The 55844-nt window shown below is 68.9% G+C and carries 55 protein-coding genes and 1 pseudogene (1 of these 56 only partly in view); 28 read left to right on the top strand and 28 right to left on the bottom strand.

The window, feature by feature from the left end; genetic code table 11:
- Window positions 1-414, bottom strand: the 5' portion of a protein-coding gene (locus AB0E02_RS00535) for a MarR family transcriptional regulator (RefSeq protein WP_362134386.1). 42 nt of this gene lie to the left of the window's left edge; only the first 414 of its 456 coding nucleotides appear in the window; the start codon lies at window positions 412-414; the stop codon falls past the left edge of the window.
- Window positions 415-503: 89 nt separating this feature from the next.
- On the opposite strand from AB0E02_RS00535, the gene AB0E02_RS00540 reads away from it, so the two are divergent.
- On the top strand, window positions 504-1451 hold the full coding sequence (locus AB0E02_RS00540; RefSeq protein ID WP_362134388.1) for a zinc-binding dehydrogenase: 948 nt from the start codon (window positions 504-506) through the stop codon (window positions 1449-1451).
- A 72-nt stretch (window positions 1452-1523) separates the two neighbouring features.
- On the opposite strand, the gene AB0E02_RS00545 is transcribed toward AB0E02_RS00540, so the two are convergent.
- Window positions 1524-2090, bottom strand: a complete 567-nt coding sequence (locus AB0E02_RS00545) for a nucleoside deaminase (RefSeq protein WP_362134390.1) — start codon at window positions 2088-2090, stop codon at window positions 1524-1526.
- 100 nt (window positions 2091-2190) lie between these two features.
- Here AB0E02_RS00545 and AB0E02_RS00550 point away from each other — a divergent pair, with 100 nt between their 5' ends.
- From AB0E02_RS00550 to AB0E02_RS00560, 3 genes are all read left to right on the top strand, one after another.
- The gene (locus AB0E02_RS00550) at window positions 2191-3168 is read left to right on the top strand and encodes an antibiotic biosynthesis monooxygenase (RefSeq protein WP_362134392.1); all 978 of its coding nucleotides are present in this window, start codon (window positions 2191-2193) and stop codon (window positions 3166-3168) included.
- Between the two features lie 37 nt (window positions 3169-3205).
- Complete coding sequence (locus AB0E02_RS00555) at window positions 3206-4603, top strand: FAD-binding oxidoreductase (protein ID WP_362134394.1); 1398 nt, start codon at window positions 3206-3208, stop codon at window positions 4601-4603.
- A gap of 345 nt (window positions 4604-4948) precedes the next feature.
- Window positions 4949-5446, top strand: coding sequence for a lamin tail domain-containing protein (locus AB0E02_RS00560; RefSeq protein ID WP_362134396.1), 498 nt, complete (start codon window positions 4949-4951; stop codon window positions 5444-5446).
- 269 nt (window positions 5447-5715) lie between these two features.
- Here AB0E02_RS00560 and AB0E02_RS00565 read toward each other — a convergent pair whose 3' ends face one another.
- Entirely contained in the window at window positions 5716-6117 is a 402-nt protein-coding gene (locus AB0E02_RS00565; RefSeq protein WP_362134398.1) for a carboxymuconolactone decarboxylase family protein, read from the bottom strand.
- Between the two features lie 128 nt (window positions 6118-6245).
- Between AB0E02_RS00565 and AB0E02_RS00570 the strand changes: the two genes are divergently transcribed.
- Window positions 6246-7130, top strand: a complete 885-nt coding sequence (locus tag AB0E02_RS00570; RefSeq protein ID WP_362134400.1) for a LysR family transcriptional regulator — start codon at window positions 6246-6248, stop codon at window positions 7128-7130.
- A 94-nt stretch (window positions 7131-7224) separates the two neighbouring features.
- Here the strand turns inward: AB0E02_RS00570 and AB0E02_RS00575 are convergent, their stop codons facing one another.
- Complete coding sequence (locus AB0E02_RS00575) at window positions 7225-7947, bottom strand: hotdog fold domain-containing protein (RefSeq protein ID WP_362134402.1); 723 nt, start codon at window positions 7945-7947, stop codon at window positions 7225-7227.
- 92 nt (window positions 7948-8039) lie between these two features.
- Window positions 8040-8984: a beta-ketoacyl-ACP synthase III gene (locus AB0E02_RS00580; protein ID WP_362135526.1), complete on the bottom strand. Its 945-nt coding sequence runs from the start codon at window positions 8982-8984 to the stop codon at window positions 8040-8042.
- A 103-nt stretch (window positions 8985-9087) separates the two neighbouring features.
- Between AB0E02_RS00580 and AB0E02_RS00585 the strand changes: the two genes are divergently transcribed.
- The 3 genes from AB0E02_RS00585 (at window position 9088) to AB0E02_RS00595 (ending at window position 11891) form a co-directional block, all read left to right on the top strand.
- Entirely contained in the window at window positions 9088-9696 is a 609-nt protein-coding gene (locus AB0E02_RS00585) for a TetR/AcrR family transcriptional regulator (RefSeq protein ID WP_362134404.1), read from the top strand.
- Between the two features lie 221 nt (window positions 9697-9917).
- Window positions 9918-10589, top strand: a complete 672-nt coding sequence (locus AB0E02_RS00590; protein WP_362134406.1) for a hypothetical protein — start codon at window positions 9918-9920, stop codon at window positions 10587-10589.
- 3 nt (window positions 10590-10592) lie between these two features.
- Window positions 10593-11891, top strand: a complete 1299-nt coding sequence (locus tag AB0E02_RS00595) for a HAMP domain-containing sensor histidine kinase (protein WP_362134408.1) — start codon at window positions 10593-10595, stop codon at window positions 11889-11891.
- 122 nt (window positions 11892-12013) lie between these two features.
- On the opposite strand, the gene AB0E02_RS00600 is transcribed toward AB0E02_RS00595, so the two are convergent.
- A complete protein-coding gene (locus AB0E02_RS00600) occupies window positions 12014-13210 on the bottom strand; it encodes a hypothetical protein (RefSeq protein WP_362134410.1) in 1197 nt (398 codons plus the stop codon).
- Between the two features lie 386 nt (window positions 13211-13596).
- Here AB0E02_RS00600 and AB0E02_RS00605 point away from each other — a divergent pair, with 386 nt between their 5' ends.
- The gene (locus tag AB0E02_RS00605; RefSeq protein ID WP_362134412.1) at window positions 13597-14799 is read left to right on the top strand and encodes an acetylhydrolase; all 1203 of its coding nucleotides are present in this window, start codon (window positions 13597-13599) and stop codon (window positions 14797-14799) included.
- A 374-nt stretch (window positions 14800-15173) separates the two neighbouring features.
- Here the strand turns inward: AB0E02_RS00605 and AB0E02_RS00610 are convergent, their stop codons facing one another.
- Window positions 15174-16073, bottom strand: coding sequence for a hypothetical protein (locus AB0E02_RS00610; protein WP_362134414.1), 900 nt, complete (start codon window positions 16071-16073; stop codon window positions 15174-15176).
- A gap of 260 nt (window positions 16074-16333) precedes the next feature.
- Window positions 16334-17032: a MerR family transcriptional regulator gene (locus tag AB0E02_RS00615; protein ID WP_362134416.1), complete on the bottom strand. Its 699-nt coding sequence runs from the start codon at window positions 17030-17032 to the stop codon at window positions 16334-16336.
- 87 nt (window positions 17033-17119) lie between these two features.
- On the opposite strand from AB0E02_RS00615, the gene AB0E02_RS00620 reads away from it, so the two are divergent.
- A complete protein-coding gene (locus AB0E02_RS00620; protein ID WP_362134418.1) occupies window positions 17120-17581 on the top strand; it encodes a DUF6194 family protein in 462 nt (153 codons plus the stop codon).
- A 262-nt stretch (window positions 17582-17843) separates the two neighbouring features.
- On the top strand, window positions 17844-19232 hold the full coding sequence (locus tag AB0E02_RS00625) for a PA14 domain-containing protein (RefSeq protein WP_362134420.1): 1389 nt from the start codon (window positions 17844-17846) through the stop codon (window positions 19230-19232).
- Between the two features lie 509 nt (window positions 19233-19741).
- On the opposite strand, the gene AB0E02_RS00630 is transcribed toward AB0E02_RS00625, so the two are convergent.
- Window positions 19742-20515 (bottom strand): alpha/beta fold hydrolase, encoded by a 774-nt coding sequence (locus AB0E02_RS00630; protein ID WP_362135528.1) that lies wholly within the window; start codon window positions 20513-20515, stop codon window positions 19742-19744.
- A gap of 1199 nt (window positions 20516-21714) precedes the next feature.
- Between AB0E02_RS00630 and katG the strand changes: the two genes are divergently transcribed.
- The 3 genes from katG to AB0E02_RS00645 all read left to right on the top strand — a co-directional run bounded on the left by katG (window position 21715) and on the right by AB0E02_RS00645 (window position 25370).
- Entirely contained in the window at window positions 21715-23904 is a 2190-nt protein-coding gene (gene katG / locus AB0E02_RS00635; RefSeq protein WP_362134422.1) for a catalase/peroxidase HPI, read from the top strand.
- 148 nt (window positions 23905-24052) lie between these two features.
- Window positions 24053-24685: a glyoxalase gene (locus AB0E02_RS00640; RefSeq protein ID WP_362134424.1), complete on the top strand. Its 633-nt coding sequence runs from the start codon at window positions 24053-24055 to the stop codon at window positions 24683-24685.
- Between the two features lie 283 nt (window positions 24686-24968).
- Window positions 24969-25370, top strand: a complete 402-nt coding sequence (locus AB0E02_RS00645) for a PPOX class F420-dependent oxidoreductase (RefSeq protein ID WP_362134426.1) — start codon at window positions 24969-24971, stop codon at window positions 25368-25370.
- Between the two features lie 84 nt (window positions 25371-25454).
- On the opposite strand, the gene AB0E02_RS00650 is transcribed toward AB0E02_RS00645, so the two are convergent.
- Complete coding sequence (locus AB0E02_RS00650) at window positions 25455-25889, bottom strand: ester cyclase (RefSeq protein WP_362134428.1); 435 nt, start codon at window positions 25887-25889, stop codon at window positions 25455-25457.
- Between the two features lie 263 nt (window positions 25890-26152).
- Here AB0E02_RS00650 and AB0E02_RS00655 point away from each other — a divergent pair.
- A pseudogene (locus AB0E02_RS00655) lies at window positions 26153-26368 on the top strand (2,3-dihydroxybenzoyl adenylate synthase); the annotation flags it as partial.
- Window positions 26369-26443: 75 nt separating this feature from the next.
- Window positions 26444-27019, top strand: coding sequence for an antibiotic biosynthesis monooxygenase (locus AB0E02_RS00660; RefSeq protein ID WP_362134430.1), 576 nt, complete (start codon window positions 26444-26446; stop codon window positions 27017-27019).
- A 213-nt stretch (window positions 27020-27232) separates the two neighbouring features.
- On the opposite strand, the gene AB0E02_RS00665 is transcribed toward AB0E02_RS00660, so the two are convergent.
- The 5 genes from AB0E02_RS00665 to AB0E02_RS00685 all read right to left on the bottom strand — a co-directional run bounded on the left by AB0E02_RS00665 (window position 27233) and on the right by AB0E02_RS00685 (window position 31943).
- A complete protein-coding gene (locus tag AB0E02_RS00665) occupies window positions 27233-28051 on the bottom strand; it encodes a tyrosinase family protein (protein ID WP_362134432.1) in 819 nt (272 codons plus the stop codon).
- Window positions 28052-28091: 40 nt separating this feature from the next.
- Window positions 28092-28589, bottom strand: a complete 498-nt coding sequence (locus tag AB0E02_RS00670) for a tyrosinase family oxidase copper chaperone (protein WP_362134434.1) — start codon at window positions 28587-28589, stop codon at window positions 28092-28094.
- A 758-nt stretch (window positions 28590-29347) separates the two neighbouring features.
- A complete protein-coding gene (locus AB0E02_RS00675; protein ID WP_362134436.1) occupies window positions 29348-30502 on the bottom strand; it encodes an extracellular solute-binding protein in 1155 nt (384 codons plus the stop codon).
- A 495-nt stretch (window positions 30503-30997) separates the two neighbouring features.
- Window positions 30998-31381, bottom strand: a complete 384-nt coding sequence (locus AB0E02_RS00680) for a hypothetical protein (RefSeq protein ID WP_362134439.1) — start codon at window positions 31379-31381, stop codon at window positions 30998-31000.
- A gap of 55 nt (window positions 31382-31436) precedes the next feature.
- Complete coding sequence (locus AB0E02_RS00685) at window positions 31437-31943, bottom strand: MarR family transcriptional regulator (RefSeq protein ID WP_362134441.1); 507 nt, start codon at window positions 31941-31943, stop codon at window positions 31437-31439.
- Between the two features lie 263 nt (window positions 31944-32206).
- On the opposite strand from AB0E02_RS00685, the gene AB0E02_RS00690 reads away from it, so the two are divergent.
- A complete protein-coding gene (locus AB0E02_RS00690; RefSeq protein ID WP_362134443.1) occupies window positions 32207-32779 on the top strand; it encodes a hypothetical protein in 573 nt (190 codons plus the stop codon).
- A 325-nt stretch (window positions 32780-33104) separates the two neighbouring features.
- Window positions 33105-33533, top strand: coding sequence for a DUF5959 family protein (locus AB0E02_RS00695; RefSeq protein ID WP_362134445.1), 429 nt, complete (start codon window positions 33105-33107; stop codon window positions 33531-33533).
- A 270-nt stretch (window positions 33534-33803) separates the two neighbouring features.
- On the opposite strand, the gene AB0E02_RS00700 is transcribed toward AB0E02_RS00695, so the two are convergent.
- Entirely contained in the window at window positions 33804-34535 is a 732-nt protein-coding gene (locus tag AB0E02_RS00700; protein WP_362134447.1) for an NAD(P)H-binding protein, read from the bottom strand.
- 313 nt (window positions 34536-34848) lie between these two features.
- Between AB0E02_RS00700 and AB0E02_RS00705 the strand changes: the two genes are divergently transcribed.
- Entirely contained in the window at window positions 34849-35514 is a 666-nt protein-coding gene (locus tag AB0E02_RS00705; protein WP_362134449.1) for a DUF4097 family beta strand repeat-containing protein, read from the top strand.
- 215 nt (window positions 35515-35729) lie between these two features.
- On the opposite strand, the gene AB0E02_RS00710 is transcribed toward AB0E02_RS00705, so the two are convergent.
- Window positions 35730-36194 (bottom strand): MarR family transcriptional regulator, encoded by a 465-nt coding sequence (locus AB0E02_RS00710; RefSeq protein WP_362134451.1) that lies wholly within the window; start codon window positions 36192-36194, stop codon window positions 35730-35732.
- A gap of 100 nt (window positions 36195-36294) precedes the next feature.
- Here AB0E02_RS00710 and AB0E02_RS00715 point away from each other — a divergent pair, with 100 nt between their 5' ends.
- Complete coding sequence (locus tag AB0E02_RS00715) at window positions 36295-37221, top strand: SDR family NAD(P)-dependent oxidoreductase (protein ID WP_362134453.1); 927 nt, start codon at window positions 36295-36297, stop codon at window positions 37219-37221.
- Between the two features lie 191 nt (window positions 37222-37412).
- Here the strand turns inward: AB0E02_RS00715 and AB0E02_RS00720 are convergent, their stop codons facing one another.
- Complete coding sequence (locus tag AB0E02_RS00720; protein ID WP_362134455.1) at window positions 37413-37832, bottom strand: nuclear transport factor 2 family protein; 420 nt, start codon at window positions 37830-37832, stop codon at window positions 37413-37415.
- Between the two features lie 158 nt (window positions 37833-37990).
- Between AB0E02_RS00720 and AB0E02_RS00725 the strand changes: the two genes are divergently transcribed.
- The 3 genes from AB0E02_RS00725 (at window position 37991) to AB0E02_RS00735 (ending at window position 40131) form a co-directional block, all read left to right on the top strand.
- Entirely contained in the window at window positions 37991-38875 is an 885-nt protein-coding gene (locus AB0E02_RS00725; RefSeq protein ID WP_362134457.1) for a LysR substrate-binding domain-containing protein, read from the top strand.
- A gap of 86 nt (window positions 38876-38961) precedes the next feature.
- Window positions 38962-39606 (top strand): helix-turn-helix domain-containing protein, encoded by a 645-nt coding sequence (locus tag AB0E02_RS00730; RefSeq protein WP_362134459.1) that lies wholly within the window; start codon window positions 38962-38964, stop codon window positions 39604-39606.
- Window positions 39607-39639: 33 nt separating this feature from the next.
- Complete coding sequence (locus AB0E02_RS00735) at window positions 39640-40131, top strand: nitroreductase family deazaflavin-dependent oxidoreductase (RefSeq protein WP_362134461.1); 492 nt, start codon at window positions 39640-39642, stop codon at window positions 40129-40131.
- Window positions 40132-40182: 51 nt separating this feature from the next.
- Here the strand turns inward: AB0E02_RS00735 and AB0E02_RS00740 are convergent, their stop codons facing one another.
- Entirely contained in the window at window positions 40183-40647 is a 465-nt protein-coding gene (locus tag AB0E02_RS00740) for a nucleoside deaminase (protein ID WP_362134463.1), read from the bottom strand.
- A 65-nt stretch (window positions 40648-40712) separates the two neighbouring features.
- Here AB0E02_RS00740 and AB0E02_RS00745 point away from each other — a divergent pair, with 65 nt between their 5' ends.
- Entirely contained in the window at window positions 40713-41189 is a 477-nt protein-coding gene (locus tag AB0E02_RS00745; protein WP_362134465.1) for a hypothetical protein, read from the top strand.
- A 205-nt stretch (window positions 41190-41394) separates the two neighbouring features.
- On the top strand, window positions 41395-41970 hold the full coding sequence (locus AB0E02_RS00750) for a TIGR03086 family metal-binding protein (RefSeq protein WP_362134467.1): 576 nt from the start codon (window positions 41395-41397) through the stop codon (window positions 41968-41970).
- A 36-nt stretch (window positions 41971-42006) separates the two neighbouring features.
- Here AB0E02_RS00750 and AB0E02_RS00755 read toward each other — a convergent pair whose 3' ends face one another.
- The 4 genes from AB0E02_RS00755 to AB0E02_RS00770 all read right to left on the bottom strand — a co-directional run bounded on the left by AB0E02_RS00755 (window position 42007) and on the right by AB0E02_RS00770 (window position 48120).
- Window positions 42007-42672, bottom strand: coding sequence for a response regulator transcription factor (locus AB0E02_RS00755; RefSeq protein WP_362134469.1), 666 nt, complete (start codon window positions 42670-42672; stop codon window positions 42007-42009).
- Window positions 42669-43985: a sensor histidine kinase gene (locus tag AB0E02_RS00760; protein ID WP_362134471.1), complete on the bottom strand. Its 1317-nt coding sequence runs from the start codon at window positions 43983-43985 to the stop codon at window positions 42669-42671. Before AB0E02_RS00760 ends, AB0E02_RS00755 begins: the two co-directional genes overlap by 4 nt.
- A 5-nt stretch (window positions 43986-43990) precedes the next feature.
- Window positions 43991-46198, bottom strand: a complete 2208-nt coding sequence (locus AB0E02_RS00765; RefSeq protein ID WP_362134473.1) for an MMPL family transporter — start codon at window positions 46196-46198, stop codon at window positions 43991-43993.
- A gap of 134 nt (window positions 46199-46332) precedes the next feature.
- Window positions 46333-48120 (bottom strand): glycoside hydrolase family 15 protein, encoded by a 1788-nt coding sequence (locus AB0E02_RS00770; RefSeq protein WP_362134475.1) that lies wholly within the window; start codon window positions 48118-48120, stop codon window positions 46333-46335.
- A gap of 236 nt (window positions 48121-48356) precedes the next feature.
- Between AB0E02_RS00770 and AB0E02_RS00775 the strand changes: the two genes are divergently transcribed.
- Window positions 48357-49823, top strand: a complete 1467-nt coding sequence (locus tag AB0E02_RS00775) for a Dyp-type peroxidase (RefSeq protein ID WP_362134477.1) — start codon at window positions 48357-48359, stop codon at window positions 49821-49823.
- 160 nt (window positions 49824-49983) lie between these two features.
- Here AB0E02_RS00775 and AB0E02_RS00780 read toward each other — a convergent pair whose 3' ends face one another.
- Entirely contained in the window at window positions 49984-50565 is a 582-nt protein-coding gene (locus AB0E02_RS00780; protein ID WP_362134479.1) for a MepB family protein, read from the bottom strand.
- Window positions 50566-50671: 106 nt separating this feature from the next.
- Between AB0E02_RS00780 and AB0E02_RS00785 the strand changes: the two genes are divergently transcribed.
- Window positions 50672-51766: a PP2C family protein-serine/threonine phosphatase gene (locus AB0E02_RS00785; RefSeq protein ID WP_362134481.1), complete on the top strand. Its 1095-nt coding sequence runs from the start codon at window positions 50672-50674 to the stop codon at window positions 51764-51766.
- 42 nt (window positions 51767-51808) lie between these two features.
- Here the strand turns inward: AB0E02_RS00785 and AB0E02_RS00790 are convergent, their stop codons facing one another.
- The 3 genes from AB0E02_RS00790 to AB0E02_RS00800 all read right to left on the bottom strand — a co-directional run bounded on the left by AB0E02_RS00790 (window position 51809) and on the right by AB0E02_RS00800 (window position 54293).
- Entirely contained in the window at window positions 51809-52249 is a 441-nt protein-coding gene (locus AB0E02_RS00790; RefSeq protein WP_362134483.1) for a VOC family protein, read from the bottom strand.
- Between the two features lie 198 nt (window positions 52250-52447).
- Window positions 52448-53503: a hypothetical protein gene (locus AB0E02_RS00795; protein WP_362134485.1), complete on the bottom strand. Its 1056-nt coding sequence runs from the start codon at window positions 53501-53503 to the stop codon at window positions 52448-52450.
- Window positions 53504-53627: 124 nt separating this feature from the next.
- Window positions 53628-54293, bottom strand: coding sequence for a hypothetical protein (locus AB0E02_RS00800; RefSeq protein WP_362134487.1), 666 nt, complete (start codon window positions 54291-54293; stop codon window positions 53628-53630).
- A 407-nt stretch (window positions 54294-54700) separates the two neighbouring features.
- Here AB0E02_RS00800 and AB0E02_RS00805 point away from each other — a divergent pair, with 407 nt between their 5' ends.
- Window positions 54701-55189 (top strand): carboxymuconolactone decarboxylase family protein, encoded by a 489-nt coding sequence (locus AB0E02_RS00805; RefSeq protein WP_362134489.1) that lies wholly within the window; start codon window positions 54701-54703, stop codon window positions 55187-55189.
- A 240-nt stretch (window positions 55190-55429) separates the two neighbouring features.
- Here AB0E02_RS00805 and AB0E02_RS00810 read toward each other — a convergent pair whose 3' ends face one another.
- A complete protein-coding gene (locus AB0E02_RS00810; protein ID WP_362134491.1) occupies window positions 55430-55819 on the bottom strand; it encodes a VOC family protein in 390 nt (129 codons plus the stop codon).
- Window positions 55820-55844 lie beyond the last annotated feature (25 nt).

Consider the following 55844-nt stretch of genomic DNA (forward strand, 5'->3'; position numbering starts at 1 on the left):
GGTGGCGCGGTCGAGGAACTCGCAGAATTGGCGGTGTTCGTCGGCGCCGAAGCGGTCGGTGAGGGCGCGTTCCAGCACGATGACCTCCTGGTACGCCCGGTCGAGCAGGTCCCGCCCGGTGTCGGTGAGGGTGGCGATCATGACCTTCGCGTGGGCCGCGGAGGCTTTGCGGCTGATGAGTTCCTTGGTCTGCATGCCGTTCAGGACGGTCGCCATGCTCTGCTGGGAGACGCCGCAGGCCCGGGCGAGTTGAGCGCCGGACCGGCCGTCCGTGCGGGAGAGCGTCAGGAGCACCGTGTACTGGGTCATGGTGAGCCCATAGGTACGCAGAACCGCCTCGTGGTGTGCCATCAGCGCCTGCTCCGCACGGCGAAGGCGGGTGCACAGGTACTCCTCGACAGGCACCTCGGACATAACTCAACTCCCTTACTTGACTCAACTACCTGAGATTTCTAGATTCAGCAGTATCAGGTTACTGAGTCAACGCAGGAGGTTGAAGCTCGATGAAGGCTGTTGTCCTGGGTGCCGACGATCACTTCCGTCCGACCGAGGTCCCCGCCCCGGTTCCCGGGCCGGGCGAGGTGGCTGTGCAGGTCGCCTTCGCGGGCGTCCAGTGGGGCGATGTGCTGGTGCGGGCGGGGCACTTCCCCCTCCCGCGACCGTTCGTGCCCGGCTTCGAGGTCGCGGGCCGGATCGCCGCGGTCGGCGAGGGAGTGGCGGAGAGCCGGGTGGGGGAGCGGGTCGTCGCCCTGGTGGGTGGAGGCGGCTACGCCGAGGTCGTCCTCGCGCCGTCCGTGCTGGCGATCAATGCGGCAAGCATCGATGTCCGCACCGCGGGCGGGTTCGGCTGGATCGCCCCGACCGCCTACGACCTGATCAACACCGTCGCCGGAATCGGCTCCGGCGACAGCGTGCTGATCCACGCGGCTTCCGGCGGAGTCGGCACCCTGGCCGCCCAGTTCGCCGCCGCGGCGGGAGCGCGGCGCATCATCGGCGTGGCCGGCGACGCCGACCGGGCCGCCTATGCCCGCCAGTTCGGCTATCACCGGGTCCTGACGCGTGCGGAATTCCCGCAGGCTCTCGGCGAGGAGACCTTCGACGCCATCCTCGATCCGGTCGGAGGACCCACCCGCACCGCAAGCCTGGCGCTCCTGGCGCCACACGGCCGGCTCGTGGTCTACGGCAACATCGCCACCTTCGACCCGGTCGACATCCCGACGTACGACCTGCTCATGAACGGGCAGTCGGTGATGACCTACAACAGCAACCTGCTGAGCCGGACCCACCCGGCCCGGCTGGCCGGCAGTGCCGCCGGAGCGCTGGCGCTGGTGGCCGACGGCTCGGTGCGCATCGACATCACGGCCGAACACGAGCTCGCCGACGTGGAGACCGCAATCGCGAACCTGGCCACCGGTACCACCCGCGGAAAGAGCGTCATCCGCGTCCAGTGACCGCGGCGGCCGACGCGTGCGGAAGGTCCTGAACGCCGTGCCATGACGGGGAACCCGGCAGGGCGGCCGCTCCTAGTACGAGTGCCGCTCCTGACGGTTCGTCCATGCCGCGTAGGCCTTGGAACCCAGTTCGGGGTAGATCTGCTTGATCTTGATCCGGCGCTGGTCGAGCGGTTTGGTGAAGTCCTCGTACTGGAACGAGTCGTCGAAGCCGATTTTCCGGGTTTCCTCCAGATCGCAGCCGAAGTAGACCTCGTCGATCCGCGACCAGTAGATGGCGCTCATGCACATCGGGCAGGGGGCGCCGCTGATGTAGATCGAGCAGCCCTGCAGCATACGGGCGCGTTCGGGGACGGGGTCCGGCGAGCCCTCGGGGCGTGGGACATACTCCAGCGTGGTCTCGTTCTGGTGGTCCGGGGAGATGGACGGCGCCTCGGGGTTGAGCGTCTGCACGGCCTTCCGGATGGTCTCCACCTCGGCATGGGCGGTGGGATCGCCGGTCAGCAGTACGCGGTTCTGCCCACGGGCGATGATCTCGCCATCGCGTGTGAGCACCGCCCCGAACGGGCCGCCCCAGCCCTTTTCGACGGACTCTGTGGCGAGTCGTACTGCCTCGGCCATGAGCTCTTTGTGTTCCATAGCGGAGTCTCCCTCGACGTCGACCAATCGGCCTTTCCGAGAACCGGGAATTAAATGCCCCATTTGCCGTTTAAATGCGTTATGTACTAGGCTACTCAAGGTGAGTGCCCGTGCAAGCCGTGACTCCTCGGCCGACATTGCCACCGTGGTGACCTCGCAGAAGGTCCGCGAAGGCCGGGCCGATGAGTACCGGCGCTGGCAGGACAGAACCAACCATGCGGCCCGTGAATTCGAGGGTTTCGTGGGCGCCGAGGTATACCCACCCGGTGCCGGCGGTGCAAATGAATGGGTCACTGTATTCCGCTTTTCCGGAGTGGACCACCTGACGGCCTGGCTCGATTCGGACCGGCGGGCGGCGCTGCTCAAGGAAGCGCACGGACTCTTCGAAGCGCCTCCGACCCAGGAGGTGCTGCGCGGCGGCAGTCCGGCACAGGAGACGCCGAAGGCCGTCACCGCCGTCATTTCCCACGACGTCGAACCAGGACGCGAACAGGGCTTCCTCAAATGGCAGGAGAAGACGCTCAAGGCCCAGGAGAAGGCGCCGGGGTTCATGGGCTCCGAGCTCTTCCAGCCGGTCGAGGGCGTTCAGCAACACTGGGTGGTCGTCTTCCGGTTCGACTCCCGCGAGCATCTCGACGACTGGCTCGCATCGGACGTGCGTGCCGTGCTCCTTGAGGAGGGGCGCAAGTACTTCACCGCTTATGACGTGCGCAAGGTCAGCTCGGCATTCAGTGGCTGGTTCAGGTTCGGCCACGGCAACGGTGAGGGCGCGCCGCCCAACTGGAAACAGGCGATGACCGTGCTCCTGGCGCTCTATCCGACCGTCATGGTGCTCACGCTGACCCTCGGAGACGCACTGAACCGCGTCAAATTCCCCCTCTACCTCGCGATGTTCCTCTCGAACATCCTCAGCGTCAGTGCGCTGACCTGGCTTCTGATGCCGCTGGTGAACAGAGGTCTCGGGTTCTGGCTGGCGCCCGGCCGGACCCTCGGCCGCCGGTCGCAGCTGGCGGGCATCGCCGCCGTGGCCCTCTGCTATCTCGTGTCCCTCGCCGTCTTCGCCCTGATCACCCACTGACGCTCCTGAAGTTCCGCTAGCGCATCGAGGAGGCGAGATGGGCCGACGGACACCGGTGTCCGCGCCGGACCTCGACGGGACCCTGATCCGCCGGGGCGATACCGGATACGAGGACACCCGAGCCGACATGGTCTGGAACCGTGTCACACCGGCACGGCTCCCCGACGTCATCGTGCGGGCCGCCTCGGAGAGCGACGTCGTACGGGCCGTCGCCTACGCCCGCGACCAAGGGCTGCGCCTCTCCACCCGCTCCGGCGGGCACAACTGGTCCGGCGCCCCGCTCCGCGACGGCGGGCTGCTGCTCGACCTCTCCCGACTGCGCGGATGCACCCTGACACCGGCCGACGGCCCCGGCCCTCCGACGGCCGTCGTCGGGCCCGCCGTCACCGGCCAGGAGCTGGTCGCCGCCCTCACCCCGCACCGACTGGCCTTCCCGGTCGGCCACTGCCCCACCGTCGCGGTGGGGGGATTCCTGCTCAGCGGCGGCCTCGGCTGGAACTCCCGCGCCTGGGGCGTCTCCTGCGCCGACGTCCAGGAGGTCCGGGTGGTCACCGCCGACGGACGGACCGTCGACTGCAGCGAGAGCCGGCACCCCGACCTCTTCTGGGCCGCGCGCGGCGCCGGCCCGGGTTTCTGCGGCATCGTCACCCGCTTCCGGCTCGCCCTGCACCCCCACCCGGTGTCGATCATGACGACCAGCTGCACCTTCCCGCTGGCCGACACCGCCCGGGTCACGAAGTGGGCGGAGCCGATCGCGCGCGGGCTGCCGCCGTACGTGGAGACCGCTTTCGTACTCGCGGCGTCCGGCCCGGCGACGCCATCGGTCCCCGCGGGGCCCCGCATCACGGTTGCCGCCACAGCCTTCGCACCCTCACCCGAGACGGCCCGGCAGGCCCTCCGGCCTTTCACCGAGTGCCCCTTCGGCGAGCTCCAAGTCGCTGGGGAGCCGCCCGCACCGACCTCGTACGCCGCCCTGCACGAGGGCGCGAGCGCGGTCTGGCCACCGGGCCACCGCTACGGCGCTGACACCCTGTGGGCCCCGGAGAGCTACCACACCCAGCTCACCCGCCTGGTGGATCCGGTGGCCACCGCGCCCTCGGGCAAGTCGCTGGTGCTCGCGCCCGTGCAACCGGTCTCCGAGGACCCGGCGCTGCTGAGCAACATGGCCTTCACCCCGCTCGGCGCCTCCTACCTGGTCTGCTACGCGATCTGGGACGAGCCGGCCGACGACGCGACGAACGACCGCTGGCTCCGGGAGGCGATGGCCGCGGTGGACCCGCGCGGCGACGGCCGGCACTACATCGCGGAGGCCGACCTGGAGGCCGGCGGCCCGCGGGCCGGAGCCTCGTACACACCGGCCGCCTGGGACCGTCTCGCCGAAACAAAGGCGCGTTGGGACCCGGAAAACCTCTTCCACTCCTACCTCGGCCCCTGAGCGGCCCGGCGTGCGGGCGCCCATCCGGGGGGCGCGAATCATCAGCAGCTTCACCCCCGCGGTGGCTGAGCCGGCTCGCGTCCGGAGTCCGGTGGCAGGTGCTGCCGCGGGTAACCCCTTGGGGCGTCTGGATGGGTGTAGGGGGCGTCGCGTTGGGGTGGGCGAGGGCGGGGGAGTGTGCGCCTGGCGTGGAGAGGTTGTGTAAATGTCTGTGTTTTGTAACACCAAACCTGAATTCTTCCGGCAAGGCATGACGTGGGGTCACTGTGTGGGGGCCCGGTCAAACCGGCCGGGCTTCCGGTTTCTTTCCGGCACCTGCATCGGGGTGCCTCAGGAGGGGATTTCGTGTTCCATCACGCTTCGCGCATCGCCGTCGCCGTAGCGGGGGCTGCGGCTCTGGCCGCCACCGCCGCGCTGCCCGCCGCCGCGGCCGACCACCACCGCGGCCACCACGCCCCGGGCTCGCACCACCAGGTGCGCTCCGCGGTGGTGCTCGGGCCGATCCAGTACGACAGCCCCGGCCGCGATGACAACTCCAACCGAAGTCTGAACGCCGAATGGGTCACCCTCCGCAACACCGGCCGCTGGCCGGTGATCATCAAGGGCTGGACCCTCTCCGACAAGACCGGACACAGCTACCGCTTCGGCAACGTCCGGCTGGCCGGCCACAGCCAGGTCCGTGTCCACACCGGCATCGGCCGCGACAACCGCACCGACCTGTTCCAGGACCGCCGCAACTACTTCTGGGACAACTACTCCGACACCGCGACCCTGCGCAACGACCACCGTCGCATCGTCGACTCCAGGTCCTGGGGTCACCACGGCCACTGGGGTCACCACTGATAAGCCCCACTGCCGGTGAGGGCTGACGTCACTCACCGGCACCCGCCACGATGCGCCGCAGGGGTCCGGTCCTGCGGCGCATCGCCATGTCCGGCCCGACACCGCGGGTTTCCCCATGCATCCGGTGGCTCAAGGCTCGGCGACAATGACGGGCCCGAGGAGCAACTCGGCGAGACGGGGCGGGAGTTCCGTCGGAGTTCTCAGTCCTCGCAGCCCGCCGGTTGAGCACCTTGGTGGCGGCGACCTATGGCCGGGAGGCCTGGGGTGGGTCAGCCGAGGTTGGTGAGAGGGAGCAGGCCACGTTCCGCGAAGACCTTCTTGGCGACGAGTGTGGCGTTGATCGACCTCGGCATGCCGCAGTAGACGGCCGAGTGCAGAAGCGCCTCGGAGATCTCGGTGGCAGTCAGGCCGACGTTGAGCGCCGCGTTGATGTGCACCTCCAGCTCGATTTCGCAGCCACCGAGCGCGGTGAGCACGCCCAGGGTGACCAACTGTCGTGCGCGCGGGAGGAGTTCGGGACGGGAGTACATGTCGCCGAAGGCCCAAGCCACCACCTGGTGGCCCAACTCCGGTGAGGTGTCTGCGAGGGAGTCGACGATTCGCTGTCCTGCTTCGCCGTCAACCTGCTCCAGCACCTTCATGCCGTATGCGTAGCGGTCCTCGCGGTTCATGGTTTCTCCTCAGAGCCAGGTGCGCGTTCCGGTTCCGTCCGGTGCGCTGTGTCCAGCCTGGCCTGAGCGGCGACCCAATCTGCTCCACAGGCATTACTGCCTATACTTCCCATGCCTAGGAGGTATGGATGGAGCTAAGGCTACTCGGCTACGCGGTGGCGATCGCGGAAGAGGGCAGTATCAGCGGTGCGGCCCGGCGGCTGCATCTGACGCAGCCCACCCTCAGTCGTCAACTGTCAGAGATGGAGCGACAGTTGGGGATCAAGCTCTTCGTCAGGCAGGGGCGTGGGCTGACGCCGACGCAGGCCGGCCAGGTTCTGGTGCGGCGTGCGGCCACCGTGCTCGCCGAGGCGGAGGCCGCCCTGAAGGACGTGCGACTGGCCGCCCAGGGCATGACCGGGCGACTGGTCGTGACCTTCGCCGGTTCAGGCATCAACGGACCGCTCGGCGCGGCGCTGGGGCGCATACGACGTGAACTTCCTCGGGTGCAGCTGCAGTTGGAGGAAAGCTTCAACGATGCCGAGATGTCGACCGGTGTGCTGGAGGGGCGTTACGACCTCGCGGTCCAGCGCCTTCCGGTGCGCGATGCCCGGCTGGCCACCCAGGAGTGGTGGCGTGAACCGCTGACCCTGTTCCTGCCCGCCGGCCATCCGCTGGCCTACCCCGCCGAACCCGCCCCGCTCACCGCACTGGGCCAGATCCCCCTGGTCATCTGGCCGCGGGACGTCTCACCGCGGTCCTACGACGAGATCATCGCGCTCTGCCACGGCGCCGGTATCGTGCCGCAGATCGGAGCGGAAGGCCGTAGCGTGCAGACCCTCCTGGCCCTGGTCGCGGCCAAGTTCGGAGCAGCGGTGCTCGCCGATTCGCACCGTGCGCTGCGCCGCATCGGAGTGACCCCGCGGCCACTGGCCGATACCTCGACCACCTTGCACCTGGTGTGGCGGGCCGAGGACACCAACCCCGTCATCGAACGGATCCGTAGCGTCCTCACGGACGCCATCGGCGGATGAGATCGGCCCAGGACGACGTCGTGGCCGGCGGTCAGGCGAGAGGTAGTGCAGGCGAGCGCGCCGCCGGCCCCGTACGGTGTCAATGACCCTTCGTTCAGGGCGCCGGCCGAGGATCGATCCACAGCGCCTCGGAGACGGCGCACAGTTCGCCCTCCTCCGTGGTGAGCGCCACGCCCGTCATGTGCTTGCGGCCGGACTCCGACAGCAGCCACGCGTACGCCATGTACGGCTCACCTGCGGTGACCGGCCGCAGGATCGTCCCGGTGAGGGCCGCGGTCACCGCGCCCGGACGCTGGGTGCCGAGAAGGCGGCCCGCCCAGTTTCCCGGGCAGTCCAGGGCGCCCCAGACCAGTCTGTTCGGGAGAAGGCCGTCCGGGCCGGCGAAAACGGGCGAGGGGACCCAGGCAGTGGCCACCACTTCGCGACCCGGCACCGGCGTGGGGTGCATCCGCAGGCCGAGGTCAGCGGGACGCAGACCGCAGCCGAAGCAGTCGACCACACCCGCCGGCGGCGCCGCCCGGAACCTCTCGGCCGCGGCAACCGCCTCGTCCCAGGAAGGCGCGGCCGGCGTGTCGAGCAGCAGCTCGGCGGGGCACGCAGTGGCGAGGGGCCGCTCGTTCTCGCCCAGCTCCACACCCCCTCCCGCGGTTTCGGCGATCCGCACGGGCACTTCCGTCGGGACCGGCCCGCGGAAGTCCACCCGTACCGTCTTCGCCTCGGATCGCTCCGCCAGCAGGCCGGCGACATAGCCGCCGAAGGCCACCCCGGGATAGCCAACGTACAGCCCCGGCACCACGATTGCGTCAGTCCTCGTCATGGCCCCATCTCACCGCATCTGCGGCCCAGGCGCTCCACCCGGCCCCGGATGGGGAAACCTGCACTCCTGTGCCGTCGCTGCGGTGCCCGGCTTCAGGGGCACGTGACGACCTGCCCGGCCCAGGACAGACCGCCGCCGAAGGCCAGCAGCAGGACCGGGGCGCCGGGGGAGAGCTCGCCGCGTTCGGTGAGCTTGGACAGGGCGAGCGGGACGGACGCGGCGGAGGTGTTACCGGACTCGACGACGTCGTGGGCGACCACCGTGCTCGCGGAGAGGTCGAGTTGGCGTACGACGGCGTCGATGATGCGCAGATTGGCCTGGTGGGTGACGACACCCGCCAGATCGGTCAGGGCCAGGCCGGCATGTGCGCAGGCCTCTCGGGCGATGGCGGGGAGTTCGCCGGTGGCCCAGCGGAAGACCGTCTGGCCTTCCTGGGCGAAGTGGGGGTGCCAGTCGTCGACGAGGCGGACCGCATCCCCTCGGCCGGGGTCGGAGCCCCAGACGACCGGGCCGATGCCGGCGGCGTCGGCGGCGCTGAGCACGGCGGCGCCCGCCCCGTCGCCGAGCAGGACACAGCTGCGGCGGTCGGTCCAGTCGGTGACGTCGGACATCTTCTCGGCGCCGATGACCAGGGCATGCCGGGCGGCGCCCGCGCGGATCGTGTGGTCGGCGCAGGCGAGCGCGGTGCAGAAGCCCGCGCAACCGTTGTTGAGGTCGAAGGCCACCGGGGAAGGCAGGCCCAGACGTGCCGCGACCTGGGCGGCGATGGAGGGGCAGCGGTCGATCGCGGTGCACGTCGCCACCGTGATCAGGCCGATGTCGGAGGGCTCCAGTCCGGACGCGGCCAGCGCCTTGCCGGCGGCCGTCGCGGCCAGGTCGGTGACTGATTCGTCCGAGGCGGCGATCCGGCGGGTGGCGATGCCGGTACGGCGCCGGATCCACTCGTCGCTGGTGTCGACCAGGGCGGACAGGTCGTCGTTGGTCAGGACTCGCAGCGGCTGGTAGTGGCCCATGGCGGTGATGCGGCTTCCCGGCACGGTGGAACGCACAGGTGATCTCCTCGGCTCGGCGACGGGACTCCGGAATATAGCAACCGATCGGTCGGAAGCTAAAGGTTGGGCGGCTCGGTACACTGACGCCATGAGCCCTCGCAACTCCCGTATCGAAGCCCGCAGGACTCGGGAGCGCATCGTGGAGCGCGGCATTGCGCTCGCCTCGGTCGAGGGCCTCGAAGGGCTCACCATCGGGCGTCTTGCCGCCGACCTCAAGATGAGCAAGGCCGGCGTGCTCGGGCACTTCGGCACCAAGGAGGCGCTCCAGCTCGCGACCCTGCAAGGGGCCGCGGCGGCCTTCTCACGGTTGGTCTGGGAGCCCGTGGCGCACGAGAAGCCGGGCCTGCCCCGCCTGAGGGCCGTCCGCGACACCTGGATCGCCTATCTGGAGACCGGGCGCGACATCTTTCCCGGTGGTTGTTTCTTCACCACTGCCTCCACCGAGTTCGATGCCCGTGGCGGTCCCGTCCGCGACGCCGTGGCCCGCCTGTTGCGGATCTGGCGCCACCGCCTCGCCGCCGAAGTACGCACGGCCGTCGCGGCGGGCGACCTGCCCACGGACACCGACCCGGATCAGGTCGTGTACGAGTTGGTGGCTCTCTACCTGGCCCTGAACCAGGAAATCCAGCTCTTCGCCGATCCCACGGCTGCCGCCCGCACCCGCCGGGCCGTGAACCGGCTCCTCGACCAGCCGTAGAGAACCGGCAGGATGGAAGGTTGAGGGGTACGGCGTGACGGGACACGACCTGTCGCGCGACTGATGGGTTACGGTTTTCGGACTTGTCGGATCGTCGCAGAGCCACGCGGAGAGAACGTTTGACTCCTCACCACTCAGCCACTGCGCCTTCCGGCCCTTCTCGGACCAGCACCGCCTCCCCTGTGCGCGGCCTGCGCCGGCCCCTTCCCGTGGTGCGGACGGTGGCACTGGCGAGCGTGGCGGCGGCCGGTGTGCTGCTGCTGGGTGGCTGTATGCAGGCCAGTGCGCCCAAGAGCGCCGGGCATGCCGCTCCCGTCACCGGTCCGGCAGAACTCTGGCCCGGCAGCAAGCCCGCCCCCGCGGCTTCGCCGGCCACCGGAGGGCAGGAGAAACCGCAGCCGCTGACCGCGGTGCCGCGGGTGCCGTCCGGGGACATCCGGAAGGTGTCCGCCGGCTCCGTACTCCTGGCCCAGATCGACGCGGACAAGCGCCGCGACCAGCCGGTCTTCGACGAGGGAGAGGAACGCACCATCCGCTCCTGCGCCGGCAGGCCGGGTTCGGGCTCCTGCCCCGTACGGGCCCCCGAGTACCACGACCTCACCGGCGACGGGAAGGACGAGCTGATCGTCGGGGTGCGCAGCGGAAGCAACCTCCTGATCATCTACGCCTACACGCTCAAGCACGGGGTGGTGACCTCGATCCTCGGTTCCACCAGTTCCCCGCAGTCGGTGGAGGTCGCCGACCACAAGCTGGTCATCCACGAGCCCGGCGACGCGCCCGGATACGAGAGCCGCACCGTCTACGCGTGGGATGCGCGGCACCAGGTCATGACGATCCAGGACGTCGGCTACGGCCGGCGGGCCCCGTCCTCTCCCCCTTCTTCGGGCAGGTGAATGGTGCGCACTCGCCGACCGCATCCGCCGCGGTGGCTGCATGCCTGGACGGCGACGCTCTACTGGAAGGCCGCCGTCTTCATCACCGTCATGTGCTGCCTGCTCGCCTCGGTGCTCGGCATCCTGGTGCACGTCCTGGTCGACCGGCAGACCCAGGACCGTGCACGCCACACGGCACTGGCCGAACTGGACCGCAGTAAAGCCGTGTACGTCGCCGGGGACCCGCTGGACCGCAACGTTTCGGTGAGCCCGCCCGACCTCCCCGCGCCGCTGCGCGAGATGACCGTGCGGCGGCACGAGCGTGGTACCCAGCTCGCCACGCACCAGGGCCGCCCCGTGATGTGGGCCGCCACCCCCGTCGCCGGGGGGAAGGTGCTCGCGCTACGGCTCGACTACAGCGAACAGGCAGCCTCCCTCCGCGGCCTGGACGGGGCCATCATCGGCTCCTCCGCCGCCGCGATCGCCCTCACTCTGGCAGCGGGGCTGATCTCCGTCTCCCGCATCACCCGCAGACTGCACCACACCGCCCGCGTCGCCCGACGCATCAGCACCGGCGATCTCGACGCCCGCGTGAACGACCCCCGCGCCCGGCGCCCCGACCGGGCCCAGGACGAGGCCGCCGCCGTGGCGACCGCGCTCGACGCGATGGCCGCCAGCCTCCAGACCCGACTGCACAGCGAACAGCGCTTCACCGCCGATGTCTCCCACGAGCTGCGCACCCCGCTCGCCGGCCTGCACTCCGCGGCCGAGCTGCTGCCGCCCGGCCGCCCGACCGAGATGGTGCGCGACCGCGTCCAGGCCCTGCGCAGGCTGACCGAGGACCTGCTGGAGATCTCCCGGCTCGACGCCCAGGTCGAGAGCGCCGACCTCGCCATCCACCAACTGGGCCCCCTGGCCGAACGGGCGGTACGGGCCACCGGAACGACGACTGAGGTCCGCGTCGTAGCGGACGACCAGGTCGAGACCGACCGGCGCAGGCTGGAACGCGTGTTGGGAAACCTCGTCGCCAACGCCCACAAACACGGCTGCCCGCCCGTCGTGGTCACCGTCGACGCCCCCGTCATCACCGTGCGGGACCACGGCGACGGCTACCCCGCCTACCTCCTCGACCAGGGCCCGCAGCGGTTTCGGAGCCAGTCGGGCGGGTCTGACGCCGGCAAGCGGACCGGTCACGGCCTGGGCCTGACCATCGCCGCCGGCCAGGCCCATGTGCTCGGTGCCACCCTCCGCTTCGCCAACGCCCCCGACGGCGGAGCCGTCGCCGAACTCCATCTGCCACCCACCCCGGAGCAGCGTCGATAGCCGACCTGCTCGTTCCACCTTCCATGCCACGGCCGGAACGAGGAAGCAGCTCATGTCGACGCACCACAACCGGCCCGACGCCCCAACCACTTCCCGACGCCCCAACCACTTGCGGACACGGCCTACCGCAGCACCACGGTGACGCCCATCCGCTCCAGGAACGGCACCACCGCTTCGAAGTAGCTCAGCTCGCCGTTCGTGTCCACGCTGACGCCCGCCAGAGCCTGCCGGGCCACGTCCGCGTCGTGCCAGACGAGTGTGAAGGGCACGCGGGGCGCCTCGCCGCCGCACTGGCAGCCGCGCAACGCGTTCCAACACTGGTGCCATTGGAATCCCGGGCCGCCGACCGCCTCACCGATTGCGCAGTGCAGGCCCGTGATGTCCGTGGCGTACCGCCCGTCCAACTCGCACACCACGCCGGGCTCTTCGGGACCCAGACACACCTCCGTGAACCGTAGCCATTCGCTGCGCCCCTCGGTCGGGAACCGCGCCCATGCGTTACGAGCGCGGGGCGGACCCTCGCGCCAGGCGTCCCAGACGGGCCGGGCCGCGGGCGGGGAGGGCATGCGGCGGAAGAGCCCGCCCTTGAGCGTCACGTCGATCAACGCACCGCCCAGCATGGAGGGGCGGCATTCGTCGACGTCCACGGTGATGTGCTCCTGGACCGGGGTCGGCCGGCCCGTCCGGTCCAGGAGCCAGAGCTGCAGGTGATCGCCCCCGCCGTGGCGGGGGTGGACCAGTCGGCGCAGCAGGTTCGGCGAGGGCTCACAGCCGAGGAGCCGTACCGGTTGGTGAGCGGGGTCCGGCCGGTCGCCGTACAGGCTGCCCACCCGCCGACAACGCCCGATCGGGCTGCCGCTGGTGCCGTTCAGGAGGACGATGTCCGTCCTCGCGGGCTCCTTGCGGTACGAGGGCGGTGCGTCGGTGACCACGCACTCGACGACGAGGTCGAGCAGCGTGGGGTCCTCCGCGCTGGGCCTGCTGTCGATGACGACGGCGTCGTCGAACCCGAAGTAGTCATCGGTGTACGGATCCTCGGCGTCCAGGTCGTTCACGATGAGGTGCAACTCGCCGAAGGGAACAGGTGCGTGCGCCGCGCACCGCTCGGCGGCCTTGAGGAGCCGGCCGGTGGGCGCGCAGCCGAGGAGGGTCAGTTGCTCCCGGAACGCCGCCCGGTCCATGAACAGCCCATCGGCGTCGACGCACCGCGCCCACACCGTCTGCTCCCCGTCCCACTCCTCGCTGACGAGCGCGAAACGCAGAGGCAGCTCCCGGCCCCAGCCGATCTCGCGCAGCGAGCCGTCGTCGTCTTCGTCCATCGCGCCTTGCCCCCTTCAGCCTCCGAGGGCCAGGCCGATCATAGGTCCGGCCCTCAGAGGCCGGAGGGGTCGGTCCGGACATCAAGGGCCCAAGCAACTGAACACGTCCCCTTCGAGGGCGGTGGGCGGTGGGCGGTGAGCGGTGGGCGACGGGGCGGCGCGGGCCAGGCACCGCTCCCACCGCGTCGACCTGCGGATGTCAACCCGTGGGCTGATGGCGGTGAGGGATTGCAACCCGTGGGTTGATGCGGCTCGGTTGGGGCGGGTGACAACGTTCCTTTCATGCGCACGGATCTTCGGCATCGCGCACCGATGCGCGACCGCGAGCACGGCTGACTGTCGGTCAGTTGCGCTCGGATCCGTCGGAACACACCCAGGGAGGGGCCGTGACCACCACACCGTTCACCAGTCCAGACACCTTGACGCGCCGTCGCCTGCTAGGAGCCGCGCTGGCCGTGGGTGCGGCCGTGCCGCTCGGCCTCGCCGGGACGGCTCGGGCAGCCTCGGGCGCACCGGCCCCGCTGCAGCTCACCCTGCCCTCGCCGACCGGGCCGTATCCGGTGGGCACGGTGGCACTGCACCTCGTCGACGCCGCCCGTCCAGACACCGTGGCGGGCCCGGGGCGTCATCGGGAGCTGATGGCGAGCGTCTGGTATCCCGCCCGGGACGTCGGGCGGCACCCCCTGGCGCCGTGGATGTCCCCCGCCAACCTGCGGGCGCTGCTCACATCCGCCGACTTCCCCGCCGACGCCGTACAGGTGCCGCTCACCGCCGGCCACCAGAGTGCCCCGGTGCGGCGGAGCGACCGCGAGCTGCTGCCCGTCGTCGTGTACTCGCACGGGGCGCACAGCCACCGCGCCGACCACACCCTCATGGTGCAGGAACTCGCCAGCCACGGCTACGTGGTGGTGACGGTGGACCACACCTACGACGCCTTCACCGAGTTCCCGGACGGGCGGGTCCTCGGCCCGGACCCGGATCGCGCGATGGGGCCGGCGGACTTCGCCGCCGACATCCGGTTCGTCCTCGACTGCGTCGAGGAGCTCGCCGCCGGACGCAACCCCGACGCCGACGGCCGGTCGCTGCCGGAGGGCCTGACCAGCGCGATCGACCCGCGGCGCATCGGCATGTTCGGCTGGTCGAAGGGAGGGACGGCGACCGCCCGCGTCATGCTCGACGACAGGCGCGTTCGGGCCGGGCTGAGCCTCGACGGCCCCATGCTGCCCACTGTCACCGGCGACCTCGACCGGCCGTTCATGATGATGACCGCCCGGTTCACCCGAGCCCAGGAGCCCAGTGTCGCCGAGTTCTGGACGCACCTGCGCGGTTGGCGGCTCAACATACAGGCGGAGGGCGCCGTCCACTCGTCCTACGGCGACAACCAGGTGCTGTTCCCACAGCTGGCGAAGGTGGTGAAGATGACTGACGAGCAGCTGCGCGCCTTGATCGGCACCCTCGCCCCGGCCAGGGCGGTACGCATCCAGCAGGCGTACCCGCTCGCGTTCTTCGACCTCCACCTGCGGCACCGACGCGGGCATCTGCTCAACGGCCCGTCCCGAGCCTTCCCGGAGGTGACCTTCCTGCCATGAGGCGACGGGCGCGGCGCCCCCTCGTGGGTGTCGCGGTCCGGGGACGCTGCGGCGGTCCGGTGACCGTGTCGTCCGGCGGTTCGGTGATCATGCCGTGCGGCGGCTCGGTGACCGTGTCGTGCGGTGGCTCGGTGACCGTGTCGTGCGGCGGTCCGGTGATCGAGTCGCACGCCCGGTCAAGTGATCGTGTCGCGTCGCACGACCAGTCATGGGCCGCAGAACGACGTCCCGCGGGCCGGAGCGCGACACAAGTGGAGGCGATCCACCGTGTCATCGCCGCTCCGGCGGGCTGACGGGCTGACTGGGCGGGTCCGGCCCCGAGGCAGCGGCCCCGGCGCGGTGGCTTCACCAACCTCTCCGAACGGCACACCTAGCTAGTGGGGTATCGGGGTGTCCGAGAATGCGGCGACGCTGCTGGTGATCATGGCTGTGTGGTACATCATGAAGCCGATGCAGGCGTGCGCGTGCGCGCCGGCGTCGGAGTTGGGGAAGCTCGGTACCTGCGAGAAGCTGTTCGCCGGCATGAACCGGTAGCCCGCGGGCGGGTTTTGCCGGAACCGCTGGGTGTAGCAGCTGGACACGGCGCCGGGTGAGGGCGTCAGTTCCGCGGGTTCGGTGAGGATGAAGGGGCTGTCGAAGTCGATGACTTCGCGTATGAGTCCCGAGGGTTTCATCGCGGCGATGAACTTCCGCATCGCCAGGATGCCGGAGCTGAAGGAGGTGACGCCGACGTCCGTGAGATTCGACGGCGGGAGGAACGGCACGAACGCGGCCTGGGTGGCCGCCGTGATGTTGCTGAGGGTCGCGACCGGGTCGATGGAGAACATGTTCTGCTGAGGGTCGATGCCGAGCGCGGCCATGGTGGTGAACGGGACCAGCAGCGGAATCCGCCGGACGGACGCCAACTGGCTGCCCTGAAGCGCGATGTACCGCTGCAGACTGCCGGACCAGCCGCCGGTGAAGGTGGGGTAGTCGGCCTCCGTGGCGTGGATGAGCGGTGGCTGCGGCGGGGGCCGGAGCTGGACCACTGTCGGGTGGAAGAAGACCTGTATCCGGGAGAAGTCGGTGGTGCCGAACGGTACCGCGACACCCACCCAGAACACCTGACTGTCCTTGGTGACCTTGAACAGGAATTCGTGGATCGTCGAGGTCAGCTGTATCTCTTCCAGGAAGTCACCCTGCATCACGGGTTTGATCACCGGATTGGTCACGACGTGCGGAAGTGTCAGGGCGGGAGGATTGGTTTGCGTCACCGTGATGTTCATGGTCGTCATCTCACCTACTCGGTGACCTGGATCCGGAAGTACTTCCGTCCGGAGGCCTCCTGACCCTGCGGACGGCAGCGAGGAAGGCAGTGCACAAGGCAGTGCACACAGACAAGGCAGTGCACACAGACAAGACAAGACAAGACAAGAGCAAGACAAGGCAGGACAGGGACATGCGAACCGTCCCGAACCGCCCCTCACAACTTCAGGAGACACCCGTCGCTCGCCGCCCGCAACTGGGGCTGCCACGACGGTAAGCAGTTGTCAAATCAACCTGCGGCCAGGGCGAGCACCGCACTGAGTGCGGCGGCTCCGTCCAGGAGGGCTTTGGAGCGCGCCGCGATGCCGGCGTCCCTGGCAGCCAGCGCGGCGGCGACCTCCTCCGACCGGCGGGCGCACCGCATCTCCGGCATGAGGGTCCGAAGAGGTCCGATGCGGTATCCGGCCTTACGTAGTTGGTGAACGATCCGCGCATCCCGCACCTGGCTCGGTGTGTATCTCCGCGTGCCCCGTACCGGGTCGCGGTCGGGGATGACGAGATCCTCCCTGTGCCAGTGCCGCAACGTCGAAGGACGTACGTCCAAGGCGGCGGCGAGTTCGGAGATGCTCATCGCGTCCGAGGTGCGTACATCTTCGATCGGCTCGCCGGAGATTGCCTGGGCTGCCTGTTTGGCCTGGCTCAGTTGCCTGCGCTCCGCGTCGAGCCGGGCGTGCGCTGCGTCGAGCAGGGCAAGCGCCACCTGCCAGGTGGGCGACGGGTGGACGGCCCGCACGATCTCCTTGGCCTCGGTCGGACCCGCTCCTGCTGCCAGTGCCCGGTAGGCCAGGGCGGACTGCAGATGTATCTCCGTATAGATCCGGTAGCCGGCTGCCGTGCGCGTCACCGATGGAAGCACACCGGCGTGCTCAAGATTGCGCACCTGTTGCACGGAGCACCCGGCACGCCGCGCGACGTCGACGGTACGCATGCCCCCCGATTTGAGACCTGACATCGTGAAGTCCCTCCATCGCAGCCTCAAAGTCTCCACAAGCAGTTCAATGCAACGCTAGAGCACATGACCATGGACGAGATCATCAGCTTCGTGGACGGCCTCGACGGCGTCCTGACCCTCAGGCCCGCACCCGGCGACGGCTCACCGGAAATCGGCTGGGGCGACACGTTCTTCTCCTACGCACCTGATGGCGTCACCCCGACGGCGACCCAACCGTTCGCGACGATCGTGACCAAGAACTATCCCGGCGACGAGGCATCACGCCTGGACCGCCCGGACACCTTCCGCGTGAACATCTCTGCCGGGAAAGACGAGTTCATCCGGTGGACCGGCCACGCGCCACGCGAACCAGCCCCCACCGAGGTCGACCCCAGCACCGCCGACGCCGTGATCGCGCACCCCGTCTACGGCACCGTCGGCTGGCTGGCAGTGGTGAACCCAGGCCCGCGTACCGAGGCGGCGACCCGTGAGTTGCTGCATACGGCCCATCACCTCGCGCGCTCACGCCATGAGCGGCGCACGTAGAGCTGCCAATGGGAACGGGGGAGAGGAACGAGGGAAAGAGCTGGGGAGGGAGAGCAGCCGGGGAGGGAGCCGGGGGAGGGAGGGGACAAGACCCGGTTGACCAGCAGAGTCGCGATCGGTGCCGGGCCCCTTCGTCTCATCGGGCGCGCTGTGCAACCTTCTTCCCACCTCACGGGTCTCCACGCCGTACGTCTTACCCCGCACAGCGTGAAAGGCCCCCGTGCACCAGAAGAGACTCGTGGCCGCCCGGACAGGTGGTGCCATGTGCGCCGTCATCCTCGGCAGCCTGCTGGCCGCCGCCCCACAGGCAGCAGCCGCCGACGTCACCTGCTCGACCAACGTCTACAAGCGGACGTTCTACAACAACACCTCGTTCTCCGGCTCCCCGGTGAAGACCGACTGCGACGGCACGATCAGCCAGAACTGGTCCGGCAGCCCGGTCTCCGGCGTGCCGTCGAACAACTTCGGCGTCCGCTGGTCGGTGACCCGCGACTTCGGCTCCGGCGGCCCTTTCATGTTCACCGTCTCCGCCACGGATGGCGTCCGCGTCTACCTGGACGGCGTCCGCCAGATCGACCTGTGGTACGCCACCGGTGACACCGCCCGCTCCACGTACCTCGGCTTCGCCGTCCCGTCCGGCAAGCACACCGTCCGTGTGGACTACGTGAACTGGTCGGGCGCCGCGAAGGTCGCGTTCACGTACACGCCCCGGACGTCGGCCACGTACGACGAGACGAAGCCGCTCGCCCCCACCGGTGTGAAGACTGCCTACAACACCACGACCCGCAAGACGACCGTCTCCTGGTCCGCCAACAAGGAGATGGACCTGGCGAGTTACTCCCTCTACCGGCGGCCCGTCGGCTCCAGCACCTGGACGAAGGTCACCACGACCACCGCCCGCAGCTACACCGACCCCCTCGTGAACCCCGACGACCGCACGCCCTACTACTACGAGGTGCGCGCCACCGACAAGGCGGGCAACACCTCGTCAGGCAGCACGGACACCATCGTCCGTCCCCTGCCCGTCGTCCCCTCCCTGACCGGCACCTACGACAAGGCGACCGGCAAGGTCACCCTGAAGTGGCCGCTGAACACCGAGCCGCATTTCGACCACTACACGGTTCTGAGCAACGACTTGGTGGACGGCTACTACGTCTGGGTGCCGCTCGGCACCACCAAGGGCAACACCTGGACCACCGGCCCCATCACCGCCGACGGCGAGGCCCGCCACTACCGCGTCCTCGTCACCAACGACGGCGGCACGACCACCTACAACCCCAACCGGCTCGACGCCACCGCCACCAATGAGCTCTGGCTCAACATCCCCGACGGCATCGCCCCCTACTACGCCCCCGAGCTGACCCTGGGCTCCTGCCCGAGCGGCATCCAGGCGACCGCCACCGACGACACGCCGGCCCCGATCCGCGACTTCACCGGCTTCGAGATCGAGCGCCGTGCGGCGGGGACGGACACCTGGTCGGTCGTCCTGCACCAGGGCTACGACCCGCGCCGCGACTCGGCCACGGCCACCGTCTGCGACCCGCTGCCCGCCGACGGGCGCACCTATGCCTACCGGGCCCGTACGTACGACGCGTCCGGGAACTACTCGCCGTACAGCGCGATACGTGCCATGACCGTGCCGGTCGGCTGACAGACACGGGGCATGTGGGTTCGCCCCGTCGGCTAGGCCGGCGGGGCCAAGTGCTCCGGAGGGGCGGGTACCGGTACGGGTGCGGGCGGGCCTTGGGAAGCCGCGGCTCCGGTGCCGTTTGCTCCTGGCTCAGGCGGGGGTCAGAGTGAGAAGGGGACCACCGGTAGTTGCCGTACGGCAGTCGACTCGACGAGCCACCTGGACCGCACGCTGATCGGAAAGGACCGACGGGAAGGGCATTCGGAAAGGACATTCGGAAAGGACCTGTGATGACTGTTCCGCAGCCGCCCGGGCCGCCAGGGCCCCTTCATCCGGAGCCGGCCCCGCCCACCCCTGGTCCTCCGCCCAGTCCGCCGGAGCCGGGGCCAGGGCCCGTCCCGCCCGGACCCGAACCTGTTCCTCCGCCGCCTCACCCTCCGGAGCCCGAGCCGGAGCCTCGTCCAGGCCCCGATTGACTGGCGAGGGCTCCGGGCGGCCCGCCGGCCCGGAGCCCTATACGCGCAAACCGGTCAGACGCAGCGGGGCACGAAGGCGGGGTCCGCGGGGCCGCTGCGGCCGAGCGCGTTGAGCACCCACTGGGCGACGACCGGATCGTTGGGGCTTTGGTCGTGCTCGAAGGCGTCCAGGGGACAGCGGTCCTGGAGCGTGACGTTGGTGACCTGCTTCGCCGGCCCGCTGAGGAAGGCGCTGGTGTACGGGGTCACGACCTCGTCGTGCTTGGTGGTGATCACCGTGTAGTCGGGGCCCGCCACCGTGTCGCCCTTCGCGTTGAGGTTGGTCAGGAACGGCGAGCCGGCCATCTGGTCGGTGCAGGCGTCGCAGCCGGCAAACCCGGTCGGGATGGTCAGCGGGTTGGTCGTGCCGTGGTTCGAGGGCACGATTCCCACCAGTTCGTCGACCTTGGTGGCGCCGCCGAGGAAGTCGAGGTAGTAGCGGGGCATCATCCCGCCCTGGCTGTGACCGACCAGATCGACCTTCTTGGCGCCGGTCGCGCCGAGTACCGAGTCGACGAACGTGTCGAGTTCCCGGGCCGAATCGGCGATGTGGGCGGTGGCCTGGTTGCCGTAGTCGAGTGCGAAGACGCAGTACCCGGCGTCCTTGATCTGCGGCGACAGGACCGACCAGTTCTTGGCCATGTTCTCGAAGGTGCCGTGGACCAGTACGACGGGATAAGGGTGCGCGGCGGACGGCTTGCACGTCCAGTCGTTCGCGCCGGGCGGCGAGACGCCGTCGGCCTGGGCGGGGCCGGCGGTGAAACCGAAGAAGGCGCAAGTGGCCACCATCAGGGCCACGGGGAGGGTCCTCAGACGCATGCCGTTCCTTTCGCGGACCGCGCAGGCGAGACCCGCGTGGCCACCGGGTGCCGACTGCGCACGGGAGCCTGAATGCGGCGGCTCGGCCCCTTCGGCGCGGACGGCAACTGTGTCCCCTGTTCGGCAATGTCGAACAGTAAGCGGGATTCTGGATTCCGCTTACTGACGCGTCAACCCTTTGGACGCCCATTGAGGCGCTGAACACACAGGCCGCCCGCGCGACGCCGGGTCCGCCCGGGTTTCGCCCTGCTCTCCCCTGCCCGCCCGGCTTCGCCCCTGTCTCCCCTGTCCGCCCGGCGCTGCTCGTTGGCGCACCCTGCCCTCGCCACCGTCGTGCTGTCGGGCCCCCTCGGCATCCGGTGCGCACCGGTCCGACCGGCTTGGGCTCGGCGGAACACCTCAGGTTCTGTCTCCGTGAGCCAGGAAGCGGCTGTGAAGAGGCGCAGCGTCCGTGCGCGTGCGAGTCTGAATGGGCCGGATGCCGGCATCCTCCCGGAAGGAGCATGTCATGAGTGCCCAGTCGGGCCGGGCGAGACCAGGCGTGACGGATCAAGGCCAACGCACGGAACGCGCCGTGGACCGGATCGCTGACGACGCCAGGCGGGGCGATCGCCTGGGGTCGGGGGCAAAGCGGGAAGCGCAGCGGGCGCGGTCAGGCGTCGAGGGGGCGCGGACCAGGCAAGGCAAGCGACCCGACGGCGAAGGCTAGCCTTCGGCCTCTCCCTCCCCGCCCGCACGGAGTTCCCTGCAGAGGAAGGCAGGGGACGGATTGCCATGTGCACGTCCGTCCGTTCAGTCAGCGGCCGGGGGCCGACCGGCGGGACAGCGGATCGTCCACTCCCGGACTGTCCACTCCCAGACTGTCCACTCCAGCCGTAACAGCCGTAACGACCTAAGGCGCTGGATCCGGCAGGAACCGCTGATCAGGGCCGCCGATCAGGGCCTGCCGGTCAGGCACCAACGATCTGGCACCAACGATCTGGCACCAATGATCAGGAACGCCCCGCGGTGACTGCCACGAGCGCGGGCCGCAGTGCCCGACACAGGCAAGGCAATCCGGCGTCGCAGACAAGCCCCAAGGCTCGCAGACAAGCAAGCAATCAACAGCACCCAACAGCTCGCAGACAAGCAACCAACAGAAGGAACCCGACACAGGAAGAAGGACGGACGTGTCCGGCAGCGAAAGTGAGAACCCAGTAATCCCCTCCCCGGCCCCCACGCCGACCCGGCCCAGGACGAACCGGGACTGGTGGCCGAATCAGCTGGACCTTCAGGTTCTCCACCAGCACTCGCCCCAGGCCAACCCGATGGGCGAGGACTTCAACTACGCGGAAGAGTTCGCGACCCTCGACCTCGACGCGCTGAAGCAGGACGTCTTCGAGGTGATGACGACGTCACAGGACTGGTGGCCTGCCGACTACGGTCACTACGGGCCGCTCTTCATCCGGATGAGCTGGCATGCCGCGGGAACGTACCGCATCGCCGACGGCCGGGGCGGTGGCGGCGCCGGCGCTCAGCGCTTCGCCCCACTCAACAGTTGGCCCGACAACGCGAGCCTCGACAAGGCACGCCGTTTGCTCTGGCCGGTCAAGCAGAAGTACGGCCGGAAAATCTCCTGGGCGGACCTCCTGGTCTTCGCCGGTAACTGCGCCATGGAATCGATGGGGTTCAAGACGTTCGGATTCGGCTTCGGGCGCGAGGACATCTGGGAACCCGAGGAGATCTTCTGGGGGCCCGAGGACACCTGGCTCGGAGACGAGCGCTACAGCGGGGACAGGGAACTCGCCGGTCCCTTCGGTGCCGTGCAGATGGGACTGATCTACGTCAATCCGGAGGGGCCCAACGGCAACCCGGATCCGATGACTGCCGCCAGGGACATCCGCGAGACATTCGGGCGTATGGCGATGAATGACGAGGAGACGGTTGCGCTCATCGTCGGCGGCCACACGTTCGGCAAATGCCATGGCGCGGTCGATCCCTCGTACATCGGGCCGGAACCCGAGGCCTGTCCCCTTGAGCAGCAAGGCCTCGGCTGGCGTAACACCTACGGAAGCGGCACCGGCTCCGACGCGCTGACCAGCGGACTTGAGGGCGCATGGACCACGGAGCCGACGAAGTGGGACCACGGATACCTGGACAACCTGTTCAAGTACGACTGGGAGCTGACGAGGAGCCCCGCCGGCGCGCATCAGTGGACTCCCACGGATCCGTCGGCCAAGGACGCCGTGCCTGATGCGCATGATCCGTCGAAGCGGCACGCTCCCATGATGCTGACGACGGACCTCGCGCTGAAGCTGGATCCGGTCTACGGGCCGATCACGAAGAGCTACCACGAGAACCCGGACAAGCTCGCGGTCGCCTTCGCCAAGGCGTGGTACAAGCTGCTGCACCGCGACATGGGGCCCGTCTCGCGCTACCTCGGCCCGTGGATTCCCGAGCCGCAGCTGTGGCAGGACCCCGTGCCTGAGGTCGATCACGAACTGATCGCGGACGCGGACATCGCCGACCTCAAGGCCAGGATCCTCACCTCAGGACTGTCCATCTCCCAGCTGGTCACCACTGCCTGGGCGTCGGCGGCAAGCTTCCGCGGCACCGACAAGCGTGGTGGGGCCAACGGGGCACGGATCCGACTGGCGCCGCAAAAGGACTGGGAGGTCAACAACCTGCCCGAGGTGGCCGAGGTGCTGCGGACCCTTGAGCAGATCCAGCAGGACTTCAACGGCTCTCAGACCGGCGGAGTGAAGGTCTCGCTGGCCGACTTGATCATCCTGGGCGGGTGCGCGGCCGTCGAGCAGGCCGCGAAGAACGCGGGGCACGACATCACCGTCCCGTTCGCACCGGGACGTACGGACGCCTCGCAGGAGCAGACCGACGTCGAGTCGTTCGCCGTGCTCGAACCCAGGGCGGACGGCTTCCGCAACTACCTGCGGGCGGGGGAGAAGTTGTCGCCGGAGACCCTCCTCCTGGACCGCGCCAACCTGTTGACCCTGACCGCTCCCGAGATGACGGTTCTGGTCGGCGGCATGCGGGCGCTGAACACCAGCTTCAAGCGATCCCCGCACGGTGTCTTCACCCACCGGCCGGAGGCCCTGACCACCGATTTCTTCGTCAACCTGCTCGGCATGGGAACGGAGTGGAAGGCATCGAACTCCGCTGAGAACGTATTCGAGGGTCGGGATCGCGCCACGGGCGAGGTCAAGTGGACGGCCACCGCCGTCGACCTCATCTTCGGTTCGCACTCCCAGCTCCGCGCCGTCTCGGAGGTCTACGCGTCCCAGGACGCGGGGGAGAAGTTCGTGCGCGACTTCGTGGCTGCCTGGGACAAGGTGATGAACCTCGACCGGTTCGACCTCGCCTGAGCCCGATGTCCCGGTCGGCCACTCATCTGCCGGCCGGCCGGGACATCCTCGGACCCCAGGGGCTGATCCATCGCCGTAGCTGTGCTGACCGCAGACCGGTCAGGAATCAAGAAGCGCCGGTCATCGGGCCGCACCTAGCGTAAGAGCCATGGCAACCATCGAATCCCTCACCCTTGAGGTGGCCGACCCTACGGCCGCCCACCACTTCTACACCGCCGCCTTCGGGCTGGACACGCAGATTCGTCTGCGGGCATCGCAGGCCCCCAGCACCGGCTTCCGCGGCTTCACCATGGCGCTCACTGTGTCCCAGCCGGCCAACGTCGACATCCTCGTCAACGCTGCCCTTGACGCCGGCGCCACGTCGCTGAAGCCGGCCGCGAAGTCGCTCTGGGGCTACGGCGGTGTCGTACAGGCCCCGGACGGGACGATCTGGAAGATCGCGACCTCCGCCAAGAAGGACACCGGCCCGGCCACCCGGGACATCGACGAGATCGTGCTCCTGCTGGGGGTCGAGGACGTCAAGGCGAGCAAGCAGTTCTACGTCGGCCAAGGTCTGGCCGTGGCGAAGAGCTTCGGCGGCAAGTACGTCGAATTCGCCGCCGAGGGGTCCAGTCCCCTCAAGCTGGCCCTGTACAAGCGCCGCGCCCTGGCCAAGGACGTAGGCGTTCCCGCCGACGGCAGTGGATCGCACCGGATCGTTCTCGCGGGCACCGCCGGACCTTTCACCGACCCGGACGGCTTCGCCTGGGAGGCCACGTCGCTCGCACCCGCGTCGTCCTGACGCCCGGCCCCGGCCGAACGCCTCGAAGGAGCTGAGGCGGTGGGCAATCCAGGCACGCGGAGTCCGGGGGCGGGGAAGGGCCGCGTTCCCGCCGCGGCTACCGTGACCCAGAACCCCACCGAACCGATCAACCGAACCGATCCACGAACATCCACCGAACCGATCCACTGAACCGGTCAACCGAACCGATCCACTGAACCGGTCAACCGAACCGATCCACGGAACCGGTCAACCGAACCGATCCACGGAACCGATCAACCGAACCGATCCCTGGAGAGCCCCCGTGCCCGTGTCCCTCGGCGAGGACGTGGTGGCGCTGCTGCGCCGCCCCAGCACCTGCTACCTCGCCACGACGATGCCTGACGGCTCGCCCCAGCTCACCCAGACCTGGGTCGACACCGACGGCGAGCACGTCCTGATCAACAGTGTCGAGACGCATCAAAAGACGCGGAACATCGCGCGGGACCCGCGGGTGGCCGTCGCGGTCGCCGACCCCTCGGACCCTTCCGCCTACGTCCAGATCCGCGGTCGGGTGCTCCGGGTGACCACCGAGGGAGCGGTCGACCACATCGAGGCGCTCGCGCAGAAGTACCTCGGTGGCCCCTACCCCTGGTTCGGCGGCCGCGACCAGGTCCGGGTGATCTATGTGATCCAACCCGAACGCATCAGCAGCCCCCGCGGCTAGGCCGCTTGTCCGGAACATCCGAACAACAACGGATAACGACAACGGATGCCGCTGATCGCGAGACGCCCGTTGCGCCGGGCATACTCAGGACGGGAGCGCGCCGAGCTGGCGCAGTTGCGCGAGGACGTCGACGATGCCCCGGATCTCGACGATCCGCCCGCCGGCGAAGCGGAGGATGAAGATCTCGCCGTAGCTGACGGTCTTTCCGGTGGGCGGCAGGCCCTGGTACTCGCCCCGGTGGGTCCCGGTCACCGTGTTCCTGGAGACGACCTTGTCGCCCTCTGCGATGGTCTCCTCGACGGTGACGTGGAGGTCGGGGAATGCGCGCAGCAGCACCTCCCACACCCGCTTCAGGGCCTCCGCTCCCGTCGCGCCCATCGGCACCGGCGCGTGGAAGACCAGGTCCGGTGCGACGAACTCGTCGATGGCCTTCGAGATGACTTCCAGGTCTCCGCTGTTCACGGCGGAGTGGAAGCGGTTGAGCGTCGCTGTGTTGCTTGTTGCCCCGGCTGCCGACATGCGTTCTCTCCTCTGGTCTGTGCCTTCGCCGTGTCGCCCCACTGCTCGACGGCGTCTGAGCAGTAGGACGGCACGGCCACCGGAAATGTGACGCGACGCGCGGACGAGGTCCGGGAGTCACGCCATGGCATTCTGGGCGGACTTCCTGGCCAACCCCCTGCTGGAGATGCTGCGCTGCCGCGCCTGACGGGCGACCGGACATCCCGGTCGCCCGTCTTGGGGAATGCGCCCGAACGCTGCTCACCATGTAGGGCCGCCCGCTCTCGCCCGACGATGAGATCCGCATCGTCGACGTCGATGGCAAGGACGCGCCGGAAGGGGCGGTCGGCGAACTCCTCGCCCGCGGTCCGTATACCCTGCGCGGTTACTACCGGGCGCCCGACCACAACGCGCGCTCCTTCACCATCGACAGCTACTTCCGCTCCGGCAACCCCGCGCGGCGCACCTCCGACGGCAACTGGGCGCTGGCGGGCCCCTAGTGGCGGGCTGTGCCTTGAGCCTTGGGCCTTGGGGGTTGGGGCTTGACCTCAACCGCAGTTGATGAATGAGAGTCCATGTCCATGACTCGATTCCTGGATCTTGTGTGCCCCGCTGCTGGAACAGCGTTGTGGAGTGAGTGGCTTACTGGAACTGCCGAGCGTTCGCGTGCGGCCGCTGACGCTCTGATTGATGAATGGGCGGCAGCCGCGACACCGTCCGGTCGCCTGGCACAGCACGTTTACCTCTCCATGGATGGGGCCGGTCTCCTCTTCCATGCACAGTGGACCAGCGACGAAGCGCACCTGGCATGGGCTCGTGCCCGCCGCGCCGATGTCGTCAGTCGTGTGGACACGCTCGTGCCGGGTATCGAACGCCCCGGACTGACCAGAACTCGCCTGCATCACAGCGTCGTTCACGACGCGGAACGACCAGCCGGCGTCTTCGTGGTCAGCACGATGGCGGCGGGCGATGTGGAGGCGACGGGCGTGCCGGCGCCGGGTTTGCTCGCGGCGCACGCCCACCTTGCAACAGATGGCGAGCGTGCGATCGTCGTCGCAGAATGGACCGACGCCTTGTCTCATGAAGCCGCCGCCGGTGACGTCAGCTTCAAGCGGTACACGTTGTACCACTCGTTCGTCGACGACGTCTGATTCTCGATGCCGAGCGCGTTCACCGGGCCTGATGGAGGTCAGGAGTTGAGGGGAACGGCGCGGGGGGCCTCTTCTGGCCGCACCGCTCCGCCCGGGCGGCCGTTGGGGAGGCCGCACGGGCGGAGCGTGGTGCGGGCGTGCCTGGGGAGGGTGGGGCCGGCGGTCAGGTTCCGAGGAATCCGTCAGGTACCTGTTGCGCGTGTCAGGGACCTGTCATGCATACGTGTAGAACTTGGTGTGGTCCAGGAGGTCCGCCGGTGTCACGTCGTTCCACGGCTTCATCGTGTCGTGCAGGTCGACGACGTCGGGGGTGTCGCCGGTCGGGAGATAGCCCGAGGTGGGGTGCAGCTTCTGCCAGTCGGCCCAGAGCTTGTCGATGAAGCAGTGGTGCAGCCAGAAGACCGGGTCGTTGGGGGAGGCGCCGGTGGTCATCTGGCCGCCGACCCAGACGTGCACCCGGTTGTGCAGGTTGGGACCGCGCCAGCCCTCGATGTTGTTGCGGAAGCCGTCGGACGCGCTGTTCCACGGGGGCGCGTCGTAGACGTCCATGGCGAGCACCCGGTCGACCTCGGCCCGGGTCGGCAGATCGCGCACGGCGGTGCCGAGGGAGCGGCGCAGGAACGTCCGGCCGTCCACCCTGAGGTTCATCGGCCACCTGCCGCCGCTGAAGGCGAACGGGCCCGAGGTCACCCGGCCGTCGCCGCTGCGCCCGTCACCTCCGAGGAAGTCATCGGCCCACAGGGAACTGCGCGGGCTGCGGTCGACGGTCCAGTCCCAGTAGGGCAGGGTGACCGATGGGGTGATGCTCTGCAGCGCCTGCTCGAACTGCAGCAGGAACCTGCGGTGCCAGGGGAGGAAGGACGGCGACCGGTGGCCGGTCCGCTCCCCGTCGTCGGTGTCGCCGATGATGAACGCGTTGTGGGTGCTGATGAATTCGTCGTAACGGCCGGCGCGCTTGAGCTCCAGCACCGCGTCGACGAAGTTCCGCTTCTCGGTGGCGGTGAGGTTCGCCTGGTTCTTCCTGACTGCCATGTCGAGGACTCCTCGGTGGGGGGACGGGCAGGGTCGGGCCTCAGCCGGTGATGACGGGGACCAGGTCGGCGCCCTGGAGCCCCCGGACGGCGGCGCGCGCCAGGGCGTGCGGGGTGCTGAACTTCTCGTAGTGGTTCACCAGGCTGATCCAGGTGCCGTCGGCGTTCCGCATCACATGGAGGTCGTCGTTGTCGATGCGGACGACGAAGTCCATGCCGTCGTGCGGGCCGGCGAGCCGCTGTGCTCGCTTTCCGCGGCCTCCTCGGCCGCCGGGCGAATCACCCGAATCCGCCGGCCAGCCCGCTATGTGGCGGCCCTGGTACATCTCGTCGAACGGCTCGGGCTCGGGCATGTCGTGACCGCTGCCGGAGTGCCCGCCTGCCGCCGGGTGTCCGTGGCCGTCGGCGGATCGTGTGGCGGCGCGCTCGGCGGATCGTGCGACGGTGCCGTTGGCGTGGGCGACCGGTGCGGCCAGCACCACTCCCGCGAGTGATGCGGCGCTGCCGTGCAGCACCTGGCGTCGGGTGGGACGCGACATCTTCCACTCCTCTGGTGGGGCCTCGGCTCCCCTCCGGGGCGCGGCCGCCGCGGAGGGCAGGAGCCGGCGCGCCGACGATCGGCGCGCGCCGCCCCATGCTGACAGGGACGAACGGAGCATCAAGTCGGCCCGCATGTTCGGGCCAGGATGGAACAACTCCCGTACCCAAGTGCAGAGTTCAACGGCGTTGATCGTCCTTGTGCGGCGGTCGGGACGCTCCCCGGAAGCGGATATTCCGCGGTTTTCGCCGCCATTCACCGCAGATCCTTTTCTCCGCACCGCACATCGTGGTGCCGCGCACGACCCGAACTCGGCGCAAACGGAGGGGGTTTGGGTGTCGGGGGGTTTGGGCGCCCGAGGGCTTGCGGACGGTGCGCCTCCCGGGCCTCGGTGCCGGCGGACCGGCATCAACGCAGCTGCGAGGGGGCGCCAGGTACACGAGCGGGCGGACGGTCACCCGAAGGAGAGATCAGAACAACAGCGAATTTCCAGCTGCCGCAGTCCACCGCCGGCGACCAGGCAGGAAGCGCCGCCCCTGAACCGGGAATCGAGAGCCATGCGGGAAGCAGGAAGCAGGAAGCGGAAGGCGGAAGGCCGAAAGTCGAAAGCGGAAAGCCGACAGCCGACAGGCCAGGCACCAGCTCCTGTTCGTTGGCGATGGGCGCCCGGATCGTCGAGGAAGGTGGGCCGACCGGTCGCGCGGTGCCGCCGCCGGGAGGAAGCGGCGGGCACCACGTCGGTCCGGATGCGGGTCGGGATCAGCCGGAAGCGGCCGTGCCCCAGCTCTGGGTGATGACGACCTTGGCGTCGCTCTGCTGGGTCTCGGTCGGGAAGCTCGGCGTGCCGGAGACCTTCGGCAGCTTCGCCGCCGCGGCCCTGTCGAGCGTGCCGGCCTTCTTCATGGCGGTCATCAGAGCCGGACGGGCGAAACCCTTGAGTCTGAGGTTCTGGCCCTCGTTGCTGTAGAGGTACTCCAGCCACAGGCGCGCGGCCGCGGGGTGCGGCGCATCCTTGTTGATGGCCTGCGAGTAGTACTGGGAGAACTTGCCGTCCGAGGGGACCACGACCGTCCAGTCGAGGCCCTTGGACTTGAACTCGTCGGTGTACCCCGCGTTGAGGTAGTCCCAGTCGATGCTGATCGGCGTCTTGCCCTTTTCGATGGTGGCCGGGGTGGACTCGACGGGCGTGTAGTTGGCGCTCTTCTTCAGCTTGGCGAAGAAGTCTATGCCGGGTTGGATGTCGTCGAAGGAGCCACCGTTGGCAAGGGCTGCCGCGTACACGGCACCGAAGGCCGAACCGGACTTGGTGGGGTTTCCGTTGAGTGCGATCTGCCCCTTGTACTGCGGTTTGAGCAGATCCTTGAAGCTGGTCGGGCAGGTCTGCACACGCCTGGCGTCGCAGCCGAAGGAGATGTAGCCGCCGTAGTCGTTTGCCCAGCGGCCGATCGAGTCCCTCTGGACATCGGGGATGTCGGCGAAACCGGCGACCATGTACGGCGCGAGCAGCCCCTCCTGGGCGGCGCTCTGCGCGAAGGAGCTGCCGAGGTCGAGGACGTCGGGTGCGTTGTCCTTGCCCTTGCGCGAGGTGACTGCGCTGATTTCGTCCTGGCTGGCGCCGGTCGGGTTCTCGACCTCGACCTTGATGCCGTACTTCTTCTTGAAGCCGTCGATCAGGGCGCCGTAGTTGGCCCAGTTACGGGGCAGCGCGATCGCATGCAGCGTGCCCTCCTTCTTGGCTTCCTTGGCCAGGGCGTCGATGCCGCCGAGGGCCTCGGCCGTGGTCGCGGTGGCCGCGGTGCTCTTTCCGCCGGTGCTCGACTCGTCGGGGGCTGCGCTGCAGGCGCTTAGGGCGGGTGCGGCGGCGAGGGCGAGGATGCCGGTCAGGACGGCAGTCCTCGGCGGGAACACGGTCACGGTCTCTCCAGGGGTACGCACAGAGCATTGAGGGGATTCATGCGGGGCCACACAGGGGATGCACGTGGGGGGTGAGCACCTGTCCGACGACTTGCCTGAACAAGTTGGGCCTCAGTAGGCCCAACTATGGTGTCCGTCAGGTAAACATTGGTAAAACTAATGACTCCGATTCCCTCACAATCGCAGCTCGGAGGGGTCACCATGGCAACTCCCACGGGCTGACCGGGCTCCACAATTTGCGCACAATTGCGCGCGAGAGGGATTGCGGCGACCCGCCCCGAGAAGATCACCGGAGAGCCTCTCCGTCGAGCGCCCACCTCAGTTCTCCGACTCCGAATCGCCTCTGGGGCGACCTCGTTGCACTCTCTCGCCGACGGGGCGACGCTGGCCGCGCATCCGCTGCTCGATGCAATCAGCCAGGCAGGGTGGACGGTGTCCGAGCGAACCGATACGGGCGTGCATTCGCCGCCGCCGCGGTCGCGCAGTGCGCGTGACCTAGTCAGAAGGCGGGGCAATTGCGGCCATAACGGCCTGCCAGGGGGCGGAGTCGAAGAGGAGCCTGATCGCGGTGATCCGGCCCTCGTGGAGGCGGAAGTGTTCGGCCGTGTGCTGGGTGCCGACGGGTGAGGCGGTGTGCACGTCGTAGATCAAGGTCGCCTCGTCGTCGCCGTACAACTCGCTGATGAGGTCGACGCCGGTGACGATTCCCAGGAGTGCGTCGATGCCGTCGAGGTGGCCGGTCGGGCTGTCGGAGGCGACGAACGGGCTGCGGAAGGTGAAGCCGTCGCCGATGTGAGCGGCGGCGGCCGCGACGTCGCCGCGGAACCGGGCGTCGTGATAGGCCCTGACCGTACGGCGGGTCGGTGAATCGGTGGTCATGGCGTCCTCGGGACTCGTTGGTAGGGGAAGGAGAGGGGGAAAGGGGCCGACCGGTTCAAGAGGAAGCGGACTGGTCTGGGTCAGGGGGACTCGTACGCAGGTAGCGCTCGATCCGCTGCTGGTTCTCGACCAGGCGCAGGCACAGATGCCGGAATTGGTCCAGTTCGGCCGGGGTGAAGCCCTGGAAGACCGCCGACATGGCGCGTTGCGTCGGTTGGCGGAAGGACTCCAGCCAGTCGCGTCCGGACGGTGTGATCCGCACTCGGACCGACCGGCGGTCGTGCCGGTCCTGGACCCGCTTGACGAGATGGTCGCGCTCCAGGGTGTCCACCAGGCCGGTGATGTTCCGGGAACTCACCCCTCCGGCGCGCGCCAGTTCGCCGATGCTCAGCCCCTCGTCGGTGGTAGCGCCCAGTCGTACCAGGACGTCGAGTGCACCGGCGCTGAGCCCGCGGCCGGCCGCGCCCTGCGAACGCAGCCGGTCGACAGCCTGTGAGGCCGAGCGGACGGCTGCGGCCGCTTCCAACGCCAGGGTGTCGCCGTGGCACGCGAACGTGCCCATGGATGCCCGGACTCCGGGGTCGTAGAGGAGGCCGGCATCGTCCCTGGCCAAGCCCTCACGGGAATTATGTACGTGCTTCATAATGAAGCAGCACTTTACTTTCGCCGGGTCGTTTCGCCAAGGGGGGACGGAGGTTTTCCTACGCCGCGACCAGTTCCGGGGGCACCGCTGCTGGCTGCCCCGGACCGTAGGTGCCTTTTGCCTGCCCGACGGTAGGTGCCTCTGTAGGCTGGCCGCATCGGGGGGAGCCCATGCGCTTTGTGATGACCGACGACTATGCCGCGATCGTCATGTCCGTCGACGCTGGGCTACTGGTGGTGGGGGCCGTGCAGTCCCACGGCACCATCAATACGGTCAGAGAACGCATCAGAGCGGTGAATCAGCGATACGCGGCAGCCGTGAGAGTGCTCGCCGACCGGCTTCGTGCAGATGAAGAGCCGACGAACGCCGAACTGTGCCGGGCCCATGATTTGTCCCGAAAGGCAACCGGAGACCTGCGGCGACGGTTCGAGAGGCCGGCAACCGTGGGCTTGATGTGGGCCATCATGTCGTTCTGGCTGGTGGTTTCCGTGATTGCGACCCTCTGGTGGTCGGCAATGGAAGGACATGGCCAAGCACCGTGGCTGGCCGAGGGCACGTTGGCGGCGACGGCCCTCGCCACCCTCGTCCTGCTGGCAGAGACCATCCTCCGGTTCTGTTGGGCGGGCGAAGCGGCGACGGACGACTTGGAGCAGGAACAACTGCAACGCCACGTGGCTGCAGTCGACCTGGACGCCGAGTTGTACCACCGTGTGAGGCAGCGCCTCGATGAGTTCGCCCGGGACGGCTGCCGCTGAGGCCGCGGTGGACGCTCAGTTGTTCTGCTGCTGGGGCAGGCGATACGTCCCGCCCCACCGGCTGTTCAGCCGCAGTGGCCGGCCTCGGTCACGTACTGGTCGGCGATCTGGCCACGCCGGGTCATTGACTCTTCCCGGTTCACTCAACGTTGCTTGCTGCACCCGATGAGGAAGGCCCCTGAGCCGAGGGAGGAGTTGTGGCAGGACCTGTCACCATCGTGTCACCGTGGCCGCCGTGCCTTGGGCGGTAAAGCGGATGGATTGGTTCGATCGGGGAGTCTGGCGCTGATGCTGATCCCTGGTACTCGCGGATGAAGGGATAGCGATGAGCGAGATCGCTCCGAGGGAGCTCATCTGCCTCGCCGATGATGAGGGGAACAGCGTCACCGTCAATCTCCTGGGGCGCGATACCCGGTGGAGCGCCGGGCTCGACGCCGAGATCGTGGTCAGGACGCCTTTTGTGTCCGGCCGTATCGATCTGGTGCTCTCCGCCTCGAAGCTTGAAGACTGGTCCCACGCGCTGAACAGACTCGGTGCCGGAGAGGACGGCACCTGGATGGAGATGAGCAGGGGGCCGTCCGTCTTCATCCAGCTCATCGGCGAGCGTGACTGTCCAGAAGTGGTCGTCGAGGACGAGTCGGGCTCCATGGTCACCGTGCGGGTGCCAGTCGTCCCGCCGGACGACTGGATCGCCGACCACCGGCAGCGTCTGCGCAGGGTGCTGGACCACTGGGCGCCCATGCTGTCAGCGTAGGGAGACAAGCAGCTTGGAACCCCAGGCGGCGGAACCAGTGCAGATCCGCGAACCGGCCCTCTACCAAGCCGAGTTGGGGGTCGAGGTCCACGTAGAGGTCGCGTTTAGCCGCCCGGCAGGGGATGCCTGGCCGGGGTGCCTGGTGGTCAGGGCTACCGCAGGAATTCCGGCCATGCGGCCAACAGCCGCCAGGCACCGGCACGATGGAGATCGATTGCCGGAGGGGCCCATTCAGCACAGGAGGAGGAGATTCGGGGCAGGAGGGGGCCTTCAGGACAGCCAATCGGTGTAGTGGGTGGGGGCGATGCGGGCGTCGTTCGGGGCGGTGAGGACGTCGCCGTGGGCGGCGGCGAACATGCCGGCGCTGTCGTCGGTGACGACGGAACGCCCGTCGCCCTTGGCGGTCAGGGTGACTCGGCCGAGTTCGTCGAGGGGGTAGACGTCGGGACCTGCGATGTTGAGCACGCCGTTCAGGGGGCTGCCTGCGGCGACTTCGGCGACAGCGCTGGCGACGTCCGCAGCGGCGATCGGCTGGATGGGCGTACGTGGCAGGCGCACGGTGTCGCCGTCGGTGGTCATGGCCAGGGTCGCGTCCATGAACTCCATGAACTGCGTGGCGCGGACGATGGAGTACGGGATCGGTCCGGCCTTGAGGATGTTTTCCTGAAGCACCTTCGCCCGGTAGTAGTCCAGATCGGGCACCTGGTCCACGCCGACGATCGAGAGGATGACGAAGTGCCTGACCCGGCTCTTCTCGCTCGCGGCAAGCAGGTTGTCCATCGAAGTCTGGAAGAAGGCGAGCGAGGCGTCGTCGAAGGTCGGGGAATTCGTCAGGTTGATGACGGCGTCGGCGCCCGCCACGGCCACCTCCAGCCCCTGCCCGGTGATGATGTCCACGCCCGTGGACAGGGAGTGCGGTACGGCCTGATGTCCGTCCGCGTTCAGATTCTCCACCACCCGTGACCCGATAAGCCCGGTTCCGCCGACGACTGCGAACTTCATGGCCCAACCTTCCTTCCACAATGCTGCCCGATATGCGAGATATGCGGCCCTAACGGCACTTTACGTATACCCGCACTCGGACGCCGCCGCCGAAGCGATCACGACACGTCAGCCCCTCCGTCATAGCGTTCACTTTCAATTCATTGCAATGATCGCAGCGGCCGTCGTTGCATTATCGGTGAGATCGTTGCAACACTTTCTTTGCCTCTACCTGCACTGATGCCACGCCTACGCAAAGAGAGCGTTGCTATTAAATGGAAAGCAACGTAGCGTTTCCGTTGTCAGAAAGGCCCAGCGAGCACAGGAGAGCACAATGCAGAAGTTCGACACCCCCGCCCCGATCTCCGCCGTCCTGGACATCCCCGCCGGACGCATCCAGTTCATCGCCGCCGACCGTGCCGACACCACCGTCGAGGTCCGGCCCGCCAAGCCCTCCAAGAGCCGTGACGTCCAGACCGCCGAGCAGACGACCGTCACCTACGCCGACGGCGTTCTGAGCATCCGCACCCCTGAGCCCAAGAATCAGCTCTTCGGGCACTCCGGTTCCGTGGAGGTCACCGTCCAGTTGCCCGCCGGCTCGCACATCGAGGCCAAGACCGCCGCCTGCGAGCTCCGTGGTGTCGGCCGCCTTGGCGATGTCGTCTTCGAAGGGGCCTACCGCCAGATCAAGATCGACGAGGCCGCGAGCGTCCGCCTCACCGCGACCGACGGCGATGTCGAGGTCGGCCGGCTGGGTGGCCCCGCGGAGATCGGCGCCGCAAGGGGCGACATCCGGATCGTCGAGGCCGTGCGCGGCGCGGTCGTGCTCAGCACCCAGTCCGGCGACATCACGGTCGGCGCTGCCGCCGGCGTCTCGGCCGCCTTGGATGCCGGCACCAGCTACGGCCGGATCAGCAACACCCTCAAGAACAACGGCACCGCCGAACTCGACATCCGCGCCACCACGTCCCACGGCGACATCACCGCCCGCAGCCTCTGACGGAGCAGAACCCGGACGGTCCGGCCGGGTCCACCGCGGTCGAGATTCCGCCGGGTCGTCGCCGACGACCCGGCCGACCGACGGTCCTTAGGGGCCTGCGGTCCACGCGCAGGCCCCGGATGCGTCGTACGAGACGCTCACGCGACCAGGGGGCAGGGGGTCGGCGGCGGGTCGTCGGCGAACTGCGGGCGGGGTGACGGCGGTTGCCGGTGGTCCTAATGCGCGTCTTTGTTGGCCTTGAGTTTGTGCCAGACGGTGCTGAGGGCGGCGAGATCGGTCTCGTCGAGGAGGTCCGTGAACACCGGGGCCAGGCAGGCGCGGCGGGTGGCGTCGGCCTCCTCGAAGAGTTGGTGGCCTTCCGGAGTGAGGGCCACCTCGATCGAGCGGGCATCGCGGGGGGAGGGGGTGCGGGTGGCCAGGCCCCGGCTCTGCAGGGCATCGACGACCCGGGAAACCTGGCTGCGGCTGAGCATGGTGCTGTTGCCCAGGACGGAGGCGGGGACCGGGTCCGGGCTGGAGGCGAGCCACAGCATCACCTCGAACCATGAGACCGGAAGATCGTGCGCCTTGGTGAGGGCGCGGTCGACGCGCTCGGTCAGCACGGTTCCGGCCCAGACCAGGCCGTAGAAGGCGTGGTCGGCCACGGGCATCTCGGCCTGGGTCAGCTTCTTCTTCGCCATGCGGCCAGCCTACTGGGTTGCGTGTGCACGCACATAATGCTTATAGTGTGTGTACACGCACTTAAATTGCTCCGGCATCCGGAGTCGAAAGGTCTTCTTCATGTCTTCCCAGCCTTACCAGTCTTCCCAGCCTTGCCAGTCTTCCCAGTCTTCCCAGGCTTCCCGCACCGTTCCGCAGGCCCCCTCGAACTCCAAGGTCGTCCTGATCACCGGCACGTCCTCCGGCATCGGCCTCGCGGCCGCGGTCGCCGCCGGCCAGGCCGGATGGCGCGTCGTGGCAACGCTGCGCAACCCGGGCCGGGCCGACGCGCTGCGCACGGCCGCCGCGGAGGCGGGGGTGGAGCTCGATGTCCGGCGGCTCGACGTCGTCGACGAGGACTCGGTCGCCGCGGCGATCGATGGGGTGATCGCCGACTACGGCCGGCTCGACGCCGTGATCAACAATGCCGGCGCCGGCCACCTCGGCACCCTGGAGAACGAGAGCGTCGCCGACGTGCGCGAGGTGATGGAGGTCAACTTCTTCGGCGTGCTCCACGTCTCCAAGGCGGCCCTTCCGCACCTGCGTGCCGCGGGCGGCCGCCTGATCACCGTCACCAGCGTCGGGGGAGTCGTCGGGCAGCCCTTCAACGAGGCTTACTGCGCAGCGAAGTTCGCGGTCGAGGGCTTCATGGAGAGCCTGGCGCCCGTGGCCGCTCGGCTCGGAGTCAAGGTGTCCGTCGTCGAGCCCGGTGCCGTGGCGACCGAGTTCGTGAACAACCTCGGGGTTGATCTGGAGGCCGAGGTGGCCGCCGCCGGTCCCTACGCAGACACCTTGCAGGCCTACCTGGACCGTACCGTTGCCCAGTTCCTCGGCAGCAACGCGCAGACGCCGGCCGAGGCCGCCGAGGCCGTCATGGAAGCCCTGGAGGCCGACCGGCCCGCGTTCCGTATCCAGACCTCTGACTGGGCGCGCGGTTTCACCGGCACCAAGCTGAGCGACCTCGACGGTTCCGCGGTCCTCGGCCTCACCGGTGAATGGGTGGGCTGATCCGAGCCGGCCTGGCCCACGGGCGAGCGTCAGGGGGCCACGCTCCCCATGGGCGAGAACGGCCCCGCCCCCCGTGCAGGTCCATCACTCGGACGCGAACCCGCCGCCAGCTGCGGAGCCACAAGGGCCAGTGCCCGGCAAGGTTGCCCCGCGGATGTAGAGCGCCCACCTGCGCAGGGAGGGGGCGGCGATCAACTCTGCGGGGTGCGCAGTGCGTGCTCCCAGTGTTGGGTGTCCGCGTACTCGCGGGCCTCGGCGATCCTGCCGTCGCGGACGACGAACACCGCGATGTTGCGGTTGTCGTAGGGGTTGCCGTTCTTCACCGTGGCACGCGAGGTCCACTCGACGATGACATGCGGGCCGGTGGCGATGACCTCGGTGACCTCGATGAAGACCTCCCGCTCGGGATCCAACAGGTGGTACGCCGCGCCCAGGAAGCCGTCGACGATCTGCTCGCGGCCGTGCCAAGTCCCCGACATCGGCAACTCGCCCGGGTACCACCAGGTCGCGTCCTCGGCGAAGCTGTCCCGGACGATTTCGTCCTTGCCGCCGGCCAGGGCGTCGAAGTAGCGAAGAACGACCTTCTCGGCTTCGGTACGGGGCGTGTGCATGAGTGTCTCCACTTTCCCATCGGTGTGGTGTGACGCGCTGTGCGGTGTGACCCGCTGCGCGGTGTGATGGGCTCAGTTCACCGCAGCGGAGGGCCGTCACCAAGGCACACTTCGCTCATGGAATCATCAAGGATCGTGATGAGTGAGAGGTGGTCGGTGTGGAGCTGCGACAGGTCCGGTACTTCCTGGCGGTTGCCGAGGAACTGCACTTCGGGCGGGCAGCCGAACGGTTGCGTGTCGTCCAGCCCACCGTCAGCCAACAGATCCGGCGGCTGGAACGGGAGCTCGGTCTGGAACTGTTCGACCGCACGACCCGCACCGTCAGCCTGACTGCAGCAGGCAGCGCGTTCCTGCCACACGCCCGCGCCATCACGGCGGCTGAACAAGGGGCGTTGGAAGCCATGGCCGCGCTGCACGCCGAACAGGAAACGGTGCTGCGCATCGGTACCAACGTCGGTCTGGGCGTACGCCTGGAACACCTTCTGACGACGCTGGCCGAGCGGGCTCCGCACGTCACGGTGGAACTCACCAGCGCCGAGCCCGCCATACGGCTGCAACAAGTGAGGGACGGCGAGCTGGACGCCGCCTTCGTCCGCGGCGTCGACCAGAGCCCAGGCCTCGACCTCATCCCAGTCTGGCAGGACCCCCTCGTGGTGGCTCTCCCGGCCACCCACCCGCTGGCCGCTCGCCAGACCGTCGACATCGCCGACCTGGCCGCCATGCCCCTGCGTATCGTCCCCCGCGCCGCCAATCCCCATCTGGTCGACCTCGTCACCGCCGCCTGCCGTGACGCCGGCTTTGACCCCCTCCTGGGCCCCGCCTTCACCACCGACCAGGACACCCTCGCCGCCATCGGCACCGGCAAACCCGCCTGGACCGTCTTCTACGCCACCCAAGCCGAACTCCTGCCCACCACCCGCACCGCCTTCAGGCCCTTCACCCCGCCCGCGCCGGCCATGGACACGTACCTTGCCGTGCGCCCCACCACGCCCGCCCGACGTCTCGCCCCCTTCCTGGACGCCTGCCACACCCACCAGTCCTGAGCGCCCACCGGGTGCCGCTAGGCCTGCGGCCAACTCCTCGGCTGCGAACTGCGCCTGATTCAGCCCTACTTGACCGCGCTGAACAATTGTTTATCATCGTGAACATGCATGCACTCCCGGACGATCGGACCGCGCGGGCGAAGATCCGGGACGAGGCCCTGCGCCTGTTCGGGGAGCGGGGCCCCGACGCCGTCACCGTCCGCGACATCGCGGCGGCGGCCGGGGTGTCGCCCGCGCTCGTGATCCGGCACTACCAGTCCAAAGACGGGTTGCGCCAGGCGGTCGACGAGCAGGTGACCGGCGTCTTCGAGGCGATGCTGACGCGTGCCGTGCAGACGGTTGACGGCGATCCACTCGACCAAGCGGCCCTGCCCACCCTGGCAGAAGCAATGGCGGAGTTCCTGCCTGCGGATTCCCCCATTCCCAGCTACCTCGGCCGACTTCTGCTGGCCGCCGGACCGGTGGGAACGGCCCTGTTCCGCCGGCTGCACGACGTCAGCAAAGACGCACTCGCCGCAATGGCACAGGCAGGCGCCGCGGACACCGGCGCCGACCCCGACGTGCGCGCGGCATTTCTGCTGGTCAACGACCTCGCCGTGTTGATCCTGCGCCCTCAGCTGCGCGAAGTGCTGGGCCTCGATCCGCTGTCCGGCGACGGCATGCAGCGCTGGGCCACCGAGACGCTGTCGGTCTACCGCACTGGCCTCGGCGGCAACACCGACCCCACCTGATATTCCGCACTTCCGCATCGAGACGGAGATGCCATGCCCGAAACGCCCACGCCCTCCGACGCGATCGCCAAACACGGCGCCCGCATACTGCGTACCCGTTGGCTGATGCGCGCCCCGATCCGGCTGTACCGGGCCAGGCTCGGCTTCCTGTTCGGTTCACGGACGCTGATGCTGGAACACATCGGACGGAAAAGCGGTGCCACCCGCCACGTCGTCCTGGAGGTCATCGACCACCCCACCCCGGACACCTACGTGGTGGCGTCCGGCTTCGGTGACCGGGCCCAGTGGTTCCGCAACATCCAGGCCCACCCGCATGTCCGCGTCACCGTCGGCACACACGGTCCCGCACCGGCCACCGCACGCGTGCTCCCGCAGGACGAGGCGGACGGGGCGCTGCGCAACTACATCACGCGGCACCCGCGCGCATGGGAGCGATTCAAGTCCATCCTGGAGAACACCCTCGGCACCCCGATCACCGAGCGGAACACCCCCTTGCCGATGGTCGCCCTCCGCCTCGTCCGCTGAGAAAGTTAGCTGACCCCAATGGCCAGGCCATGGCTACGACTACGACTACGACTACGACTGCGGCTCCGGCTCCCCGATGTCCTCCCACCAGAGTTGCGGTCTGGCCGCGATGAAGTCGCGCATCAAAGCAACGCAGTCGGCGTCGTCCAGCACCACGATCTGCACACCGTGCTCCGCGAGCCATGCCTGACCCCCATCGAAGGACCGGGTCTCTCCGATCACGACTCGCGAGATGCCGAACTGCCGCACGAGCCCGGAGCAGTACCAGCACGGGGAGAGCGTCGTGACCATGGTCGTCCCGCGGTAGGTACGCTGCCGTCCGGCCGCCCGGAAGGCGGCCGTCTCGGCGTGCATGGAGGGGTCGCCGTCCTGCACACGCCGGTTTCGCCCCCTCCCGAGCAGGGCGCCGTCCGCGCCGTACAACGCGGCCCCGATCGGGATGCCGCCCTCCTTCAGCCCGATGCGGGCCTCCTCCAGCGCGACGTCGAGCAGGGTCCGTTCCCGGATGAGATCCATGTCCCCATTGTGCTCTTCGAGGGTTTCGTGCTCAATGGAGCCAGCGGCTGAAGGGGGACAGCGCTGTGCGGAATCCGGGCCGACGTCTGATGTCCTGGCTCTTTCAAGGCACTTACCGGGGGCAGGACCTGCCACTGCACCTCGCTGCCATACGACGGCTCGAACCGCGCAGGGAAGAGGTCTACGAGCACGAATACCTGTACACATGCCTGAGCGTCCTCGATGCGAAGGCGCAGGTCCTCCTCGGCTATGACGCGCTCCTCATGGCCGCCGCCTCCATCGTGCTCTCCGTCGTCCCGGACGGGATGTCCCTCGGCAAGTCGTTGATCGTCGCAGCGCTCGCGACGAGTGGCGTGTCTTCCGTGCTCTGCCTTCCGGTCGTCTGGGTTCAGTGGACGGACACGGACGAGTTCGAACGGGCGGAGGATTCCTTCCAGCGCCTGCTCGTGACCAGGAATCGGCGCACGATCAGTTACCGGGTGGCCTGGGTGATAGCCCACCTTGCCGCCGTGCTCCTGATCGTGGGCACCCCGCTTCAGTAGTCGCTGAGCGGCCCAGACCGCTCGTTCAACAGCCGCAGAGCAGCACAGACCGGCACAGCGGGCCCCAGCGGCGCAGGATGGCTGGACGGCAACTTTTCGGCTTTCGTGCATCGAAGGCGAAAACATGACGGTAGATGTCAAGTATTGCCTGCAGAGTGGTCCCATCGGCCCGCACACCGACCGGGCCCGTACGAGAGGTGCGTCCATGAACGCGTTCGACCCCCGCCCCCAGTTCCTCCACGCTCTGGATCAGCTGGAGACGCTGCTGAGCGGCCTCGACCCCGCTCTGCTCGGCCGTCCGACCCCCTGTGAGGCGTACGACCTGCGGGCGCTGCTGAGCCACACGGTCGGCGCGGTCCATCGGATCTCCTACATCGGTGAGGGCGGCCGTGGGATGGACGTCCCCGCGGCGGCCGGGCAGATCGCCGACACCGACTGGGCCGGCGCGCTCGGCAGGGCGCGCGACCGCGCGGCAGCGGCCTGGGCGGACGACGACAAGCTCGACCGGGAGTTCGAAGTTCCGTGGGGTGTGGCCGCGGGGCGGATCGCCCTGAGTGGTTATGTGATGGAGATCGTCACCCACACCTGGGACATCGCCCAGGTCATCGCTCCCGAGGCGGAGTTGGACGAGGAGCTGGGCCACCTGGCCTTCACCATCGCCCAGAAGGTCCTGCCGGCCGAGCCGCGCGGTGGCGAGATGCCGTTCGCCGCGGTCACTCCCGTCCCGGACGACGCCGACGTCCACCGTCGCCTCGCCGGCTGGCTCGGCCGCGCCGTCTGACCCTCCTGGGGCGTCGTCCGGGATGGGATGTCCGTCTCAGCGGCCCCGCTGCAACAGTCCGCGTTCCAGGGCCACCACCACCGCACGCGTACGGTCGTTGACGTCAAGTTTGGCGTAGAGCCGCAGCAGATGGGTCTTCACGGTGGCTTCCGCGATGACCAGGCGTCGGCCGATCTCGGCGTTGGAGAGGCCGTCGGCGACCGCGTTGAGCACGTCGGTCTCCCGGGCGGTGAGTGGTACCTGGACGGGCTGCCGCATCTTGGCGACGAGCTTCTCGGCCACCCGGGGGGCGAGCACCGTTTCCCCGCGGGCCGCCGCCCGGATGGCGTCGGCCAACTGCTCGCGGGTGGTGTCCTTGAGGAGGTACCCGATCGCACCGGCCTCGACCCCGCGCTCGATGTCGGCGTCGGTGTCGTACGTGGTCAGGATCAGCACCCGGGTACGCGGGTGCCTGGCCACGATGGCGGTCGTGGTGGCCACCCCGTCCATCACCGGCATACGCAGATCGACCAGGGCGACATCGGGGGCGTGCCGGCCGACGAGTTCCAGTGCCGCGCGGCCGTCGGCCGCCTCGCCGACGATCTCGATGTCCGGGTCGGCGGCGAGCAGGGCGATGACGCCCGCACGCATCACCGTGTGGTCGTCGACCACGATGACGCGGACCGCGCTGCTGGTCGGGTGCTGGGTCAGATCGCCCGTCATGCCCTCTCCTCCTGCTCCAGGAAAGTGGGTTCCACCGGAGTCGGTTCCCACGGAGTCGGTCCCACCGCAGTCGGCTCCGCGGGCAGCAAGGGGACCGTCGCGAGCACGCGCGTCCCGTCGCCGACCGAGCTGGTGACGGTGAGCCGGCCGCCCAACTCCGCCAGGCGCTTGCGCATCCCGTCGAGCCCGAACCCCGGCGCCTCGCCGACCACGAACCCCCGCCCGTCATCGGTGACTTCCAACTCCACCCCGTACGGCTGCTGCGCCAGCACCACGCTCACATGGGAGGCCGCCGCGTGCTTGCGCACATTGGCCAGCGACTCCTGCAGACAGCGCAGCAGCGCGATCCGGGTGTGCTGCTCGCACGCCGGGTCGGCCAGTTCCGCGGTGAGCGTGAGCCCGGTGTCCTCGGCGAAGCGGTCCAGGGTCCGTTGCAGTGTGCCGGCGAGCGAGCCGGCGGCCACCCGGCTCTGCCGCGCCGATCCCACCAGTTCACGTGCCTCGGCGAGGTTCTCGCGGGCCGTGTGCTCGATCGAGCGCAGCTGCTGGGCGCTCCGTTCCGGGTCGGTGGCCAGGCCCGCCCGTGCGGCCTCGGCCAGGACGACGACGGAGGCGAAGCCCTGCGCGAGGGTGTCGTGGATCTCCCGCGCCAGGCGCTCGCGTTCCTCGGCGGCTCCCTGGTGACGGTGGGCCTCGGCCAACCGCAGCTGGGTCTGTTCCAACTCCTCGATCAGCCGGGCCCGTTCACCGCTCTGCTCGACGACCGAGTGCACCCACAGCCCGATCAGTACGCTGGCCGCGACCACGATCAGGGTGGAGACCAGCGTCGATCCGAAGAACTCGGCGCTCCAGCCTTTCCGCAGCCAGCTCCCGGCCAGCGTGGACACCGTGGCGAGCCCGGTGAAGCGCAGCGAGGCCCGCACCGTACGGCCGAACAGCCAGAAGTGCGGCAGCGTCACGATGAACAGCGCCGCGTAGCCGCTCCAGACGTACGCGCTGCCCCCGAGCCCGAGGATCAGCACCCAGAGGTAGGTGTACGGCCGGAGGACCGGGTTGCCGGGGAACCGGTCGAGGAGCGCGTAGCACAGCACCACACAGCCCAGCAGCGCCAGCGCCGCGTAGGTGCGTCCGCCCGGCCGCTCCGTCGTGGCGAGCCCGACGAACAGCGCGCCGAACAACACCCAGCAGACCGCGTTCCAGCGGCGCAGGGTGCCGGCCCGGAACGGGTCGGCGAGGCGGCCGGAGGCCGTTCCGCCGAAGACCGTTCCACCGAAGGAGTGGGGGCCGCTCGCACCCCTCGACCACCGATTCATGGTGATCAACCTACGCCGACCGGCACGGGCGCCGTCCGTCGCGTCCGCCGCAGCCCGCGCGCCGGCCACCAACTCGCCTCGCCCAGCAGCGTCATGGCCGCCGGCAGCACCAGGATCCGGATGATGAAGGCGTCCAGCAGCACCGCCGCCGCCAGCACGAACCCGATCTGCTTCATCTCGATCAGATGCAGGAAGACGAAGCTGGCGAACACGGTCACCATCACGACCGCCGCACTGGTCACCACCGCGGCCGAGCTGCCGATCCCGTCGAGCACCGCCTGGCGCGTCGGCACGCCCCGCAGGACGGCCTCCCGGATTCGGCTGACCACGAACACCTGGTAGTCCATCGACAGCCCGAAGAGGATCACGAAGAGGAACAGCGGAACCCGGGAGCCGATCGCCCCGGTGGAGTGGAAGCCCAACAGACCCTCGGCCCAGGTGCCCTGGAAGACCAGCACCAGCAGCCCCAGCGCGGCCGAGGCCGACAGCAGGTTGAGCGCGACGCCGAGCAGCCCCAGCACCACGGAGCCGAACGCCAGCGCCGTCATGACGAACGTGACCAGCAGGAGCGCACCGATGACCAGCGGCAGCTTGGCGCTCTGGTGGGCCGGGTAGTCCGTGGTCCGGGCGACGTCACCGGTCACCCCCGCCTCCGCACCGGGTATCCGCCCGACCGTGGCGGGCAGGTAGGTGCTCCGCAGGTGGTCCAGGGACGTCCGCGCCTTCGCGGAGTTCCCCAGGTACGGCACGGACAGCTCCAGCACGCTGATGCGCCGGTCCTCCGACGTACGCAGTCGCGGGCGGCCGGTGAACAGGGGGTCGGCCTGCGTACGGCGTCCCAGCTCCGTGAGCGCTCCGGCCACCGCTCCGGCGCGGTCCGCCCGGGCCCGCACCACGACCTGATGGGTGACCCGGTGCTCCGGGAACGCCGCGTTCAGCCGGTCGTACGTCCGCATCGCCGGTACTTCCCGCGAGTGCGTGTCCCGGCCCATCTCGACCAGTTTCAGGCCCGCGAGCGGAGCGGACAGACCCAGCAGGAGCAGCACCGACACGGCCAGCGTCAGTACCGGTCGCCGGCTCGCCGGCCGGGTCAGCGCCGCCCACACCCGGCCGCCGCGACCCGCCCCGTTCCGGCCGGTCCGGGCCGCTCGCTGCCACCGCGGACCGGGTGCGCCCGCCCGGCGTTGCGCCCGCCGTTCGGCCCGCTGTCCGGTCTTGACCAGCACCGCGGGCAGCACCGTCAACGAACTCGCCACGGCCACCAGGACGACCACGATGGTGCCGGTGGCCAGCGACGAGAAGATCACGTCCGCGGCCAGGTACAGCGTGGCCGTCGAGACCGCCACCGCCAGCCCGGACACCACGACCGCCCGTCCCGAGGTCGCCGCGGCCAGCTCCACCACCGCCTCCGGACCGAGCCGGCCGCCGGACCGCGCCCGCTCCTCCCGCTCCCGCTTGAGGTAGAAGAGGGTGTAGTCGACACCCACCGCGAGTCCGATCAGGATGATGACATTGGTCCCGACGCCCGCATCGGGGAAGAGGTGCGAGGCCAGCATGGACAGCCCCAGGGCCGCCGCGATCGACGACAGCGCCAGCAGCAACGGCACCACGGCCAGCACCAGCGAGCCGAACGCCAGCAGCAGTGTGATCAAAGTGGCCGGCAGCGTGATCGCCTCGGAGAGCGCGAGGTCACTACCGCGCTGGGCATCCACCCCCTGACTGATGGACGGGCCCCCGGTCTCCTCCACCACCAGCTCCGGATGGCTCCGCTGCACCGCAGCGGTCTGCGCCCGCAACGGCCCGACGTGCTGACGCGCATCCAACTCCGCGCCCCTCATGGTCACTTCGACCATGACCACCGGGGTGCGCCCGTGGTGCGCGGCCCGGGGCTCGGCCACGCTCTCGACCTCGGGCAACGTCCTCATCCGTGCGGCGACCTCATGCGCCGCGGCGTCGATACCGCGCCGGTCCGGCGTCCCGCCCTTCGCGGACACCAGCACCTGCTCCACGGGTTTCCGCTGCAGATGCCCCTCGGCCGCCATCGCCTCGGCCCGGCCGGCCTCACCGACCCGGTAGTCCTCGGTCGAGGCGCTGTGGGTCCCCACCGCCGCCCCCAGCCCGAGGCACACCACCACGAAAACCAACCAACCAACAATCGCCCGCCAGGGGTGCAACGCACTCCACCGAGCGGCCCGCACAGGTAGCTCTTTCATGCCCCGAGCCTCGCCGTTCGGCCCCCGCCGCCGACAGCATCGACCGGCTGTACTTCACCTCCACCGGCTGGGGGACGGAGGCGGTGGGGATATCCCTACCACCGGGGTGAGGCGGGCCCCCGGGAAGCACGGTCTTACGTTGCACGCCAGGGTTCGGCCAGGCGGACGGCGCATTCCAACATCAACGCATGGACGAATGCCTGGGGCAGATTGCCGCGCATCTGACGTTGTACGACGTCGTACTCTTCGGAGAAGAGCCCTGGGGGACCGCAGGCTGTGCGGTTGCGTTCGAACCAGCGGTGGGCCGCCACCTCGTTGCCTTGCTGGTGCTCGGCCAGCGCCGTCGCGAAGCCACACAGGAGGAAGGCGCCTTCGGCTTCCTCCAGCGGTCGGTCGTCGTGGCGGAACCGGTAGGCGAAATGATCCTGCGACAGTTCCCCGACGTAGGCCCGCAGCGTCGCGACCGTACGCGGGTCGTCGGCCGGGAGCGCTCCCCGCAACGGAGGAAAGAGCAGGGCACCGTCCAACCCCGGGTCATCGGGGGACCGTTGCCAACGCCCCGACGGATGCAGGCACTCGGCGGCGGCCGCGGAAACCAGCCGGTCCGCCAGCGCCAGCCACTCCGCCGACCGCGTCGGGGAGACCTTGGCCCGGGCGATCGCACGCAGTCCTGCGGCGCAGATGAGCCGGCTGTGGGTCCAGTGGCGGGGCGACAGTTCCCATACGCCGGCGTCGGGCTCGTGATGGCGGCGCGCGATGGCATCGGCGGCGAGGGACGCAGCTCGCCGGGCGTCGGCATCGAGCCGGTCGTGGCGGGCGGCCGTGCCGAGCAGCAGGAGGGCCTCGCCGAAGGCGTCGAGCTGGAATTGGTCGCTGACCTGGTTCCCGATGCGGTCGAAGCCTCCCGGATAGCCGGGCAGGCTCAACTGCTGCTGCCTGGGAATTCTGCGACCGTCGACCGTGTAGGCGGGAGCCATCCGGGGACCGTCCTCGTGCAGCCGGGCCGTGAGGAACCGTACGGCGTCGTCGAGCAGCGGGTGGGCGCCGGCCGCGGCGGCCGCCTGGCCGGCGTAGCACTGGTCCCGGATCCATACGTAGCGGTAGTCGTAGTTGCGGCCCGCCTCCGCTCGTTCCGGCAGGCTCGTGGTCGCCGATGCCACCATCCCGCCCGCCGAACCGGTCAGTCCGCGCAGCACGGCGAATGACTGCTGGGCGTCGCGTCGACCGATGGCGTTGCCCAGCTCTGGCACCTCTCGGCGCCATGCGGCCTCCGTGTCCTCCCACACCGTGGCCGCGTCGGGCGGGCGGCTGGGCAGTGCCTGGTCGCTGATTTCCAGGACCAGGTCGTGGTGCGTCCCGGCCTCGACCGTCAGCTCAGCCGTCAACCGGCATGCCCCCGGGCCGGCCGGTCTCGCCCAGGCACACCCGGACCAACGCAGAGCCAGGTCGCCGGATCGGGCATGCCACGTCCCGTCGTCGTGCCGTGCCAGGTCGCGCAGGGAGTGGTGTCCGAAGTCGGCGGAGGGTTCCAGGACCACCCGGAGCTTTGCGGTCTTCTCGCGGGCGATGACGCGGCGAAGGATCAGGGCCCGGTGCGGGTCTCCGGGGAAGGCGAGGGCCTCACGGCACTCCACCACACCGTCGTCGGTGACCCAGCGGCTGCGCCAGATCAGTGAGCCCGCTTCGTAGTAGCCGCCCCAGACATTGCGGCTCATCGGCGTTACCGCGTAGCTGCCCGGCCCGCCGATCAGGGCGGAGAAGACCGCTCCGGAGTCCCAGCGGGGAGCGCACATCCAGACGAACTCTCCCCGTGGACCGACCAGAACGCCTCGCTCCCCATCGGCCAACAAGGCGTAATGGCGCAGCGGATGCGGTCCGCAGGTCAGGGTCTCGTCGTTGTCGTCAGCTCCTGTCGGAACCACACGTGCCTCCTGGCCGGCTCAGTGTGCGCCACCGGGATCGATCGCAGTGCGCCGGGCATCGCGCTTCGGCACTCGCAGACAGGTGCCGACCACCGCAATGGCGCACTACCGCAGGGCTCCCTGCTCGTCGGCCGACCTCGGGACTCGACTGGCGCAGCACCTGTTTAAAACGACGGAAATTTTCACAATGACATATTCGTAATCATACAACCACTCTATGTGATTGGGAGTGTCGCATGACCACCACCCGCGTGCGCCCCACGGCTGCGCCCGCAATGGAGCAGCTGCCCACACCCACCCTGCGTACGTCGCGGGAGATCCAGGGCAATGTCCTGGCCGCGTTCAACAAGGACCACATGGCGTTCCGCTACATGCGGTTCCCCGAGGACAAGGCGAAGGGGCGCGGATGGCTGTCCGTGATCCTCAACAGCGTGGCGGTGACCGCCGACGTGGAGGACTTCAACGAGGAGTTCTCCCTGGCCCGCCGGGCGTACGGCCAGGACCCGGCGCAGCAGGCGACCTGGGTCGGGGTCTCCCTCACCTTCCCGGGACTGCTCAATGTCGCCGCGGACAGCGAGCAGGTGCTCAGGGAAGACCTCAAGAACTTCCCGCAGCTGCTCAACGGTGCGGCCGCGAGTGCCGCGCGACTCAGCGACACCGGGCCGAGCGACCCGAAGAACTGGCTGTTCGGCTCGCCCAACACCATGGTGCACGCGATCCTCCTGGTGGCCTCGGACAGCAAGGAGGCGCTCGAAGCGAAGCTGCAGAACATCAAGGCCGCGGACGAGGCGCACGACATGACGCTGGTCCATCAGGACGACGGCCAGACCCTGCCCGGCAAGCTGAAGGGGCATGAGCACTTCGGCTTCAAGGACGGCATCTCCCAGCCGGGCGTCAAGGACTTCCACCGCGAGGAGCCCACCAACCCTGGCTACCGCGAGAACCGCCCCGGAGCCAAGCTCATCGAACCGGGTGAGTTCGTCTTCGGCTACAAGACCGAGCCGAACAGCACGAAGCGCACCGGCCCTGCCTGGATGAAGAACGGTTCGCTCCAGGTCGTGCGCCGCATGAGCCAGGACGTCCAGGGCTGGCGCGACGCGGTGGCAGAGCAGGCCGAGAACTTCGAGCCGGAACTCGACGCAACCCAACTGGGAGCGTGCCTGGTCGGCAGGCACCTGGACGGCACCCCCCTGGCGACCCCCACCGACCGCGTGAAGGGCCTCGGCAGCGACGCCAACGACTTCGACTACGCGAACGACCCGGACGGCGGCCAGACGCCCTGCGCCGCGCACATCCGCCGGACCAACCCCCGCAAGGCCAGCCCCAACATCCCCGTGGACAGCAACCGCATCATGCGCCGGGGCATTCCCTACGGCCCCCTCCTGGAGGAAGACCCCACGGCGGACCGCGGGCTGATGTTCGTCTGTTACGGCACCTCGATTGACGAGCAGTTCGAATTCGTCCAGGCGAGCTGGTCCAACAACGAGAAGTTCACCCCGGGCAAGTCGGGCGCCCCCAACTGCCTCGACAAGGTCACCGGGCCCGACGGCGGTGGCGAGATCGCGCTCGACCCCCCGCGCGGACCGAAGGCCACGATCACCATGGCGCAGTGCGTCACCACCAAGGGCTCCGTGTACGCCTTCACCCCCTCCATCACCACGCTGCGCCACCTCGCTGCGGGCAAATCGTTGCCCAGAGGTTGAGAGCGGGAACCCTGAACACCGAAGCCTTGCCGGTGTGGGCCCAGCGGCCCCGCGCCGGCAAGGCGTAAGACCTTCACTGAGAGCCCATCGGCCCCTCCCGGCCAAGCCCGTCAGCTCACGCGATCGCCCGCACGAGGCGCCTGTTGGCGGTCAAGCAGCGTCAACAGTTCCCATGGGGGTGGTAGAGCGCGTGGGCGCGGGGAACGTCGAGGGGCTCGTCGTCGGACAGCTGCAGGAAGTGTTGCACCTGCCAGGTCTGTGTGCTGCGGGCTTGGCGGTTGGTGGTGGTCACCCACGGCGGATAGACGCGGAAGGCCCGTTTCCCGCCGGAACCGTTCGTCGACACGATGTCCCGTTCACGGAGCACTTCTCGTGGGAACACGAACTGTCCGAACCGTTCGCCCTCGCAGGCACTGATGACGAACAGATCAACGGGGTCCTCGGCATCGAAGGGCTGGATCGGCCCGCCCCCGGACCTCTTCCACACCGTGACGAACTGGCCGACCTTCGTCGGGGTCGTCTTGGCCACGCGGAACCTGACCGAGAGCCCGTCCAACGTGAACGTGCAGGCCCCGTACTCGGCACTCTCCGCTTCGGGCGCCGGCGGCGAGCACGTGAACCCACTCGGGTCATACACCAGCGTCTTCGCCCTCAGCAGGTCATCGGGGATCCCCGGCCCGGGTGCCCAAGGCGCAGGCTCACCGGTGCCGAATGTCCGAGACTCTTCACGTTCCTTCGCCATTCCCGCATCCTGTCATATATCGAACACGCGAACGAATCCGACTCAAGGTGACCGGCTCGGATCTGTCAGAGCGCTACGTCCTCTTTGCGTGGATATTCTGTGGAGTGTGATCGAGTCTGGACGGCCGCGGCTCCGTCGTCGCCACGGCCGGTGGCTTGTGCGGCTGTCGCCGGTGATCCTGACCGTCGTCATCGCCAGCCTGGCATATGCCACTCCGCCGGAAGTGGCCTTCAGCCGCCTCCTGCCCGCGGCGCCGGCCCTGGCCGCCGCCATGTGGCCGGTGCTCCCCACCGTCCTGCTGGGCACGGTCTGCCTCTTCTTGATGATCGGCCTCAGCCTGGTGTTCCCCGGTCTGGGGACGTGGTGGACGGCTGCGGGGATCATCGCCGTCACCGTGGCGGCCGCGTACGGAAGTCATGTCCGGCTCCAGCGGGAGCGGACCCTCTTTCAGGTGCGGCTCGTCGCCGACGCGGCGCAGCAGGTGGTGCTGAGCCCGATGCCGCGCCGCTTCGGAAGCGTCGAGATCGACTCGCTGTATCTCGCCGCCGCGGCGGAGGCCCGTATCGGCGGGGACTTCTACGAGGTGGTCGACACGCGATACGGGGTCCGGCTGCTCATCGGCGATGTGCGGGGCAAGGGCCTGCCGGCTGTAGGGGCGGCCGCGGCGATCGTCAACTCCTTCCGGGAGGCGGCCTACGGCGAGGCCGACCTGGTCAGCGTCGCGCGCCGGCTGGACGCCAGCAGCACCCGTTACAACGCGGCCTTTCCCCCCGAGGGGCCGATGGAGCGCTTCGCCACCGCCCTTCTGGTCGAGATCCCGCACGAGGGCCGGCGCATCGAGATCCTCAACTGCGGACACCCCCCGCCGCTGCTTCTGAACCGCGAAGAACTCCGCGCCCTCGAACCCACCACCCCCTCGCCGCTGCTCAACCTCGCGGAGCTGATCGGTGATCACTACACCACCGACACCTTCGCCTTCGCCCCCGGCGACCTGCTGCTTCTCTATACCGACGGGATCGCCGAGGCCCGCGCCCGCGACGGCGGATTCTTCCCGCTGGCGGCCTGGATGAGCCAGCAGCCCCCGACCCCGCCCCACGAGCTGCTCATGGCCCTCCACCGCGACCTCCTCCGCTACAGCAGAGGACGCCTGGACGACGACATCGCCGCCCTGGCAGTGCGCCTGTGCGAGCCCGAAGGGTGAAGCCACACCCGAGGCCCCGGGGCGTGTGAACGATACGAAGGGTCAGCCGAGCTGCTCGGCCAGTCCGACGATGATGCCCTCGGGGCCGCGGACGTAGCAGAGCCGATAGATGTCCTCGTACTGCTCCAGCTCGCCGACGAGTTCGGCACCGTGGGTGCGCAGGCGGGCGATGACGTTCTCGATGTCGTCGACGGCGAACATGATGCGACGCATGCCCAGCGTGTTCGCCGGCGCGTCTTTCGGCTCGGCGACGATGGCCTTCGGCCGGTGGAACTTCGCCAGCTCCACTCGGCCGTGACCGTCCGGGGTCCGCAGCATGGCGATGTCCTGTCGGACGTCATCGAGCCCGATGACGCGCTCCGCCCAACGTCCCTCCAGCGGCGCCTTGCCCTCCAGCTCCATGCCCAGTTCGACGAAGAACGCAATCACAGCGTCCAGGTCGTCGACCACGATGAGGACGTTGTCCATCCGCTGAATCGCCATGGTGGGTCTCCTCGGTGTGGAGCGGCCACGGTGGCCGCATCCGTCCCTGAGACGGAGCCGACAAGCCACTATCGACACCCCTGCCCCTCGCCTTCGAGAGCTGCGCGGTCTGCGCGGTCTGCGCGATCTGTCAGGGGCACGGAGTCCCAGTGAGCAGCCTGCACCACCAAGAGGCCTCTGGCCCAGAGGCCGGGAGGCTCAGTCCGTGGGTTCCGGCTCCAGCCGGTCGGTGACGGTCCCGGTCATCGACAGGCAGTCGCCGCCGAGGGTGACTCCGTTCGCGGTCACGCTCGGCGTGAGGGAGACGGGGCAGGCACCGGGCCGGTCGACGGCGAAGAGGCCGAAGGTGGCCGTCCCCTCGGTGATCTCGTCGCTGTGGGCGTGGCCGTAATAGACCTGAACCCCATCGGGCTGGCAGAGCAGCACGTGGAATCCACCGGTGCCGTCGGGCCAGGTGAGAACCAGGTAGCGCACGGAATAGTCCGTGCCGAGCGGCGCGAGCGTGGTGACCACTCCGGCCAGCGACGGGCCCTGCAGGAACGTGTCCGGCATACCCATCTGGATGTCGGAGTCGATACAGAGCAGCATCCGTTCATCGCCGCACTCGATGGCGAGCATCCCTTGCTGTTCGGGCCGCACCATGTACAGCTCACCGGCCGACATCCGGCCGAGCAGCGTGACGTCCTCCGCCGTCGGCGCCGAGGTGTTGATGAAGAACACGTCGTTCTCGTCGGCCGGGATGGCAACGATGCCCGTGTCTTCCGGGGCGGTGAGCTCAAAGCCCGCCAACCCTGCCCGGTAGGCGATCACCGACAGCGCGAAGGCGGCCTGATCGCCGACCGGATCCCCGGGCGGGGGCGCCATCTGGGCGAGGGCGCTCAGGGAATCGGAGAGGGCCACCTGCTGCAGGGTGCGCCAGGCGGCCAGCGCGATGACCGGGTCGTCGGAGAGCGCCGCGGCCTGGGCGAACGGCACGGCGTCGCGGCCCATCACCGTCGCCCGGTCGAGCGCTGCGGCAACTGTGAAGGGGTCCGGCGCAGGTTCCGCCAGCACCTGTCCGACTGCCTGTGACAGCGCCCCCAGCGGGCTCGGGTCGATCAGGGAGAGGACGCCCAGAGCGCGGACCCGGTCTTCGTCCTCCGCGGCGAGCGCACGCCCGAGGACGTCGGCGAGGTCGCCGGCATCGAGCGCGGCCAGGAGCGCGGGGTCCGCCCCGTCCTTGGACGCGAGCAGTTGGTCGATGCGGTCGGTCATGGTGCTCTCCGCGCCTCTCTCGCAACCCCTTGGGGCTGACAGGGGCCCTGTGTGTCTGACTGAAGACCGCTGGGGCCCGACAGGGGTCTGATAAGGGTTGACAGGGGTCCGACAGGGGTCTGACCTACAGGGTGACCTGGCAATGGGCGATCATCTTGACCGCCTGGGCGGGCGTGACCCCCGTGTTGGTGCCCGATTGCGCCCGCATGAAGTTCGCGGGGCCGCACAGCGATTCGTCCTTCTCGCAGTGCGGCAGGCCCAGAAAGTGACCGACCTCGTGGGCGAAGGTGTTGCCGCTGTCCGCCGCGCTGCCGTTCAGGGACACCACCGGCGCTCTCAGCCGACCTTTGGCCTTGTTCTTCCCGCACGCGCCGGGCGTGGGGGAGTACCCGTCGGCCTTGGGGTCGAAAATGCGCTTCACGACGAAGACGTCGAGAGCGTCGTTGCTGCGCACGGCAAACCGGTCGGCCAGTGCCATGGCGTCGGCCACTCCCCGGACCATTGCGTTCGCCCCGGCGACAGTGAGGTCGATCTTGAAGCGGTTGACCGTGCCGATCACTGGACCATGGGTGGCGAAGATCGTCTTCATGATGTCCACGGAGTCATTGACCTGCTTCGACTCCGTCGGGGTGAACGTCTCCTCAGCGACGACGATCAGATTGATGTCGAAGTGGACTGCCATGCCGGCTCCAGAGGTGGCGATGTCGGAGGTGACGACTCCAGAGGCCCCTCTCGAAAAGGATGACGGCGGATCCGGCGGGCCGCCACTCGGCAGCTTCTGGTACGCCATCGGGTGCTGTCTGGCCATTCGTACGGCGGGTTGGTGTGGAACGAGACGTGGGCTTGATCCGCCGTGACTGGCACGATCCGCCGTGACTGGCATGGCCCTTGGGGCGGCCTCCCTGATCCGGGGGGCGATGCCTGGGGGCGCCCTGCTGGTGTGACTGAACCGGTGGGTCGATGGGCGAAGCGGTAGCGGGCGGGTGGGGGCTGCGGGACCGCTCTCGGCCGGCTTGCTGACTCACCGGGAGCACAGCGCTTGAGCTCGTGCGGCGTCGCGTCCGTCCGTACGCGCCGCAACCAGGTCGGTCCGTAGCGCGGCGAGAAAAATTTCCTCGGGTTCCTGTCACACCTTGGTGGGTTGGCCCGTCGGTGCAGTGAAGCCGCCGCCAACAGGCCGATGTGAAGGAGTTGCTCATGACGAACACCTCGATCTCCCGGATGCCGAACCCGGCCGAACTCGTACCTGAGTTGAACGACGTCAGCGCCGCGCTGTTCAGGGCCACGGGTAACCGCTCGGTGCCGCGTACCACGATGAGCCTGGTCCACCTGCGTGCGGGACAGATCGTCGGCAACACCTACCTGACGGTGCTGAACACCGGCTTCCTGCGGAAGTCCGGCGAATCGGAGGAGCGCATCACCGCGGTCGCCTCCTGGCAGGACGCCCCGTACTTCAGCGACGCCGAACGTGCCGCGCTGGCCCTGGTGGAGGCCACCCTGCAGCCCGCGCCGCACGGCAAGGAGCGCGTCTCCGACGAACTGTACGCCGAGGTGTCCAAGCACTACGACGACAAGGCACTGGCCACTCTCACCATTGCGATCGGCCAGATCAGCTTCTTCATCGCCGTTGCTGTTATTGGCAAGCCGCAGCCGGTCAGCTCTCTCGCGGATGAGCAGTGGGACTGACCTGAGCCGTCCGTCACGCGGGAGCTGAACACCTCGCCATGTTCAGCACCAGCACCTTGCCTGGGGGTGGATGCCGGCGCACACGCTGTGGGCCGGCACCCTCCCCACCCTCAACTCCATGGAGGGGGCCCCGGCCGGTGGGGGCGGGCGGATGTGGAAGCCGGGTGAGGTGACGCCCGGCAAGCACTCAACGATGGAAAGCATCGCGGGCATTGACCAGGGCCTCCGCGATACAGCGCCTTACCGTGTCAGGCCGAATTCGTCATCCATGAGCTCTTCTTCGCTCAACTCGACCATGAACGTATGGCCTTCTGGGTCCGCCATCATCACGGAACGGGAACCGTCGGGGGAGTCGTGGAGAAGCACGGCCCCGAGGGAAATGAGCCGTTCGACCTCGTCGGTGAGTGTGCCGCAGAGTGCCCCAATACTGAGGAACGGTCCGCCGCTTGGGACGGACTGGGCCGAGGCTGTTGTGAAGTACAGAGCCTGCGGCTCATTCCCTTCGACCATCTGCAGGTGAAGACCGTCACTGCCGTTAACCACCGGCCGGAGCAGCACCCCGCTCCAGAACCGAGCGAGAGCCGCAGGATCTTGGCCCGGGATGGTGAGGCGCCGTAAGTGAGACGTCATCTACCCGACGATAGCCGCGCACGAC

Source organism: Streptomyces sp. NPDC048196 (assembly GCF_040652715.1).
GTDB lineage: Bacteria > Actinomycetota > Actinomycetes > Streptomycetales > Streptomycetaceae > Streptomyces > Streptomyces siderophoricus.

Bases quoted from the DNA above. Each gene is read 5' to 3' on its own strand.
- AB0E02_RS00540 (WP_362134388.1), top strand. From the start codon at position 504: ATGAAGGCTGTTGTCCTGGGTGCCGACGATCACTTCCGTCCGACCGAG.
- AB0E02_RS00545 (WP_362134390.1), bottom strand. From the start codon at position 2,090: ATGGAACACAAAGAGCTCATGGCCGAGGCAGTACGACTCGCCACAGAG.
- AB0E02_RS00555 (WP_362134394.1), top strand. From the start codon at position 3,206: ATGGGCCGACGGACACCGGTGTCCGCGCCGGACCTCGACGGGACCCTG.
- AB0E02_RS00565 (WP_362134398.1), bottom strand. From the start codon at position 6,117: ATGAACCGCGAGGACCGCTACGCATACGGCATGAAGGTGCTGGAGCAG.
- AB0E02_RS00570 (WP_362134400.1), top strand. From the start codon at position 6,246: ATGGAGCTAAGGCTACTCGGCTACGCGGTGGCGATCGCGGAAGAGGGC.
- AB0E02_RS00575 (WP_362134402.1), bottom strand. From the start codon at position 7,947: ATGACGAGGACTGACGCAATCGTGGTGCCGGGGCTGTACGTTGGCTAT.
- AB0E02_RS00585 (WP_362134404.1), top strand. From the start codon at position 9,088: ATGAGCCCTCGCAACTCCCGTATCGAAGCCCGCAGGACTCGGGAGCGC.
- AB0E02_RS00600 (WP_362134410.1), bottom strand. From the start codon at position 13,210: ATGGACGAAGACGACGACGGCTCGCTGCGCGAGATCGGCTGGGGCCGG.
- AB0E02_RS00610 (WP_362134414.1), bottom strand. From the start codon at position 16,073: ATGACGACCATGAACATCACGGTGACGCAAACCAATCCTCCCGCCCTG.
- AB0E02_RS00615 (WP_362134416.1), bottom strand. From the start codon at position 17,032: ATGCGTACCGTCGACGTCGCGCGGCGTGCCGGGTGCTCCGTGCAACAG.
- AB0E02_RS00620 (WP_362134418.1), top strand. From the start codon at position 17,120: ATGACCATGGACGAGATCATCAGCTTCGTGGACGGCCTCGACGGCGTC.
- AB0E02_RS00625 (WP_362134420.1), top strand. From the start codon at position 17,844: ATGTGCGCCGTCATCCTCGGCAGCCTGCTGGCCGCCGCCCCACAGGCA.
- AB0E02_RS00630 (WP_362135528.1), bottom strand. From the start codon at position 20,515: ATGGTGGCCACTTGCGCCTTCTTCGGTTTCACCGCCGGCCCCGCCCAG.
- AB0E02_RS00640 (WP_362134424.1), top strand. From the start codon at position 24,053: ATGGCAACCATCGAATCCCTCACCCTTGAGGTGGCCGACCCTACGGCC.
- AB0E02_RS00650 (WP_362134428.1), bottom strand. From the start codon at position 25,889: ATGTCGGCAGCCGGGGCAACAAGCAACACAGCGACGCTCAACCGCTTC.
- AB0E02_RS00660 (WP_362134430.1), top strand. From the start codon at position 26,444: ATGTCCATGACTCGATTCCTGGATCTTGTGTGCCCCGCTGCTGGAACA.
- AB0E02_RS00665 (WP_362134432.1), bottom strand. From the start codon at position 28,051: ATGGCAGTCAGGAAGAACCAGGCGAACCTCACCGCCACCGAGAAGCGG.
- AB0E02_RS00670 (WP_362134434.1), bottom strand. From the start codon at position 28,589: ATGTCGCGTCCCACCCGACGCCAGGTGCTGCACGGCAGCGCCGCATCA.
- AB0E02_RS00680 (WP_362134439.1), bottom strand. From the start codon at position 31,381: ATGACCACCGATTCACCGACCCGCCGTACGGTCAGGGCCTATCACGAC.
- AB0E02_RS00685 (WP_362134441.1), bottom strand. From the start codon at position 31,943: ATGGGCACGTTCGCGTGCCACGGCGACACCCTGGCGTTGGAAGCGGCC.
- AB0E02_RS00690 (WP_362134443.1), top strand. From the start codon at position 32,207: ATGACCGACGACTATGCCGCGATCGTCATGTCCGTCGACGCTGGGCTA.
- AB0E02_RS00695 (WP_362134445.1), top strand. From the start codon at position 33,105: ATGAGCGAGATCGCTCCGAGGGAGCTCATCTGCCTCGCCGATGATGAG.
- AB0E02_RS00700 (WP_362134447.1), bottom strand. From the start codon at position 34,535: ATGAAGTTCGCAGTCGTCGGCGGAACCGGGCTTATCGGGTCACGGGTG.
- AB0E02_RS00705 (WP_362134449.1), top strand. From the start codon at position 34,849: ATGCAGAAGTTCGACACCCCCGCCCCGATCTCCGCCGTCCTGGACATC.
- AB0E02_RS00710 (WP_362134451.1), bottom strand. From the start codon at position 36,194: ATGGCGAAGAAGAAGCTGACCCAGGCCGAGATGCCCGTGGCCGACCAC.
- AB0E02_RS00715 (WP_362134453.1), top strand. From the start codon at position 36,295: ATGTCTTCCCAGCCTTACCAGTCTTCCCAGCCTTGCCAGTCTTCCCAG.
- AB0E02_RS00720 (WP_362134455.1), bottom strand. From the start codon at position 37,832: ATGCACACGCCCCGTACCGAAGCCGAGAAGGTCGTTCTTCGCTACTTC.
- AB0E02_RS00735 (WP_362134461.1), top strand. From the start codon at position 39,640: ATGCCCGAAACGCCCACGCCCTCCGACGCGATCGCCAAACACGGCGCC.
- AB0E02_RS00740 (WP_362134463.1), bottom strand. From the start codon at position 40,647: ATGGATCTCATCCGGGAACGGACCCTGCTCGACGTCGCGCTGGAGGAG.
- AB0E02_RS00750 (WP_362134467.1), top strand. From the start codon at position 41,395: ATGAACGCGTTCGACCCCCGCCCCCAGTTCCTCCACGCTCTGGATCAG.
- AB0E02_RS00755 (WP_362134469.1), bottom strand. From the start codon at position 42,672: ATGACGGGCGATCTGACCCAGCACCCGACCAGCAGCGCGGTCCGCGTC.
- AB0E02_RS00760 (WP_362134471.1), bottom strand. From the start codon at position 43,985: ATGAATCGGTGGTCGAGGGGTGCGAGCGGCCCCCACTCCTTCGGTGGA.
- AB0E02_RS00765 (WP_362134473.1), bottom strand. From the start codon at position 46,198: ATGAAAGAGCTACCTGTGCGGGCCGCTCGGTGGAGTGCGTTGCACCCC.
- AB0E02_RS00775 (WP_362134477.1), top strand. From the start codon at position 48,357: ATGACCACCACCCGCGTGCGCCCCACGGCTGCGCCCGCAATGGAGCAG.
- AB0E02_RS00780 (WP_362134479.1), bottom strand. From the start codon at position 50,565: ATGGCGAAGGAACGTGAAGAGTCTCGGACATTCGGCACCGGTGAGCCT.
- AB0E02_RS00790 (WP_362134483.1), bottom strand. From the start codon at position 52,249: ATGGCGATTCAGCGGATGGACAACGTCCTCATCGTGGTCGACGACCTG.
- AB0E02_RS00795 (WP_362134485.1), bottom strand. From the start codon at position 53,503: ATGACCGACCGCATCGACCAACTGCTCGCGTCCAAGGACGGGGCGGAC.
- AB0E02_RS00800 (WP_362134487.1), bottom strand. From the start codon at position 54,293: ATGGCGTACCAGAAGCTGCCGAGTGGCGGCCCGCCGGATCCGCCGTCA.
- AB0E02_RS00805 (WP_362134489.1), top strand. From the start codon at position 54,701: ATGACGAACACCTCGATCTCCCGGATGCCGAACCCGGCCGAACTCGTA.
- AB0E02_RS00810 (WP_362134491.1), bottom strand. From the start codon at position 55,819: ATGACGTCTCACTTACGGCGCCTCACCATCCCGGGCCAAGATCCTGCG.